The sequence below is a fragment of the Streptomyces sp. NPDC014991 genome, from assembly GCF_043080665.1.
GTDB lineage: Bacteria > Actinomycetota > Actinomycetes > Streptomycetales > Streptomycetaceae > Streptomyces.
Window position 1 is genome coordinate 55031 of sequence record NZ_JBIBVY010000011.1, and the last position, 56186, is coordinate 111216.

At 73.0% G+C, this 56186-nt stretch carries 50 protein-coding genes and 7 pseudogenes (1 of these 57 cut by a window edge); 29 read left to right on the forward strand and 28 right to left on the reverse strand.

Annotated elements, in window-relative coordinates; genetic code table 11:
- A protein-coding gene (locus ACF1BE_RS18575; protein ID WP_392200110.1) for a VOC family protein crosses the window boundary here: on the reverse strand, positions 1-109 show its 5' end (the start). The gene continues 374 nt to the left of window position 1, outside the view; only the first 109 of its 483 coding nucleotides appear in the window; its start codon is at positions 107-109; the stop codon falls past the left edge of the window.
- Between the two features lie 75 nt (positions 110-184).
- Positions 185-604: a helix-turn-helix domain-containing protein gene (locus tag ACF1BE_RS18580; protein ID WP_392200111.1), complete on the reverse strand. Its 420-nt coding sequence runs from the start codon at positions 602-604 to the stop codon at positions 185-187.
- A 286-nt stretch (positions 605-890) separates the two neighbouring features.
- Between ACF1BE_RS18580 and ACF1BE_RS18585 the strand changes: the two genes are divergently transcribed.
- Complete coding sequence (locus tag ACF1BE_RS18585) at positions 891-1781, forward strand: RNA polymerase sigma factor SigF (RefSeq protein ID WP_392200112.1); 891 nt, start codon at positions 891-893, stop codon at positions 1779-1781.
- A 44-nt stretch (positions 1782-1825) separates the two neighbouring features.
- On the opposite strand, the gene ACF1BE_RS18590 is transcribed toward ACF1BE_RS18585, so the two are convergent.
- Together ACF1BE_RS18590 and ACF1BE_RS18595 are read right to left on the reverse strand one after the other, a co-directional pair.
- Positions 1826-2278, reverse strand: a complete 453-nt coding sequence (locus tag ACF1BE_RS18590; RefSeq protein ID WP_392200113.1) for an ATP-binding protein — start codon at positions 2276-2278, stop codon at positions 1826-1828.
- A gap of 630 nt (positions 2279-2908) precedes the next feature.
- Positions 2909-4111: pseudogene (locus ACF1BE_RS18595) on the reverse strand (DUF6777 domain-containing protein); the annotation flags it as partial.
- A 169-nt stretch (positions 4112-4280) separates the two neighbouring features.
- Here ACF1BE_RS18595 and ACF1BE_RS18600 point away from each other — a divergent pair.
- Complete coding sequence (locus ACF1BE_RS18600) at positions 4281-5567, forward strand: streptophobe family protein (RefSeq protein ID WP_392200114.1); 1287 nt, start codon at positions 4281-4283, stop codon at positions 5565-5567.
- Positions 5568-5590: 23 nt separating this feature from the next.
- On the opposite strand, the gene ACF1BE_RS18605 is transcribed toward ACF1BE_RS18600, so the two are convergent.
- From ACF1BE_RS18605 to ACF1BE_RS18620, 4 genes are all read right to left on the reverse strand, one after another.
- Positions 5591-6730: a protein kinase gene (locus tag ACF1BE_RS18605; protein WP_392200115.1), complete on the reverse strand. Its 1140-nt coding sequence runs from the start codon at positions 6728-6730 to the stop codon at positions 5591-5593.
- Complete coding sequence (locus tag ACF1BE_RS18610) at positions 6730-7272, reverse strand: hypothetical protein (RefSeq protein WP_392200116.1); 543 nt, start codon at positions 7270-7272, stop codon at positions 6730-6732. The genes ACF1BE_RS18605 and ACF1BE_RS18610 overlap by 1 nt, the downstream gene beginning before the upstream one ends.
- Positions 7273-7281: 9 nt before the next feature.
- On the reverse strand, positions 7282-9621 hold the full coding sequence (locus tag ACF1BE_RS18615; RefSeq protein WP_392200117.1) for an FHA domain-containing protein: 2340 nt from the start codon (positions 9619-9621) through the stop codon (positions 7282-7284).
- 71 nt (positions 9622-9692) lie between these two features.
- The gene (locus tag ACF1BE_RS18620; protein ID WP_392200118.1) at positions 9693-10103 is read right to left on the reverse strand and encodes a hypothetical protein; all 411 of its coding nucleotides are present in this window, start codon (positions 10101-10103) and stop codon (positions 9693-9695) included.
- A gap of 317 nt (positions 10104-10420) precedes the next feature.
- Here ACF1BE_RS18620 and ACF1BE_RS18625 point away from each other — a divergent pair, with 317 nt between their 5' ends.
- Positions 10421-10804, forward strand: coding sequence for a nuclear transport factor 2 family protein (locus ACF1BE_RS18625; RefSeq protein WP_392200119.1), 384 nt, complete (start codon positions 10421-10423; stop codon positions 10802-10804).
- 197 nt (positions 10805-11001) lie between these two features.
- Here ACF1BE_RS18625 and mgrA read toward each other — a convergent pair whose 3' ends face one another.
- Positions 11002-11994: an L-glyceraldehyde 3-phosphate reductase gene (gene mgrA / locus ACF1BE_RS18630; RefSeq protein WP_392200120.1), complete on the reverse strand. Its 993-nt coding sequence runs from the start codon at positions 11992-11994 to the stop codon at positions 11002-11004.
- Positions 11995-12099: 105 nt separating this feature from the next.
- Between mgrA and ACF1BE_RS18635 the strand changes: the two genes are divergently transcribed.
- Both ACF1BE_RS18635 and ACF1BE_RS18640 read left to right on the forward strand, forming a co-directional pair.
- Positions 12100-13023 carry a LysR substrate-binding domain-containing protein gene (locus ACF1BE_RS18635; protein WP_392200121.1) on the forward strand — a complete coding sequence of 308 codons (924 nt, stop codon included), beginning with the start codon at positions 12100-12102 and terminating at the stop codon, positions 13021-13023.
- 64 nt (positions 13024-13087) lie between these two features.
- Positions 13088-13603, forward strand: a complete 516-nt coding sequence (locus tag ACF1BE_RS18640) for a DUF664 domain-containing protein (protein ID WP_392200122.1) — start codon at positions 13088-13090, stop codon at positions 13601-13603.
- Here ACF1BE_RS18640 and ACF1BE_RS18645 read toward each other — a convergent pair.
- The 6 genes and pseudogenes from ACF1BE_RS18645 to ACF1BE_RS18670 all read right to left on the reverse strand — a co-directional run.
- A complete protein-coding gene (locus ACF1BE_RS18645) occupies positions 13585-14655 on the reverse strand; it encodes an adenosine deaminase (RefSeq protein WP_392200123.1) in 1071 nt (356 codons plus the stop codon). The two genes, ACF1BE_RS18640 and ACF1BE_RS18645, sit on opposite strands and share 19 nt — an antisense overlap.
- A gap of 87 nt (positions 14656-14742) precedes the next feature.
- Positions 14743-15135, reverse strand: coding sequence for a VOC family protein (locus tag ACF1BE_RS18650; RefSeq protein ID WP_392200124.1), 393 nt, complete (start codon positions 15133-15135; stop codon positions 14743-14745).
- Positions 15136-15303: 168 nt separating this feature from the next.
- On the reverse strand, positions 15304-16230 hold the full coding sequence (locus tag ACF1BE_RS18655; protein ID WP_392200125.1) for an aldo/keto reductase: 927 nt from the start codon (positions 16228-16230) through the stop codon (positions 15304-15306).
- A 182-nt stretch (positions 16231-16412) separates the two neighbouring features.
- Positions 16413-17822, reverse strand: a complete 1410-nt coding sequence (locus ACF1BE_RS18660) for an aldehyde dehydrogenase family protein (protein ID WP_392200126.1) — start codon at positions 17820-17822, stop codon at positions 16413-16415.
- Positions 17823-18130: 308 nt separating this feature from the next.
- Positions 18131-18481 (reverse strand): YciI family protein, encoded by a 351-nt coding sequence (locus ACF1BE_RS18665; protein WP_392200127.1) that lies wholly within the window; start codon positions 18479-18481, stop codon positions 18131-18133.
- A gap of 158 nt (positions 18482-18639) precedes the next feature.
- Positions 18640-19053, reverse strand: a pseudogene (locus ACF1BE_RS18670) (alkanesulfonate monooxygenase); the annotation flags it as partial.
- A 22-nt stretch (positions 19054-19075) separates the two neighbouring features.
- Between ACF1BE_RS18670 and ACF1BE_RS18675 the strand changes: the two are divergent.
- Positions 19076-19660 (forward strand): annotated as a pseudogene (locus ACF1BE_RS18675) (hypothetical protein); the annotation flags it as partial.
- A gap of 8 nt (positions 19661-19668) precedes the next feature.
- On the opposite strand, the gene ACF1BE_RS18680 reads toward ACF1BE_RS18675, so the two are convergent.
- From ACF1BE_RS18680 to ACF1BE_RS18690, 3 genes and pseudogenes are all read right to left on the reverse strand, one after another.
- Entirely contained in the window at positions 19669-19845 is a 177-nt protein-coding gene (locus ACF1BE_RS18680) for a hypothetical protein (RefSeq protein WP_392200128.1), read from the reverse strand.
- Between the two features lie 84 nt (positions 19846-19929).
- The gene (locus ACF1BE_RS18685; protein WP_392200129.1) at positions 19930-22056 is read right to left on the reverse strand and encodes an MMPL family transporter; all 2127 of its coding nucleotides are present in this window, start codon (positions 22054-22056) and stop codon (positions 19930-19932) included.
- A gap of 161 nt (positions 22057-22217) precedes the next feature.
- Positions 22218-22651 (reverse strand): annotated as a pseudogene (locus tag ACF1BE_RS18690) (MarR family transcriptional regulator); the annotation flags it as partial.
- A gap of 150 nt (positions 22652-22801) precedes the next feature.
- On the opposite strand from ACF1BE_RS18690, the gene ACF1BE_RS18695 reads away from it, so the two are divergent.
- Together ACF1BE_RS18695 and ACF1BE_RS18700 are read left to right on the forward strand one after the other, a co-directional pair.
- Positions 22802-24313: an SDR family oxidoreductase gene (locus ACF1BE_RS18695; protein WP_392200130.1), complete on the forward strand. Its 1512-nt coding sequence runs from the start codon at positions 22802-22804 to the stop codon at positions 24311-24313.
- A gap of 70 nt (positions 24314-24383) precedes the next feature.
- Complete coding sequence (locus tag ACF1BE_RS18700) at positions 24384-25772, forward strand: cryptochrome/photolyase family protein (protein ID WP_392200131.1); 1389 nt, start codon at positions 24384-24386, stop codon at positions 25770-25772.
- Positions 25773-25857: 85 nt separating this feature from the next.
- Here ACF1BE_RS18700 and ACF1BE_RS18705 read toward each other — a convergent pair whose 3' ends face one another.
- Positions 25858-26931, reverse strand: coding sequence for a MerR family transcriptional regulator (locus ACF1BE_RS18705; protein ID WP_392200132.1), 1074 nt, complete (start codon positions 26929-26931; stop codon positions 25858-25860).
- 155 nt (positions 26932-27086) lie between these two features.
- Between ACF1BE_RS18705 and ACF1BE_RS18710 the strand changes: the two genes are divergently transcribed.
- Positions 27087-27752, forward strand: coding sequence for a sigma-70 family RNA polymerase sigma factor (locus ACF1BE_RS18710; RefSeq protein WP_392200133.1), 666 nt, complete (start codon positions 27087-27089; stop codon positions 27750-27752).
- A gap of 88 nt (positions 27753-27840) precedes the next feature.
- A complete protein-coding gene (locus ACF1BE_RS18715) occupies positions 27841-28278 on the forward strand; it encodes an SPW repeat protein (RefSeq protein WP_392200134.1) in 438 nt (145 codons plus the stop codon).
- A gap of 58 nt (positions 28279-28336) precedes the next feature.
- Here the strand turns inward: ACF1BE_RS18715 and ACF1BE_RS18720 are convergent, their stop codons facing one another.
- Positions 28337-29776, reverse strand: a complete 1440-nt coding sequence (locus tag ACF1BE_RS18720) for an APC family permease (protein WP_392200135.1) — start codon at positions 29774-29776, stop codon at positions 28337-28339.
- Positions 29777-29883: 107 nt separating this feature from the next.
- Here ACF1BE_RS18720 and ACF1BE_RS18725 point away from each other — a divergent pair, with 107 nt between their 5' ends.
- Together ACF1BE_RS18725 and ACF1BE_RS18730 are read left to right on the forward strand one after the other, a co-directional pair.
- Positions 29884-31068 (forward strand): ROK family protein, encoded by a 1185-nt coding sequence (locus ACF1BE_RS18725; protein WP_392200136.1) that lies wholly within the window; start codon positions 29884-29886, stop codon positions 31066-31068.
- Between the two features lie 106 nt (positions 31069-31174).
- Positions 31175-33889, forward strand: a complete 2715-nt coding sequence (locus ACF1BE_RS18730; RefSeq protein WP_392200137.1) for an exo-beta-D-glucosaminidase — start codon at positions 31175-31177, stop codon at positions 33887-33889.
- Between the two features lie 17 nt (positions 33890-33906).
- Here the strand turns inward: ACF1BE_RS18730 and ACF1BE_RS18735 are convergent.
- Positions 33907-34983: pseudogene (locus ACF1BE_RS18735) on the reverse strand (hydrolase); the annotation flags it as partial.
- Between the two features lie 23 nt (positions 34984-35006).
- Between ACF1BE_RS18735 and ACF1BE_RS18740 the strand changes: the two are divergent.
- The 12 genes and pseudogenes from ACF1BE_RS18740 to ACF1BE_RS18795 all read left to right on the forward strand — a co-directional run.
- Positions 35007-35327 carry a hypothetical protein gene (locus ACF1BE_RS18740; protein ID WP_392200138.1) on the forward strand — a complete coding sequence of 107 codons (321 nt, stop codon included), beginning with the start codon at positions 35007-35009 and terminating at the stop codon, positions 35325-35327.
- A gap of 70 nt (positions 35328-35397) precedes the next feature.
- On the forward strand, positions 35398-35529 hold the full coding sequence (locus ACF1BE_RS18745; RefSeq protein ID WP_392200139.1) for a hypothetical protein: 132 nt from the start codon (positions 35398-35400) through the stop codon (positions 35527-35529).
- The gene (locus tag ACF1BE_RS18750; protein ID WP_392200140.1) at positions 35529-36275 is read left to right on the forward strand and encodes a WhiB family transcriptional regulator; all 747 of its coding nucleotides are present in this window, start codon (positions 35529-35531) and stop codon (positions 36273-36275) included. The genes ACF1BE_RS18745 and ACF1BE_RS18750 overlap by 1 nt, the downstream gene beginning before the upstream one ends.
- Entirely contained in the window at positions 36272-37117 is an 846-nt protein-coding gene (locus ACF1BE_RS18755; RefSeq protein ID WP_392200141.1) for a RecB family exonuclease, read from the forward strand. The genes ACF1BE_RS18750 and ACF1BE_RS18755 overlap by 4 nt, the downstream gene beginning before the upstream one ends.
- Before the next feature lie 8 nt (positions 37118-37125).
- The gene (locus ACF1BE_RS18760; RefSeq protein WP_392200142.1) at positions 37126-37365 is read left to right on the forward strand and encodes a hypothetical protein; all 240 of its coding nucleotides are present in this window, start codon (positions 37126-37128) and stop codon (positions 37363-37365) included.
- Positions 37362-37547 (forward strand): hypothetical protein, encoded by a 186-nt coding sequence (locus tag ACF1BE_RS18765; protein ID WP_392200143.1) that lies wholly within the window; start codon positions 37362-37364, stop codon positions 37545-37547. The genes ACF1BE_RS18760 and ACF1BE_RS18765 overlap by 4 nt, the downstream gene beginning before the upstream one ends.
- Entirely contained in the window at positions 37547-37768 is a 222-nt protein-coding gene (locus ACF1BE_RS18770; RefSeq protein ID WP_392200144.1) for a hypothetical protein, read from the forward strand. Before ACF1BE_RS18765 ends, ACF1BE_RS18770 begins: the two co-directional genes overlap by 1 nt.
- 88 nt (positions 37769-37856) lie before the next feature.
- Positions 37857-38018 (forward strand): hypothetical protein, encoded by a 162-nt coding sequence (locus tag ACF1BE_RS18775; RefSeq protein WP_392200145.1) that lies wholly within the window; start codon positions 37857-37859, stop codon positions 38016-38018.
- Positions 38019-38855, forward strand: coding sequence for a hypothetical protein (locus tag ACF1BE_RS18780; RefSeq protein WP_392200146.1), 837 nt, complete (start codon positions 38019-38021; stop codon positions 38853-38855).
- Between the two features lie 62 nt (positions 38856-38917).
- On the forward strand, positions 38918-39112 hold the full coding sequence (locus ACF1BE_RS18785; RefSeq protein ID WP_392200147.1) for a hypothetical protein: 195 nt from the start codon (positions 38918-38920) through the stop codon (positions 39110-39112).
- A gap of 89 nt (positions 39113-39201) precedes the next feature.
- The gene (locus ACF1BE_RS18790; protein ID WP_392200148.1) at positions 39202-39381 is read left to right on the forward strand and encodes a hypothetical protein; all 180 of its coding nucleotides are present in this window, start codon (positions 39202-39204) and stop codon (positions 39379-39381) included.
- Between the two features lie 78 nt (positions 39382-39459).
- Positions 39460-40350: pseudogene (locus tag ACF1BE_RS18795) on the forward strand (recombinase family protein); the annotation flags it as partial.
- A 1044-nt stretch (positions 40351-41394) separates the two neighbouring features.
- On the opposite strand, the pseudogene ACF1BE_RS18800 reads toward ACF1BE_RS18795, so the two are convergent.
- From ACF1BE_RS18800 to ACF1BE_RS18815, 4 genes and pseudogenes are all read right to left on the reverse strand, one after another.
- Positions 41395-41808 (reverse strand): annotated as a pseudogene (locus ACF1BE_RS18800) (hydrolase); the annotation flags it as partial.
- 299 nt (positions 41809-42107) lie between these two features.
- A complete protein-coding gene (locus ACF1BE_RS18805) occupies positions 42108-42884 on the reverse strand; it encodes a GNAT family N-acetyltransferase (protein WP_392200149.1) in 777 nt (258 codons plus the stop codon).
- 119 nt (positions 42885-43003) lie between these two features.
- Positions 43004-43858 carry a GNAT family N-acetyltransferase gene (locus ACF1BE_RS18810; protein ID WP_392200150.1) on the reverse strand — a complete coding sequence of 285 codons (855 nt, stop codon included), beginning with the start codon at positions 43856-43858 and terminating at the stop codon, positions 43004-43006.
- A gap of 595 nt (positions 43859-44453) precedes the next feature.
- Complete coding sequence (locus ACF1BE_RS18815) at positions 44454-45131, reverse strand: chaplin (RefSeq protein ID WP_392200151.1); 678 nt, start codon at positions 45129-45131, stop codon at positions 44454-44456.
- 275 nt (positions 45132-45406) lie between these two features.
- Here ACF1BE_RS18815 and ACF1BE_RS18820 point away from each other — a divergent pair, with 275 nt between their 5' ends.
- Both ACF1BE_RS18820 and ACF1BE_RS18825 read left to right on the forward strand, forming a co-directional pair.
- Positions 45407-47011 (forward strand): alpha/beta hydrolase, encoded by a 1605-nt coding sequence (locus tag ACF1BE_RS18820; RefSeq protein WP_392200152.1) that lies wholly within the window; start codon positions 45407-45409, stop codon positions 47009-47011.
- Positions 47012-47163: 152 nt separating this feature from the next.
- Positions 47164-47730 carry a DUF4232 domain-containing protein gene (locus ACF1BE_RS18825; protein WP_392200153.1) on the forward strand — a complete coding sequence of 189 codons (567 nt, stop codon included), beginning with the start codon at positions 47164-47166 and terminating at the stop codon, positions 47728-47730.
- Here ACF1BE_RS18825 and asnB read toward each other — a convergent pair.
- Positions 47723-49564, reverse strand: a complete 1842-nt coding sequence (gene asnB, locus ACF1BE_RS18830; RefSeq protein ID WP_392200154.1) for an asparagine synthase (glutamine-hydrolyzing) — start codon at positions 49562-49564, stop codon at positions 47723-47725. The genes ACF1BE_RS18825 and asnB overlap by 8 nt on opposite strands.
- Positions 49565-50067: 503 nt before the next feature.
- On the opposite strand from asnB, the gene ACF1BE_RS18835 reads away from it, so the two are divergent.
- Positions 50068-51162 carry a chemotaxis protein gene (locus ACF1BE_RS18835; protein ID WP_392200155.1) on the forward strand — a complete coding sequence of 365 codons (1095 nt, stop codon included), beginning with the start codon at positions 50068-50070 and terminating at the stop codon, positions 51160-51162.
- Positions 51163-51247: 85 nt separating this feature from the next.
- On the forward strand, positions 51248-52273 hold the full coding sequence (locus ACF1BE_RS18840) for a Gfo/Idh/MocA family protein (RefSeq protein ID WP_392200156.1): 1026 nt from the start codon (positions 51248-51250) through the stop codon (positions 52271-52273).
- A gap of 160 nt (positions 52274-52433) precedes the next feature.
- On the opposite strand, the gene ACF1BE_RS18845 is transcribed toward ACF1BE_RS18840, so the two are convergent.
- On the reverse strand, positions 52434-52847 hold the full coding sequence (locus ACF1BE_RS18845; protein WP_392200157.1) for an SsgA family sporulation/cell division regulator: 414 nt from the start codon (positions 52845-52847) through the stop codon (positions 52434-52436).
- A 348-nt stretch (positions 52848-53195) separates the two neighbouring features.
- Here ACF1BE_RS18845 and ACF1BE_RS18850 point away from each other — a divergent pair, with 348 nt between their 5' ends.
- Positions 53196-54626: a PP2C family protein-serine/threonine phosphatase gene (locus tag ACF1BE_RS18850; protein ID WP_392200158.1), complete on the forward strand. Its 1431-nt coding sequence runs from the start codon at positions 53196-53198 to the stop codon at positions 54624-54626.
- A gap of 33 nt (positions 54627-54659) precedes the next feature.
- Here the strand turns inward: ACF1BE_RS18850 and ACF1BE_RS18855 are convergent, their stop codons facing one another.
- On the reverse strand, positions 54660-56156 hold the full coding sequence (locus tag ACF1BE_RS18855) for a hypothetical protein (protein ID WP_392200159.1): 1497 nt from the start codon (positions 56154-56156) through the stop codon (positions 54660-54662).
- Between the last annotated feature and the right edge of the window lie 30 nt (positions 56157-56186).

The following is a 56186-nucleotide window of genomic DNA, read 5'->3' on the forward strand; positions in this document are numbered from 1 at the left end:
GCACGACCCTTCCGACACTCGAGTCCTTGAAGACGGACACGTAGTGGTGCGCGGCCTCCTCCGCCTGGCCGTCGAACCAGAGACACGTGACGAAACCGTCGGTGGTCATGAGTACCTCCTGGGGCGTGGAACGCGGTCACCGGTACAGACCGCCGCCCGCCGCGAAACTCATCGGTCGGCCCGGTCAGGCCGCCAGGCAGAGGCCCCCGTTCGACAGGCGCGGCAACCGCGACCGGTGCGGCGCGGCGGCCGGCCGGTGGTGCGGGGCCGGACGCCGGGACGGCTCCGGGTGGGCCAGCTCGCCGTGGACCAGCGACAGCAGGTCCCCGAGGCCCAGGCCGAGCGCGTGGGCCGCGGCGGCGAGGACCTCGGAGGAGGCCTCCTTGCGGCCACGCTCGATCTCGGACAGGTACGGCAGCGAGATCCGGGCCGCGTCGGCCACCTCCCTGAGCGTGCGCCGCTGGGCGCGCCGCTCCCTGCGCAGTACCGCGCCGACCAGATCGCGCCACAGCGGCTCCCGTGGCGTGGGCTCCGGCGTCTTCGCCGGGGCGGGCACCGGCCGCCGGGCGGCCTCCCGGGCTTCTTCGCTCACCTGGCTGCTCATCCCGTCAGCCTAGGGACGGTGCGGTCCGGGACAAGGGCGCGGCGTTCCGCCCTGAGGGAAATGCCGGGCCGGTGCGGGCGGACCGGATGTTTCACGCCGGTACGGCCGGACGGGTGCATACGCCGGGTCACCGTGGGTACCCGGCGGGTGAAGCCTTCCCCCAGGTACGCTTCACTCCGCGGATACCGGGTATCAGCTCCGGCACACCGCACACACTCGAGGACGGGGCTCGGGCACACAGAGGCCGCCAAGGCAGACGTCGCACCTGACTTTCGTGGGAGAGGCAATGAGGACCGCCGCCGGGATCCGGTCGCAGGCAGAGGTCGCCGAGAGGACCGAGCAGCACAGGACGGGCGAGGGATCACTGCCTGGGATCGCCGACCCGGGGGCCGTCGCCCCGCGCGACGCACGGGAACTGTCCCGCCAGTTCTTCCGCCGGCTCGCCGAGCTGGAGGAGGGCACGCACGAGTACCAGTACGCGCGCAACACCCTCATCGAGATGAACATGTCGCTGGTGCGGTTCGCCGCCGGGCGGTTCCGGAGCCGCGGCGACGACATGGACGACATCGTCCAGACCGGCATGATCGGCCTGATCAAGGCCATCGACCGGTTCGAGCTGTCCCGCGAGGTCGAGTTCACCTCCTTCGCGCTGCCGTACATCGTGGGCGAGATCAAGCGGTTCTTCCGTGACACCACCTGGGCGGTCCACGTGCCGCGCCGGCTGCAGGAACTGCGGGTGGAGCTGGCCAAGGCGCGCGAGGAACTGTCGAGCCGGCTGGACCGGGACCCGACGGTCGCCGAACTGGCCACGCTGATGAACATCTCCCGGGCCGAGGTCGTCGAGGCCCAGATCGCCTCCAACGGCTACAACTCCGCCTCCCTGGACGCCGCGCTCACCGGCGACGGCCCCGAGGACGGCGAGGCCGTGCTCGCCGACTTCATCGGCGTGGAGGAGGAGGGGCTGCGGCTCGTCGAGGACTTCCACGCGCTCGCCCCGCTGATGGCGGAGCTGAGCGACCGCGACCGGCAGATCCTTCACATGCGGTTCGTCGAGGAGGCCACCCAGGCGGAGATCGGCGAGCGGCTCGGCTGCTCCCAGATGCACGTCTCCCGGCTGATCAAGCGGATCATCGCCCGGCTGCGCCAGGGGATGCTGGGCGAACTCGGCTGTGCCTGACCCTGAGCGGAAGAGCGGCGCCCGTACCCGAAGCGCCGCCGAGGTCAGCGTACGAGCTGGAAACGGGCGCGCACCCGCTTGCCCACCGGTACACGCTCCACGGTGACCTCCGAGGCCAGGGCGTGCACGATCTCCAGACCGTGCCGTCCGACACGCTGGGGATCCTTCGGATAGCGGCGGGGCAGGGCGGTGCTGCTGTCGTACACGGACACCGCGACCGCGCTGTTCGTGCCCTCCAGCTCCAGGATGTAGGGGCCGCTGCTGTGCCGGTCCGCGTTGGTCACCAGCTCGCTCACCACCAGGAGCAGCTCACCGTCCGCGCGACTGTCGGCGGGGGCGCACCATTCGGTCCGCAGCTGCTGGAGGAACCGGGCCGCGAACGCGCGCGCCTCAGCGATACAACCGGGTTCGCCGGTGTAGTGGGCCGCGCGTCGCAACGGCTCCACGGGTACGTCGAAGCCAGTCGGTATCACTGCCCCGCCCAGGTGCTCGGTCATGCTGTCTCTCTCGGAAAGCCCGGTACGGCCGGTGTCGCACCAGACCTCGTACCCCGAGCCCGGCCCGCCAGTCCACCGTATGCGTATCCCCACCGCGCACGGTGGCCGGGGTCGGACTGTACTCCGAAACGGGAGAACCGCGACCGCTCACGACTACGAACCGTCCTGCTGGTTCTGATCCTGCTGGTTCTGGTCCTGCTGGTTCTGGTCCTGCTGGTTCTGATCCTGCTGGTTCTGGTCCTGCTGGTTCTGGTCCTGCTGGCCGGGGCTCTGTCCGGGCTGTTCCGGCTGCTCCGAGGTCTGGTTCGACTGCCCGGACGGCTCGGGGGACGCCGGCTCGGAGCCGCCCGTGGAGGGGGGCTCGGCGGAGGAGTTCTCCGCCGGCGGGGAACCCTGTGACGGCTCCGACGACTTGTCGGACGGTGCCTCCTTGGACGGGGACGACTTCTCCGACGAGGGCTCGGACGACGACGGCTTCGAGGACTCCGACGAGGACGACTTCGAGGACTCCGAGGACGACTTGGAGGACGACGACGGCTTCGACGGCTTCGACGGTTTCGAGGACTCCGACGACGACGGCTTCGACGGCTTCGAGGACTCCGACGGTTTCGAGGACTCCGACGACGACTTGGAGGACGACGGCGGCTTCGACGGCTTCGAGGACTCCGACGACGACGGCTTCGAGGGCTTGGAGGACGGCTTGGACGGCTTCGAGGACGACGGCTTCGACGGCTTCGAGGACGACGGCTTCGACGGCTTCGAGGACGACGGCTTGGACGACTGGGACGACGGCGGAGGCTTCGACGACGGCGAGGTGGACCTCGACGGGGTGGTCGTGACCGAGGTCGACGGGCAGGGCGGCTTGCCCGACGTCCCCGGCGTCATCGAGCAGGGCGTCGGCCGGCTCCACGGGTGAGGGTGCGCCGGCGGCGCGGTGTGCTGGTCGTGGCGGCCGTGCGTGTCGCCGCGGTGGCGGCGCAGCCACTCGTCGTGGTGCGGGTCGTAGATCACGAAGGTCTTGACGACCGTCGGCGCCGGTGTCACCACGACGACGTTCGAGGGCCGGTACGCCGGCCAGCTGTGCCCCACCACGTCCGGGGTGGTGCGCTGGACGACCGGCGAGGCCAGCGGGTTCCCGCAGGCGCAGCGCACCCGGGGCACGCCGTGCCCGTCGACCAGGACGGCGGTACCGGCCTGGAGCACGGACTGGTAGCTGGTGACGGCACCGTCGCGGTAGCCGTGGTTGGTCACCCAGGTGTCCGTGCGCAGCTGCACCGGGGTGAGCGAGCGCAGGTAGGCGGGGACACCGGAGGGCTGGACGCCGACCGTCACGGCGAACGCCCGGTTCTTGTCCCGGTCGGCCTGGAGGTACTTGATCTGCTTCGCCACGTCGCAGCTGGACGTCTGCCGGGTGCCGCCGTACAGCCCTGCCGCCCCGCCCTGCACGCCGCGGACCTGGTCGGCCACCCCGGCGGTCGCGGTGGAGGCGGACGGTTCCGGCGGAACGGAGACCACCTGTGCGGTGGACCGGGTGAAGGGGTCCTCGCCCGCGCTGCCGGCGGGCTGGAGGAAGATTTTGCCTGCCTTGGCGGAGGAGCCGCCACCGCCCGGACGGGTGAAGACCAGGGCGAGCGCCACGGCGGCCACCAGGGCGGCGGTGAGCGCTGCCACCCGGGGCACCGACTTCCACCAGGGCCTGTGCGGCTCCCCGGAGCCCGAACCGCCGGTCGGCGGCTGCGCGGGCGGCGGCCCCGAGGGGGGCCGGGAGGATCCCGACAGGGGACCGGACGGAGGTCCTGAGGGCCGGCCGGATGACGGAGGTTCGACGCTCACGAGCCCTTCTTCCCGTCGCACACGCGCGGCTTTGCTGAGATGAACCCGCCACAACCCGGTGTGGTGCATTCGGATGCACTTTGTTCCATTGTGTGCCGCAGTACGGTACGGCCCGCAAGCCGACGCCGACGGCCCGCCCGGGGAGCGGGGAGCCCGGCGACTGCTTAGCGTGGCAAGGGTGAGCCCTCCGACCGTCCTCGCACGGCCCGCCGCCCGCCACGGCTGGGCGCAGGCCGTGGCCGCGGTACTGACCGGGCTGGCCGTCATGGTCCTGCCGGCGGCGCTGGGGCTGTGGGCGGCCGGCGCCGCGGGCCTGCCGGCCGGCGCGTTCCCGCGGGTGGTGGCCGCGACCCTGGTGACGGCGGTCGGCGGCAGCGTGCGGGCCTCCGGCGACGCCGGAGTGTTCGACGGGTCGCCGAAGGGTGTCACCGTGCTTCCGCTGTCGGTGGCGCTCGCCGGTGCCCTGGTGATCGGCGACGGCTTCCTGCGCCCCCTCCGGCACCGGGCCGTGGCCTCGGCCGGGGAGCTGGCGGGCTGGGCGGCCCGGATCGCGGTCCTGTGGCTGGCGGCGCTGACCGGCCTGGCCTTCGCCGCCCGTCAGACCTTCGCGGTGGACGAGGTCGGCGGCGCCCTCGGTGACCCGGCCGGTCTGCTCGACGCCTCGCCGAGGGTCGGGTTCACCACCGACGTGCCGCTCACCGTGCTGTTCGGTCTGCTGTGGCTCGTCGGTGTGCTGCTGCTGGCCCTGCTGGTCGCACGCGGGGCTCCGCTGCCGGGGCGGCTGCTGCGCTTCCAGGAGTCGGTGCGTCCGGCGGCGCACGCGATGGTGGTCCTGCTCCTCGCCTGCGTCGCTCTGGGGCTCGGCACCGCACTGGTCGCGGCGGCCACGCGTGGGCACGCCCCCGCGACCTTCGCGCTGATCCTGCTCGGTCTGCCCAACGTGTCCTGGCTGGGCCTGACCCTGGGGCTCGGCGCGACCTGGGACGGCCACGTGGACGGTCCGTTCCTCCTGCCGATGCCGCACGTCCTGGACAGGATCATGCGCGCCCCGCACACCTCCGCGCTGAACATGCGCTCACTCACCGACTACGACGGCCGGATGTGGTGGCTGGTGGTCGCCGTCGCCGTCCTGCTGCTGGCCGTGGCCTTCCGGACGGCCGTGCGCTCACCGGCCCGCGTCCGGCTCTGGCAGCACGCCGTGCACCTGGCCGTCGCGCTGGCCCTCACGGTTCTGATGATCTGCCTGACCTGCCGTGTGTCGGCACACTTCGGGCTCTCCCTGCTCGGCATCGGCGACCTGGGCGGCGGCCTGTCGGGAGAACTGTTCCTCAGGCCCCGGCTGTGGCAGGCGGTGGGCCTGGGCGCACTGTGGGGTCTGCTGGCCGGCTTCCTGGGCGGCCTGCTGGCCCGTCCGGTCCACCGCGGAGGCCGCGTGGAAGGGCCCCCGATCAACTGACCAACCCGTCGAAGAGACACGCTCTAGTCCCGGAACACCGGCTCGGCCCAGCGCGGGGGGCGCAGGGCTTCGGCGGGCGGCGCGCGGCCGGGCTCGGTGCCCCCACGGCCGATCACCGGCCCGGCGGTCACGGGTCCGCGGGGCGCGCGTTCGGGGATCGCGGGCCCGGATGCCGAAGGTCCGGATTCCGGGCGTTCGGAGCTCACGGAACCCGGGGGCGCGGGCCTGGGGGGCACGGGCCCGGTGCGTACGGGCCCGGTACGTGCGGGCCCGGTACGTGCGGGCCCTCGGGTCATGGTCGTGCGTAGAGCGGCGACGAAGTCGAGGCAGGTTTCGTAGCGGGCGTCCGGGCTCTTGGCCAGGGCTCGGGCGAAGACGGGGTCGACGGCCGGGGGGGTGCCGGGGCGGGCCTCGCTCGGTGGGGGCGGCTCGTCGTACTGGTGGGCCCACAGCAGGGCCATGTCATCCTCGCGCTGGAAGGGCGGACGACCGGTGATGATCTCGTAGACGACGCAGGCGAGGCCGTAGACGTCGCAGCGGCCGTCGACGGGGCGTCCGGAGATCTGCTCGGGAGACACGTAGTCGAGGGTGCCGACGAACTGACCGACGCTGGTGAAGCCGGTCAGGGACAGCGACTTCTTGGTCAGTCCGAAGTCGGTGAGGTACACGTGCTCGGGGTGGTCGCTGTCGGTGCCCTGGGCGACCAGGATGTTGCCGGGTTTGACGTCACGGTGGACCAGACCGTGGCCGTGGGCGGCGTCGAGCGCGGAGGCGACCTGCGCGGTGATCCGTACGGCGTCCGGCAGGGACAGCGGTCCTTGCTCGTCGAGGAGATGGCGCAGGTCGCTGCCGGGGACGTAGCGCATGGCGATGTAGAGCACCCCGTCGGTCTCGCCCGCCTCGAAGACCGGCACGATGTGCGGATGGTCGATCGCGGCGGCCACCTGGGACTCGTGGGTGAACCGCTTGCGGAAGGTGTCGTTGCGGGCAAGTTCCGGGGCGAGCAGCTTGAGGGCGACCGTGCGGTCCAGGCGCAGGTCGCGGGCGCGGTAGACGACGGCCATGCCGCCGCGGCCGATCTCGCTCTCGATCAGGTAGCCCGCCACCCTGCGGCCGATCAGTTCCGAGGGGCGGCCGGAGAACAGGCTGCTCTGGTGCGCCATCAACGCTCACCTTCGGGCGCGACCAGCCGGGTCGGCGCGTGGCCGGTGTCGTCCGTGCCGGTGACCGCCCGGTCGGTGGCGTAGGTGTTCAGCAGCCGTCCCTCGCTGTACACCCACCGCCCCTCCCGCGGGTCGTACAGCCACATGGACTCCCCGTCGATGACGATCCCGATCCGCAGGCCCTCGGTGCGGGCGCCGAAGGCCTCGCCGTCCAGGCCGCCCGCCGCCAGTGCCTCCACGGCGGCCCGGTAGTCGCCCAGCGCCTGTTCGGCGCGCGCCAGCAGGGGCCGCGGATCGGCGGTGCCGTCGGGCCCGCCGGCCGCGGGCGGGTCCTCGGGTACGGCGACCAGCCGGCGGCCGTCGACCCAGGCGCCCCAGCCGTTGGCGCAGCGGATGTACCCCCAGTCGCCGCGCCGCTCCACGAGCTGCACCGGCAGGAGCGGGTCCAGCGGCATGGTGGGCCGGGCCGGGTCCGGGGCCTCCCAGGCGGGCAGGCCACGTGGCGGGACGACGTGCGTGGGCCGGAATCCGGGCGAGGTCATCGGGTTCGCCTACTTCCGCGTCACGGCCGGCTCCTGCCGGCGCAGCAGCCTTGCGACCGCGAACCCGCAGAGCGCGGACAGCACCAGCAGCATGCCCAGGTCGAGCAGCCAGAAGGCCGCCGCGTGCCGGAACAACGGGTCGGCGGCCTGCTGAGCGGGCATGATCCGGGCGATGCCGAGGGTGCCGGCCATGGCGCCGAACGCCCAGCGGGAGGGGACGAGCCAGGACAGCTGTCCGAGGCCGGGCGTGCCGTTCAGGTGGAGCATGGCGCCGCAGAAGACGACCTGGACGATGGCGAGCAGCACCAGCAGCGGCATCGTCACCTCCTCCTTGGGTACCAGCGCGGAGACCACCAGGCCGAGCATCATCGCCGTGAAGGCCAGCAGGGCGACGGCCAGGATGATCTCGGCGAGCGGCGGCAGCAGGACGCCGCTGTCGCCGGGGGCGTTCAGGCCGACGCCGAGCAGGGCGACCAGGGTGAGCACGACGGCCTGGGCGACCGTGACCGTGCCGAGCACCACCACCTTGGACATCAGGTAGGCGGATCTGGACAGGCCGACGGCGCGTTCCCGCCGGTAGACGACGCGTTCCTTGACCAGTTCGCGCACCGCGTTGGCGGCGCCGGTGAGCACGGCGCCGACGCACAGGATGAGCAGGACGTTGGTGGCCGTGTCCCGGGTGAGGTCGCCCTGGCCCAGGGCGCGGGCCATGGCGCCCATCACGAACGGCAGGGCGATCATGACGAACAGGAAGGTGCGGTCGGCGCTCAGGACGGCCGTGTACCGGCGGATGAGGGTGCCGAGCTGGGCGCTCCGGCTGCGCGGGCGGGGCGGCGGCGACGGGGTGAGGGGGGCCGGTCCGGGGTGGTGGGGCTGGGCGGTGGCCTCGCTCGTGTAGCGGCGATGGAGCGGGGACTCGCGGTACTCCCTGGCCCAGTCCCGGTCGGGGTCGCGGTCGAACGCCTCGAAGGCCTCCGGCCACTGGTCGGTGCCGAAGAAGGCGAGGGTCTCGTCGGGCGGCCCGTAGTAGGCCACCCGGCCGCCCGGGGCCAGGACGAGGAGCCGGTCGCAGATGTCGAGGCTGAGGACGCTGTGCGTGACCACGATGACCGTACGGCCGTCGTCGGCGAGGTCGCGCAGCATGCGCATCACCGAGCGGTCCATGCCGGGGTCCAGGCCGGAGGTCGGTTCGTCCAGGAAGAGCAGGGACGGCTTGGTGAGCAGCTCCAGGGCCACACTGACGCGTTTGCGCTGGCCGCCGGAGAGGCTGTGCACGGGCTGGTCGGCGCGCTGTTCCAGGCCCAGTTCCCGCATGACCTCGTCCACCCGGGCGTGCCGCTCGCTCCGGGCGGTGTCCTCGGGGAAGCGCAGCTCGGCGGCGTATCCGAGGGCGGCGCGGACGGTGAGCTGGGGGTGCAGGATGTCGTCCTGCGGGACCAGGCCGATGCGCTGGCGCAGTTCCGCGTAGTCGCGGTACAGGTCGCGGCCGTCGTACAGCACGGTGCCGCGGTCGGCGGGGCGCTGCCCGGTCAGTGCGCCCAGCAGCGTGGACTTGCCGGCCCCGCTCGGTCCGACGACGGCGAGCAGGCACTTCTCCCCCACCGGGAAGGACACGTTGTCCAGCAGGACCTTGCGGCCGCGGTCGACGGTGACGGTGAGGTCCTGCACGTCGAGGGAGACCTCGCCGGTGTCGACGTACTCCTGGAGTTCGCCGCCGACCAGGGAGAACGCGGAGTGGCCGATGCCGATGATGTCGCCGGGAAGGACGGGGGCGCGGGTGACGCGCCGGCCGTTGAGGTAGGTGCCGTTGTGGCTGCCGAGGTCGGCGATCTCGTACGTGCCGTCCGCGAGGGCGCGCAGTTCGGCGTGCCGGCGGGAGACGATCAGGTCCTGCACGATCTGGTCGTTGTCGGGCGACCGGCCGATGCGGATGGCGCGCTCGGGCAGGGGACGGACGCTGGCGGGCCGGCGGAAGGTGCCGGTCAGCTCGGGCAGGGAGACCGCGGAGGGGCGGTCCGGGTGGGGTTGTGGGGGGCGGACCAGGTGGGCCCGGGGGCCGTCGGCAGGGTTGCCGAAGCGGATCTCGTCGCCGGGCCGGATCCCGCACTCCTGGATCCGGCGGCCGTCGGCGTAGGTGCCGTTGGTGCTGTGCTCGTCGGCCAGGATCCAGTGGCCGTCGTCGGCCCGCAGGACGGCGTGGTGCCATGAGACCCGGGCATCGTCGAGGACGATGTCACTCAACGGGTCGCGTCCGACGTGGTAGTCGTGGCCCGGGCTCATCACCGTGGAGCCGGTGTCGGTCTCCAGGACGATGTCGGGCGCCGTCAGTCCGACCGGCCGCTCCGCCATGACCCGATTCTACCGATTCGCCCACCTGTGTGCCCCCCGATGCGGTGGGCCCGGGTTCCCGCGGACACGTGTCAGGCGACGGGCAGGACGAGTCCCGGGCCGGTGCGCTGCATCCGCAGGGCGTCGACGGACTCGGCGAGCAGCTCGTACTCCGTGGTGTCGTCACTCGCGGCGATCCTGAGCAGCCGGCCGTCCGCCAGTTCGTCGGCGGCCCGCTCCTGCCGGGCGTCGTCGGCGCACCAGGAGCGCAGCAGGGCCGGGACGTCGGCCACCGTGACCGCGACCGGCACCAACGCGCCCGCGGGGAAGGCGGGGTCCTGCGGGCTCGGGTCGAGCCGCTCGGCGATCCAGGACGCCCGGTCCCGCAGCCACCACAGCGCCAGCGCCAGCGTCGGCGCCCGATAGGTGCCGAGCGGTACGCCGATGCGCCGGCCGTCGCATACGCCGTACGCCGTGACATGGCACAGGAACTCGTCGTGCACGTCTCACTCCCCGGTCGCCTCGCTGACTGCCGGTCCGGCCTCTCGCCCCCCGTGCGGCTCCCTGTGCGGTGAAGTGCCCCCTGACGTTCGAGTATCGCCACTGCCAAAACACTGTCACCATGCCTTTCCGGCCAGTCTGTTGGCATATTCACCGCCCGTTCTGGCCGGAATGAGCCGGGCTGTACGGCGGCGGGGGTATGACCCCGGAGGTAATCGACCCCTCCCCCGGTCCCGCGGCATGGTGGTCACACCGGACCGGCGAACCCCGGATCCGGGATCCGACCAGCACAGACGACCTCGATGGAGGATGCTTCGCCATGGCCGCGCACACCGATCGTTACGAGAACGCCGCCGCCCGCTACTTCGAGGCCTGGAACGCCACCGGGCAGGAGGCCGTCGAGAAGGCCGTCGCCGCCGCGTGGGCCGTGGACGGCGGCTACACCGACCCGCTCGCCGAAGTCCGCGGGCACGACCGGATCGCGGCCGTGATCGTGGCGGCCCACGCACAGTTCCCCGGTTTCGTGTTCCGCCCGCTGGGAGCGGTCGACGGCCACCACGACACCGCGCGTTTCGGCTGGGAGCTGGTGAGCGAGGCCGACGGCTCGGCGCCGGTGGCCGGGTTCGACGTGGTCACCCTGGACGACGAGGGCCGCATCCGGCAGGTACTGGGATTCCTGGACCGGGTGCCGGCGGCCGTCTGACGGCACGGGAGCACGGCAACGCCCCGCACCGGCGGGCCGGTGCGGGGCGGGTGCGGGCCGCGTACGGCGGGTCGCAGGGAAGGCGGACCGCAGGCGGGGGCGTCAGGCGGAGGACCGGCGCGGACCGCCGCGGTGACGAGCGGCGGCGCGTCCGCGTGAGCGGCTCGGCCGTCGTCCCGGCTCTTCCCGGCCCCGCGTCACTTCTGGACGATCGCGTCGATCCGCGCCAGTTCCTCCGCGTCGAAGTCCAGGTTCCGGATGGCGCCGACGCTGTCCTCGAGCTGCCGCGTGCTGCTCGCCCCGACGAGTGCGGAGGTGACCCGGCCGCCGCGCAGCACCCAGGCCAGGGCCAGCTGGGCCAGGGTCTGCCCGCGGGAGGTGGCGACCCCGTCCAGCGCGCGCAGCCGGGCGACGAGGTCCTCGGTGACCGCGTCGGAGTTCAGGAAGGGGCTGTCGCTCGCGGCCCGGGAGTCCTCGGGGATCCCGTCGAGGTAACGGCCGGTGAGCAGGCCCTGCTCCAGCGGGGAGTACGCGATGGAGCCGGCCTGGATCTCGTCCAGGGCGTCGAGCAGGCCCTCGTCCTCGGGGCGCCGGTCGAGCATCGAGTAGCGCGGCTGGTGGATGAGGAGCGGGGTGCCGAGGCCGGCCAGGATGCGGGCGGCCTCGCGGGTCTGCTCGGCGGAGTAGTTGGAGATGCCGACGTAGAGCGCCTTGCCCTGCTGCACGGCCGTGTGCAGGGCGCCCATCGTCTCCTCGAGCGGAGTGTCCGGGTCGGGGCGGTGCGAGTAGAAGATGTCGACGTGGTCCAGGCCCAGGCGCGTCAGGCTCTGGTCCAGGGAGGACAGCAGGTACTTGCGCGAGCCCCACTCGCCGTACGGGCCGGGCCACATCAGGTAGCCGGCCTTGGTGGAGATCACCAGCTCGTCGCGGTACGGCGCGAAGTCCGCCCGGAGGGCCTCGCCGAGCGCGGACTCGGCGGCACCGGGCGGCGGTCCGTAGTTGTTGGCCAGGTCGAAGTGGGTGACGCCGAGGTCGAAGGCGCGGCGCAGGATGGCGCGCTGGGTCTCGACGGGACGGTCGGGCCCGAAGTTGTGCCACAGGCCGAGCGACAGCGCGGGAAGCTTCAGTCCGCTGCGTCCGGTGCGCCGGTAGGGCATGTCGGCGTAACGGTCGGGGTGTGCGGTGTACAAAGCGACTCCAGAGGGGTTGGCGATCTGCCTCCCACTCTTCCCCGGGACCCGGGCAGCGGTCCAACAGAAGAATCCGATGGGATTCAGCGGTTAGGCTGCTCAATCATGGAACTGCGCCACCTCCAGCACTTCGTCGCGGTCGCCGAGGACCAGCACTTCACCCGGGCCGCCGAACGTCTGATGGTGTCCCAGTCGGGTCTGTCGGCGTCGATCAGGGCGCTGGAGCGTGAGCTGCGGGCGCCGCTGTTCGTGCGCACCACCCGCCGGGTGACCCTGACGGAGGCCGGGCGCGCGCTGCTGGTGGAGGCCGAGCGGATCCTGGCGCAGGTGCGCTCCGCGCACGAGGCGGTGGCGGCGGTGCAGGGCGTGCTGCGCGGCACACTGGCGCTCGGCACCGAGCAGTGCATCGCCGGGGTGCACGTGGCCGGGCTGCTCGCCGCCTTCCGGGGCCGGCACCCCGACGTGGAGATCCGGCTGCGGCAGGCCGGCTCGGGAGCGCTGGCGGAGGAGGTGGCGGCCGGGCGGCTCGATCTGGCCTTCGCCTACCGCACCCAGGCCGACACCGACCAGCTGCGTTCGGTGTCCCTGACCAGCGAGCCGATGACCGTGCTGTGCCATCGCGGCCACCGGCTCGCCTCGGCCGGGACCGTGCTGGGCCCCGACGACCTCGCCGGGGAGGTCTTCGTCGACTTCCACCCCGACTGGGGGCCGCGCCGCACCACCGACACCGCGCTCGCCGCGGCCGGGGTCCGGCGCACGGTCGCGCTGGAGGTCAACGACGTACACGGCCTGCTGGACCTGGTGGACGAGAACCTCGGGGTCGCCGTCGTCCCCCGGCACTTCCGGCACAAGCGGCCGGCGCTCGCCGCGCTCCCGCTGAAGGGCGTGGGCGACTCGCGGTACGAGACCGTCGCGCTGCTGCCGCCGGAGGGAGCCACCAGTCCCGCCGCCCGCGCCCTGGTCACCCTCCTCGAGACAGGCGACGTGGCTGTGCCCCGGGACGGGCTCCGGGCGGGCCGAGCACTCTGACCGGGCAGCCACGGAAGCGGGAACCGGCACGCGCGGGCGGCGGTGATTTGCGAGGGTGGACGGTATGCATGCCAAGGACATCCTCATCGACGGCTACGGCCGCATCCAGGAAGAGGTCCATGCCGTCCTCGACGGTCTCGGACCGGACGACCTGCACCACCGGCCGGCCCCGGACGCCAACACCGTCGCATGGCTCGTCTGGCACCTGACCCGGGTGCAGGACGACCACGTCGCCGACGCCTTCGGCCTCGACCAGGTGTGGCTCTCCCAGGACTGGGAGAAGCGGTTCGGCCTCGGTCTGCCCCGGCACGACACCGGCTACGGGCACAGCCGCGCCCAGGTCGCGAAGGTGCGGGTCGAGTCGGCCGGGCTGCTCACCGGGTACTACGACGCCGTCCACGGGCAGACCCTCGACGCCCTGCGCTCCCTGGCCGCCAGGGACCTGGAGCGGGTCGTGGACGAGCGCTGGGACCCCCCGGTCACGCTGGGGGTCCGCCTGGTCAGCGTCCTGTCCGACGATCTCCAGCACGTCGGACAGGCCGCCTACCTCAGGGGGCTGCTTCAGAGCGCGGCCGCGTAACCCGGCAGGACCACGTCCTCGACGAGGGCCTTGCGCTCGTCGTACGGGAGGAACGCGCTCTTGAGGGCGTTCACCGTGACCGTGCGCAGGTCCTCGACGGTCCAGCCCGCGTGCTCGACCAGCAGGGCCATCTCGCGGGTCATCGTGGTACCCGACACCAGACGGTTGTCGGTGTTCAGGGTGACCCGGAAGCCCAGGTCCTTCAGGACGGTGATCGGGTGCTCGGCGATCGAGGTGGCGCAGCCGGTCTGGAGGTTGGAGGTGGGACACATCTCCAGGGCGATCCGGCGGTCGCGGACCCAGGAGGCGAGGCGGCCGAGCTTGCCGTCCACGATGTCCTCGGTGAGGCGCACACCGTGGCCGATGCGCTGGGCGCCGCACACCTGCAGGGCCTGGTGGATGCTGGGCAGGCCGTGCGCCTCGCCGGCGTGGATGGTGAAGGGCACGCTCTCGCGGCGCAGGTGCTCGAAGGCGGCGAGGTGGTCGGCGGGCGGGAAGCCGTCCTCGGCGCCGGCGATGTCGAAGCCGACGACACCGGCGTCACGGTAGGCGACGGCCAGGTCGGCGGCCTCGCGGACCCGATCGAACATCCGCATGCCGCACAGCAGGGTGCCGACGCGGACCGGGGTGCCGGCCTCGGCGGCCTTGGCCATGCCGGCGGCCAGGCCCTCCTGCACCGCCTCCACGACCTCGGGCAGCGTCAGACCGCCGTTGACGTTCAGCTCGGGCGCGTAGCGCACCTCGGCGTAGACCACACCGTCGGCGGCCAGGTCGAGGACGTACTCCTCGGCGGTGCGCAGCAGGCCCTCGCGGGTCTGCATGACGGCGAGCGTGTGCTCGAAGGTGGCTATGTAGCGGACCAGGTCGCCGGAGTTGGCGGCGTCGAAGTACCAGGCGGCCAGCTCGTCGGGGTCGGTGGTGGGCAGGGTGTGGCCGACCGCCGCCGCGAGTTCGACGACGGTGGCGGGGCGCAGGCCGCCGTCGAGGTGGTCGTGCAGGACGGCCTTGGGCAGCCGGCGGAGGGTCTCGGTGTCGACAGGGGACGCGGTCATGGCAGGGCTTTCCTCGGCAGGTGGTTCGACAGGGGGTGCGGAACGGTCGGGCGGCGGCACGGGGCAGGTCCCGGCGGGTGGGGACGGTCAGGCCACGGGCTGGAGCAGGTCCCAGCGGTTGCCGTACAGGTCCCGGAAGACCGCGACCGTGCCGTACGGCTCGTGGCGCGGCTCCTCCAGGAAGGTCACGCCCGCGGCGGTCATCCGGGCGTGGTCGCGGGCGAAGTCGTCGGTGTGCAGGAAGAAGCCGACGCGTCCGCCGGTCTGGTCGCCGACCCGGGCGCGCTGCTCGCCGTCCTCGGCGCGGGCCAGGAGCAGTCCGGTGCCGGGGCCGTCACCGCCGGGTTCCACGACGACCCAGCGGGAGCCGTCGGGGCGCGGGGCGTCCTCGGCGAGACGGAAGCCCAGGGCCTCGGTGTAGAAGCGGACGGCCTCGTCGTAGTCGTCGACGACGAGGGTGACCAGGGCGAGGCGGCGCATCGTGACCTTCCGGTGGGGGTGGTTAGCGGGTGAGGTTATACGTAAAACGCGGCCGACGCCAGTCTCTGTTCTACGCGCGTCACGGCAGGCGTGGGGCCGCTTGTCGGCGCGGGCCCGCACCGTGCGGGCTCGCGCCGAGCGGGCCGGTACCGGCGCCGGTGCCGGCCCTCAGTGGCCCGGCGCGCGCAGGGCGTCGAGCCGGGCCACTTCCTCGTCGGTCAGCCGGAGGGCGCCCGCGGTGACGTTCTCCTCGAGGTGGCCGGGGTCGCCGGTGCCGGGGACGGCGAGGACGTGCGGGCCCTGGTGCAGGGTCCAGGCGATACGGACCTGGGCGGGGCTCGCTCCGTGTGCCCGGGCCACGGCGAGCAGCTCCTCGTCCTGGCGGGCCGCGGCGGCACCGCGCTCGCCGCCCTGGCCGGCGACGGCGTAGAAGGGGACGAAGGCGATGCCCCGCTCACCGCAGAGCCGCAGGAGCGCGTCGCCCTCGGGACCGGGGGCGTCGAGGCAGTACCGGTTCTGCACGGCTGCCACCGGCGCGATCTCCAGTGCCTCGGCCAGGTGCCGGGGTCCGACGGCGGAGATCCCGAGGTGGCGGATCAGGCCGGCCTCGCGCAGTTCGGCGAGGGCGCCGAAGTGCTCGGCGATGGACTCCTGTTGCGTGCGGCGGAGATAGACGAGGTCGAGGTGGTCGCGGCCGAGCTGGCGCAGGTTCTCCTCGACGTGGCCGCGCAGCTCGTCGGGCCGGGCCGAGGCGCCCCACGCGCCCCGCTGGTCGCGGACGGGGCCCACCTTGGTGGCGATGACCAGGTCGTCCGCATAGGGGGCGAGGGCCGTGTTGATGAGTTCGTTGGCGGAGCGCAGGGCGGAGAAGTAGAAGGCGGCGGTGTCGATGTGGTTCACGCCGAGTTCGACGGCCCTGCGCAGCACGGCCGTCGAGCGCGCGCGGTCGCTGGGGGTGCCGAGATGGAAGGGGGCGCTGCCCGTCAGCCGCATGGCGCCGAGGCCGATGCGGTGGACGGGCAGGTCGCCGAGGGTGAAGGTGCCGGAGGTGTCCGCGGCGGCTGTATCGGTGATCACCGGCGGAGTTTGGCACACCCGTGCCCCTAGGGTCTTTCGTTCGGATCAGGCCGAATCAGGGAGCGGGTCCTGGTGCCGTGCATCGCAAGGCGGAGGAGGGCGCCATGGCGGAGCCATGGCAACCGACGACAACGCGGCGAGGCGCGGTGCCAGGACCCGCGAGCCCGGCATGATCCGAACGAGAGGGCCTAGGGGCGCGTTCAGTTCAGCGGCTTGGCGAGGACCGCCTTGCGGTGGCTGAACGTCTCGAGGGAGTAGCGGCCGTGGTAGCTGCCCATGCCGCTCTCCCCGACGCCGCCGAACGGCAGATCGGAGACGGTGAGGTGGGCCAGGGGAAGGCCGTGTCCGAGACCGCCGGAGGAGGTCTCGGCGGCGATGCGCCGGCGGGTCGCGTCGGACTCGCTGAAGACGTACAGGGCGAGCGGCTTGTCGCGGTCGTTGATGAAGCCGATGGCCTCGTCGAGACCGGCAACGGTGACGAGGGGAAGGATCGGGCCGAAGATTTCCTCCTGCATGACGGGCGCCTTCGGGTCGACGTCCGCGAGGACGGTGGGCGCTATGTACTTGGCCGCCCGGTCATGGGTGCCGCCTACCGCGACACGGCCCGAACCGAGCAGGGCGGCGAGCCGGTCGAAGTGCCGCTCGTTGATGATCCGGCCGTACTCCGGCGAGAGTGCCGGATCGGCGCCGAACAGCGCCTCGACCGCGCGGACCAGCGCGGCCTCCAGCGCGGCGGCCGTCTCCGGGTCGGTCAGGACGTAGTCGGGGGCGACGCAGGTCTGGCCCGCGTTGAGGAACTTGCCGCGGGCGAGGCGGTCCGCGACCACGTCCAGGTCGGTGCCGCGGTCCACGAACGCCGGTGACTTGCCGCCGAGTTCGAGGGTGACCGGGGTGAGGTGCTCGGCGGCGGCCCGCAGGACGACGCGGCCGACGGCGCCGTTGCCCGTGTAGAAGATGTGGTCGAAGCGCTCCGCCAGCAGGGCCGTGGTCTCCGGGACGCCACCCTCGACGACGGCGACCGCGTCGGTGTCCAGGTAGGCCGGGATCAGCTCGGCCAACGCGGCCGAGGTGGCCGGCGCCACCTCGCTCGGCTTGGCGACGACCGCGTTGCCCGAGGCCAGGGCGCCGACCACGGGGGCCAGCAGCAACTGCGCCGGATAGTTCCAGGGAGCGATGACGAGGACGACGCCGAGGGGGTCGTACTGCGTCCACGCGGTGGCGTCGGCGCCGAGGTGCGCGGGGACGGGCGCGGGCTCCGGGCGCAGCCACTCCTCGAGGTGGTCCAGGGTGTGGTCGATCTCGCGGACCGTGAAGTCGATCTCGGTGCGGTAGGCCTCGGTGGTGCTCTTGCCGAGGTCGGCGTGGAGGGCGGCGGCGAGATCGGCACCGCGTTCCGTGAGCATCGCGCGCAGCCGGCGCAGCTGGCCGGTGCGCCACTCGACCGACTTGGTGCGGCCGGTCCCGAAGGTGGCGCGCAGTCGGGCCACGATGTCGGCGGGCTGCTCGGGCAGGGACTGGTTCACGGGTGCCTCGCTGCGGTGGGTGCACGGGCCGGTGCGGCCCGGGACCGGGTCTCCCCGGTGCGGATACGGTTCAGATGTAAAGGCCAACCTTTCATGAGGTGAAGTTCATTCCGCTCCCGCCCGGCCATGACGAGGGTCACACCGTCGTACGGTCCGTTCTCCGGCGTTCCTCCGCACCGGCCGGCTCGGGACCGCACCCGGCCGGCTCGGCGACCCGCCGGCCCCGGGCCGGGGACGCGCCGCGGTGGCGGCGTCCACACCGTCTCCAGGCCGAACGTCGTCGCCACCGCGCGCCGGACGGGCGTCCGGGCGAGCGCGGCGACCCGTGGGACGACCGGGTTGCCGCCGGGAGCAGGCGGTCCGGGCCGCCACCGGTACCGCTTTGCCGTCAGCCGTCAGCGCTGGTCCACGAAGGCCCGTACCTCGATGGGCAGGGTGGTCGCGAGGGCGGCCCTGCGGCCCCACTCCAGGGCCTCGTCCAGGTCGGCGGCCCGGATGAGGCACAGTCCGCCGAGGTACTCCTCCCCCTCGGCGTAGGGGCCGTCGGTGACGAGCACGTCACCGTCCTGCGGGCGGAGCACGGTCGCGGTCTCCGGGCCGTGCAGACCGCCCGCGAAGACCCAGGCGCCCGCGGCGCGCAGTTCGTCGTTGAACGCCTCGACGTCCCACATGATCCCCGCGAGCGCTTCAGGATCGGGCGGGGTTCCGCCGGCCGGCTGGACCACGCTGAGCAGGTAGTGCTTCATGACGTCCTCCTAGGCGTCAGGCCCGTGTCGGGCTCTGTGTCACCTCCTACACGAGCGACCGGGCCCCGGATCGGCACCGCGCGCTGCGAGCGCGGAAAATGTCTCCGTAGCGGTCTCCGAAAGTTTTGGCGAGCGCCCGCTCCGGCGGCTGCGGGCGCTCAGCCCGCGGAGGATACCTGTGCCGCGGAGACGGCCCGGCTGCCGTCGGGGTGCGCCCCACAGGCCCCGCGCGGCGAGCCGGGGCAGTACACCCTCGCCGAACCAGTACGCCTCCTCCACGTGCGGGTAGCCGGAGAGGGCGAACTCCTCGGCGCCGAGGGCGCGGTACTCCTTGACGTGCTCGACGACAGGGGCGTGCCCGCCCCGCCGCGCACCAGCTCGATGCCGGCCCACAGGTTGGGGTGGATGTCCAGGCTCTCCCGGCTGCCGCCGTGCGGGGCGAGCATGCGCTGCCGGCCTTGCGACTCGCTGCGGGCGAGGCCCGTCCGGACGGCCCGTACGGTCTCCGGGTCGAAGCCGTCGAGCAGCCGGTCCGTCTCCGCCCAGGCCTGCCGCGCGGTGTCCCGGGTGATGCCGACCGCGCATTCTGCGGCGGTGCGGACGCAACAGCCGGAGCACATCGCGGCCGTGACCCGGCTGGGCTCGCTGCGCCGGGCGGCCGACGAACCGCGCCGGTCGCAGCCGGCGTTGAGCGAGAACGTGCGGAACCCGGAGCGGGAACCCGGGGTCGACTGCTGGAGTGCGAACAGCCGGGCGCGACGACGAGCCTGCCGCCGCACATAGTCAGCGTGGCGCAGGCGGTGGACCGGCGGCGGGCGGCGGCCGGTGAGCGGCACCGCTTCAGCCGTACGGTGCGCCTCGGCACGGTCGACGCGGCGACCGTGCCGCTGCTGGTCCCACCGCCATGTGCACCGGCTGCCGGCGGGCCGTACCGCGGTGTTCTCGTACTCGACCGACGGTGCGGAGATGGGCGAGCCGATGGTCGCGGAGGGGCTCGGGGCCACCGTGCTGCCGGACTTCGGCGTCGCCGGGGACCCCTGGAGCGGTCCGGCACGATCACGAGCCGGCCGCTGCGCAGGGGTGCTCGCGCGCCGGCGCGCGGAGTCGGTGCCGCAGGCGGCCCATGACCCGCACACCGCCTTTTTTGCGGCGGGCAGGCGAACTGGCCGGGGAGTGACGGCCGCGTCTCAGGCGCGGCCGTCGTCCTCCGGTCCGTCGACCACGACGAGGAAGGCGTCCGACTTCAGGTCCATCACCACGGTGGCCGGTTCGCCCTCGGCGCGCCGGGCCGCCGCGTACTCCTCCGCCGGCCACGATCCCCGCGGAGACCCTGCGGGGAAACGCTCCAACACCTTGGCACTCATCACGGCGGCCACCTCCTGCGTCGCTGACCCGAACGGAATGTACATGTTGTACCGCTTCTGTTGCCCCGGATCAGCGCGGGCATGTCACCGCACTTCGTCCGCCGCCCGCGGCGTCCGCGGCGCCTCCCGCGCGTCGGGGCGCCGGCTCAGCCGGCCCGGCCACCAGGCGAGACGGCCGATGTCCCGCACCAGGGCCGGCACCAGCAGCGAGCGCACCACCAGCGTGTCGAGCAGGACGCCGAAGGCGACGATGAACGCGATCTGGGCGAGGAACGCCAGCGGGATGACACCGAGGGCGGCGAAGGTGGCCGCCAGCACCACACCGGCCGCGGTGATCACCCCGCCCGTCGACACCAGCCCCCGCGCGACGCCCTGCCGCACTCCGTGGCGCAGTGACTCCTCGCGCACCCGGGACATGAGGAAGATGTTGTAGTCGACGCCGAGGGCGACCAGGAACACGAACCCGTACAGCGGCACGGACGGGTCGGTGCCGGTGAAACCGAACACGTGGCGGAAGACCAGGGCGGAGACCCCGAGGGTGGCCAGGAAGTCGACCGCGACCGTTGCCACGAGAAGGACGGGCATCACCAGGGAACGCAGCAGTCCGGCGAGGATCACGAGGATGACGGCCAGCACGACGGGGACGGTCAGCGTCCGGTCGCGCTCGGCGGTGCGCAGGGTGTCGTACCGCTGCGCGGTGTAGCCGCCGACCAGGGCGTGAGCGCCGGGTACGGCCCGCACGGAGCCGCGCAGCCGGGCGATCGTGTCCCTGGCGTCCTCGCTGTCCGCGGCCGAGCGGAGGGTGACGTCGACCCGGACGCGGCCACCGGCGACCGGGGGCTCGGCGCCGGGCCGGCCGGACGCGCTCACTCCGGTGGCGGAGGCGACGCCCTCGGTGCGCCGGGCGGCGGCGAGCACCCGTGGCAGCCGCGCCGCGTCGGCGATGACCACGGCGGGATCGCCGGCTCCGCCGGGGAAGTGCCGGTCGAGGGTGTCCTGGGCGGCGACGGACGGCGCGTCGTCGACGAAGGTCTCGGACAGCGGAACGCCCCTGGAGGCGAGCGTGGGGGCGAAGGCGGCGCAGGCCAGCAGGGCGACGAGGCAGCTCGCCCACACCGTGCGCGGTGAGCGGTCGACGACGCCGGCGACGCGCTGCCACAGTCCGCGGGCGTTGTCCGTGCCGTCGGTGGCCCGGGGCCGGGTGGGCCAGTAGGCGCTCCGGCCCAGGAGGAGGAGCACGGCCGGCAGGAAGGTGAGGGCGCTGAGCAGGGCGCAGCCGATGCCGAGGGCGCCGACCGGTCCGAGCGCCCGGTTGTTCGTCAGGTCGCTGAACAGGAGGGCGAGCAGACCGAGTGCGACGGTGGCCGCGCTGGCGGTGATGGGCGCCCAGGACCGGTGCAGCGCCGCAGTGGCGGCCGTGAACCGGTCGGCGTGCCGGGTGAGTTCCTCGCGGTAGCGGGCGCTGAAGAGGAGGGCGTAGTCGGTGGCCGCGCCGATCACCAGGATGGACAGGATGCCGCGCACCTGCCCGTCGACGCGGACCACACCGTGGTCGGCCAGGGCGTAGACGAGCGCGCAGGCCAGCCCGAGGGCGAACACGGCGCTCAGGATGACCAGGAACGGCAGCAGCACACTGCGGTGGACGAGCAGCAGGATGACCAGGACCGCGGCGAGCGCGACGCCGAGGAGCAGGCCGTCGATGCCGGCGAAGGCGTCGGCCAGATCCGCCTGGGTCGCGGCGGGGCCGGCCAGCTGCGCGGTGGTGCCCGGCACGCGGTCCGCGGCGGCGTGGATCCGGTCGAGCGCGGCCGGGAGCCGGTCCCCGAGGTCGGGCCGCAGCGGTACGACCCCCTGCAGTGCCCTGCCGTCCTCGGCGGCCACGGCCGGGGAGGTCCGGCCGGCCACGCCCGGCGTTCGGGTGAGCGAGACGAGGGCGGTGGTGGCGGCGGCCTGCTGCCGGCGTACGGAGCCGCCCCCGTCGGCGGTCCACACGACGATGACGGGCAGCGTCTCGTGCTGCCGGAAGGTCCGCTGTTCGGTGATGACCCGGGTGGACTCGGCGCTGCGCGGCAGGAAGGCGGCCTGGTCGTTGGTGGAGACCTCGCCGAGGCGCCCGGCGAACGGGCCCAGGAAGCCGCCGACGGCCAGCCAGGCCGCGAGGAGTGCGAAGGGGAGGAGCAGGCGGGCGGTACGGAGGGAACGGGCGGCCATCTCTCTCCCGGGTCGGAACGGAGGCGGACACCTCGATGAACGACGGTCTCGATCATCGAGTCATGTGGTTGCCGTGCCCCCACGGCGGACACCCGCTGCTTCCGGTGCCGAGGGGCCGGCGGATGCGGGACCGTCCCCGGCGGGCCGGCGGACGCGGCCCGTCGCGGGGGGCAGCGCATGCGGGAGGGTTCCTCGTCGAGCGCGGTCGGGAAACGCGGGGCCGCCGGAAGCTCACCCGGGCCGAACCGCCACCGGGCCGCCTCCGTCGCCTCCGCGAGCGGCCGGAAGTGGCTGCGGGCCGCCGCGCGGGCGCCGTCGGCGTAGTGCAGATGGAGCACACGCCGGTCGGCGTTCTCCCGGACCCGTCGGAGTGGCCGGCGCGTTCCAGCCGCTCCGGACAGGCGGTGACCGCCCCCGAGGTCAGGCCCGGATGCGCGCGCGGGCGGCCCGGTGTCATCGGCTGCTCCGCGTCCAGCACGGCCGGCCAGGGCCTGGACATCGGTGGCGTGCGGCCGGTGGGCCCGCCGGCGGACGCGTGCACCGGCCGGTCGATCCCGCCGTTCATCCGGCGCAGGTGCACGGCGAAGGACCGCAGGTCCGGCGCCGGACCTGCGGCGGTGCGGCGTGTCGTTCCCGGTCGTCCGCGGTCACCACGGGATCAGCCTATGGAAGGACACGCATCCGCGGACGCGGCCCGGCGGGAAGGCATCTTCCGGGGAGTCACCGACGCGGAGGAACGGCAGCGATGAACCACGACGACTCGGCAGGCGGACTCCGCTGTCTGGTGACGGGAGCCACGGGCTACATCGGCGGCCGGCTCGTGCCCGAGCTGCTCGCCGCCGGGCACCGGGTGCGCTGCCTGGCCCGCTCCCCCGGCAAACTGCGCGACCACCCGTGGGCGGGCGCGACGGAGGTGGTGAGGGGTGACGTCACCGACGCCGCCTCGGTCGCCGAGGCGATGCGGGACGTCGACGTGGCCTACTACCTGGTGCACGCGCTGGGCAGCGGCAGCGGCTTCGAGGAGACCGACCGCCGCGCCGCCCGCCTCTTCGGTGAGCAGGCGAAGGCGGCCGGTGTGCGCCGCATCGTGTACCTGGGCGGGCTCGCACCGGCCGGGGTGCCCGTGGACCGGCTCTCCCCGCACCTGAGGTCCCGGGCGGAGGTCGGCCGGATCCTGCTGGCCTCGGGCGTGCCGACCGCCGTGCTGCGCGCCGCCGTCATCATCGGCTCGGGATCGGCCTCCTTCGAGATGCTGCGCTACCTCACCGAGCGGCTGCCCGTGATGATCACGCCCAGTTGGGTGCACACCCGGATCCAGCCCGTCGCCGTACGGGACGTGCTGCGTCTGCTGGTCGGCAGCGCGGGCCTGCCGGACGACGTCAACCGCACCTTCGACATCGGCGGGCCGGACATCCTGACGTACCGGGACATGATGAAGCGGTACGCCCGCGTCGCGGGCCTGCCACGGCGGCTCATCGTGGCCGTGCCGGTCCTCACCCCCGGCCTCTCCAGCCACTGGGTGGGCCTCGTCACGCCCGTCCCCGCGTCCCTCGCACGCCCGCTGACCGAGTCGCTGCGCCACGAGGTCATCTGCCACGAGCACGACATCGACCGGTACGTGCCCGGCCCGCCGGGGCATCCGCTCGGCTTCGACGACGCGGTACGACTGGCCCTGCGCCGGGTGCGCGAGGCGCGGGTGACCACCCGCTGGTCGTCCGCCGCCGTGCCCGGCGCGCCCAGCGATCCGCTGCCCACCGACCCCGACTGGGCCGGCGGCAGCCTGTACACCGACCACCGCGAGGCGGCCGTGGACGCCCCGGCACACGAGCTGTGGCGGGTGATCGAGGGCGTGGGCGGGGAGAACGGCTGGTATTCCTTCCCACTCGCCTGGAGCCTGCGCGGCTGGCTGGACCGGCTGGTCGGCGGGGTCGGACTGCGCCGGGGCCGGCGGGACGCACAGCGGCTGCGGGCGGGGGACTCGCTGGACTTCTGGCGGGTGGAGGAGATCGAGCCCGGTCACCTGCTGCGGCTGCGGGCGGAGATGCGGCTGCCGGGACTGGCCTGGCTGGAGATGTACGCGGAGCCCGACGACAGCGGCCGCAGCCGGTACCGCCAGCGGGCCCTGTTCCACCCGCACGGGCTGCTCGGGCACGCCTACTGGTGGGGCGTCTCCCCCTTCCACGCCGTGGTCTTCGGCGGGATGGCGCGCAACATCGCACGGGCGGCGGCCCGGCGGGCCGCCGCGTCCGTCCGCTGACCCCGCATCCGCCACGACCGCCGCGCCGGAACCGCCCGGCGTCCGCATCCCTCGCCCCCGGAGTCACGCCATGTACGTCTCGGTCGTCCTGTTCACCGCCGACCTGCGCCTGTACGACCATCCGTCCCTGCGGGCCGCGCTGGAGGGGGCGCGTCAGGTCGTCCCGCTGTTCGTACGGGACACGGGGGTGGCCGCCGCGGGCTTCGCCGCCCCCAACAGGATGGCGTTCCTCGCGGACTGCCTGCGGGACCTGGACGCGGGGCTGCGCCGGCGGGGCGGACGCCTGGTGGTGCGCTCCGGCGACGTCGTGGAAGAGGTGTGCCGGGTGGCCACGGAGGCGGACGCCGACGAGGTGCACCTGGCGGCCGACGTGAGCGCCTACGCCCACCGGCGGGAACAGCGGCTGCGGCGCGCCCTGGAGGCCGACGGGCGGCGGCTGCACGTCCACGACACGGTGACCACCGTGGTGACACCGGGCGCGGTGACCCCGGCCTCCTCCGACCACTTCGCCGTGTTCACGCCGTACTTCCGGCAGTGGTCGGCACAGCACCTGCGGGACGTGCGCGACGCGCCGCGCGCGGTCCGCGTCCCGCCGGGCATCGGGTCCGAGGAACTGCCGTCCCGGACCGCGCTGTCCGGGCTGTCGCCGGGGCTGGCCGAGGGCGGCGAGACGGTGGGCAGGGAGCGGCTCGCCGCCTGGCTGCGTTCCGGCGTCGCCGCCTACGAGGACCGGCACGACGACCTGGCCGGGGACGCGACCTCCCGGCTCTCGCCGCACCTGCACTTCGGCACGCTGTCCCCCGTCGAGGTGGTGCGGCGCACGCGCCTGGCGGGCGGGCCGGGCGCGGAGGCGTTCGTGCGGCAGATCGCCTGGCGCGACTTCCACCGCCAGCTGCTGGCGGCGCGGCCCGCCGCGGCCGGCGCCGACTACCGCACCAAGCACGACCGCTGGCGGTCCGAGCGGACGGCGTGGGACGACATCGAGGCGTGGCGCCAGGGCCGTACCGGCTATCCGGTGGTCGACGCGGCGATGCGCCAGCTGCTGCACGAGGGGTGGATGCACAACCGCGCCCGCCTGCTCACGGCGAGCTTCCTGGCCAAGACGCTGTACGTGGACTGGCGCGTAGGCGCCCGGCACTTCCTGCGGCTGCTGGTCGACGGAGACCTGGCCAACAACCAGCTGAACTGGCAGTGGGTCGCGGGCACCGGCACCGACACCCGCCCGAACCGGGTCCTCAACCCCGTCGCCCAGGCCAGGCGGTACGACCCCGACGGGGCGTACGTGCGGCGCTGGGTGCCGGAACTGCGGGACGTCGCGGGCGCGGCGGTGCACGAGCCGTGGAAGCTGGGTGCCGCGGACCGGGCACGCACCGGCGACTACCCGGACCCGGTCATCGGCCTGGCCGAGGGCCTCTCCCGCTTCCGCCGAGCCCGCGACCGCGACCCCGGCCGCGGTTGAGACCCCGCTTCGCGAGGCCGGGAAGCGGGCCCGGTGGCCGGCGTCCGCGGGTCGTCGGTGGACCTGGCGGGGCGCCGTCCGCCGGTCAGGCGGGTTCGGCGGGCGGAGCGGTGCCGCAGGCGGTCACCAGAGGGGCGAGCGCCTCGGTCAGGGTGGCCGGGCGGAGCATCCCGGGGGCGGGCCGGCCCGCCCAGCCGGGGCCGCCGAGCATCACCTGGGGCTGTGCGCGGGCGCCCTTGACGCCCCATTCCATGGCGGTCACGTGCTCGGCGAGGGGCAGGCTCGCGGTGGAGCGGGCCTGCGCCCACAGCACCACGGCGGCCGGGCCCAGCCGCCGTACCGCCGCGACGAGCGCGTCCGCCGGCACCGCGGCACCGAACATGCGCGTGCCGACGCCGAGTTGGCTCAGTGCCGCGTTGAGCGCCTCCAACGGAAGGGTGTGCTGTTCACCGGGGACGCAGGCGAGCAGCACGGGACCCGCAGCCGTGGGGCCGGCCGTCGCCACGGGCTGCCGGGTGTGGCGGCGCAGGGTGGTGGACACCTGCCAGGACAGCAGGTGCTCCACCTCGACGTACCGGTCCCCCGACGACTCCCACCGGCGGCCCACCGCGTGCAGGGTCGGCAGCATCACGTCCTGCCAGGCGGCCACCACCCCGTACCGGTCCACGGCGGCCTCCAGCCGCTCCTCGACGGCCGCCGCGTCCAGCCGGACGGCGGCCCGGGCCAGCCCGCGGCCCTCCTGCCGGGCGGCACCGGGAGAGGGCGCACCGACGACGGGCGCCGCGGGGAGGGCGGGGGCGGCCCGCGGTGCCGGGGCGGGCGCGCCGTCGGCCGGGGCGCGGGTGGCCGCCGGGTACGCCCGCTCCTTCGCGGCACGGGCGGCGTCGGCGGGCGGCACCCCGGACGCGGTGAGCCGGCACATCGTCTCCAGCATGGTCACGTCCCGGGGCGTCCAGCGGCGGTGCCGGCCGTCGGCGCGGGTGGCGGGGCCCATGCCGTAACGGCGGTCCCAGGAGCGCAGCGTGGTGGGCGAGACGCCCAGCCGGCGGGCCAGCGCCCCGGTGGTCAGCCCCGGCTCCGCGGCCCCGGCGGAGGCGGCCCGCCCGCTTTCCAACGCCCGGCCGCTCCCCGGCATCCCCGCAGGTTCGGTCGCATCCATACGACGACCATACGACGCAGAAACGATGCGAGTTGTCCAGCCGGTCCACGGACTCACACGATGAACGCCCGGAGCGCGCCCCGGGACACCGCCGGCCCGCAGGGACGACCCGGCCGATGCGCCCCGGTCGTCCCGTCCGACGCGAAGGAGTCGTCATGAGCCCGCATTCGACCGCCGTCGCGCCCCGCACCGCGGCCCCGGCCGGCCGGTCCGCCGGTCCGCCGTCGTGGTCCCCCGTCGCGGAGCCGCTCACCGACGAGGAACTCGCACGCGGTCTGGTGGCCGGTGACGAGGCCTGTCTCGCCGCGGTCCACCGCCGTTGGGCGGGGCTGGTGCACTCGCTGGCATGGCGCACGCTGGGCGACGCCGCGGAGGCCGAGGACGTCACCCAGCAGGTGTTCCTCGGCGTCTGGCGGGGCCGGGCCGGCTTCCGGCCCGAGCGCGGGACCGTGGCGGGATGGATCGTCGGCATCACCCGCCGCAAGATCGCCGACGCCCTCTCCGCCCGGACGCGCCGCGGCGAGCTGGTCACGGCGGTGGGCGCGGCCCTGCCGCGGGACGACTCCGCCGCCGAGCGGCCCGAGGCCGCCCTGGACCGCGTGTTCGTAGGGTACGAACTGGCCCGGCTGCCCGCGCCCCAGCAGCGCGTGCTGCGCCTGGCCTACTACGAGGACCTCACGCAGACCCAGATCGCGGAGCGGACCGGGTGGCCGCTGGGCACGGTCAAGAGTTACGCGCGCCGGGGGCTGCGTCGTCTGCGCAGCAGTTTGGAACAGGAGACCGCGGAGGGCACGGACGCGGCCGACCGTATCTACACATAAAGATGAAATAAGTGCAAACTGGACTCTGTGGCGCTTACCGCACACCGCGTCAGACACCGGTCTGGCGGCAGAGTCGAAGGAGACGAACATGGCCGACGTCTCGCACAGGGGTGACATGAGGAGCCACCCCGATGTCCCGGAGATGCAGGCGCGCTACGCCCGCATGCTCGACGGTCGTGATGTGGCGCTCGTGGACGGGCCGGTGTTCCTGCTCGGCCTGTACTGCGCCGCCTCCCCGTGGATCCTGCACTACACGGCGAACCAGCCCGCACTCGCGACCCACAACCTGATCATGGGCATCGCGATAGGCCTGCTGGCGCTGGGATTCACCCGGGCCCCCGAGCGGATGTACGGCCTCAGCTGGGCCATGTGCGCCCTGGGCATCTGGATGATCGTCGCACCGTGGATCGTGGGCCGCGCCCCGGACGCGGGCGTGATCATCAACAACGTCGTCATCGGCGCCCTTGCCCTCGTCCTCGGACTGGCCTGTGCCGGCACGGCGGCAAGGAGCGGGCCCAGGCCGTAGGAGGAGAGGCGAGGCGAGGAGAAGGCCGGTCCGCCCGGGCGGACCGGCCTTCCGCACATCAACCCGGGCTCGCCTCCAGGACGTCGTACTCCTCGCTGATCTCCTTCGCGCCGAACGGCCACACCCTCTCCCGCCAGGCCCAGACCAGGAAGGCCGCACAGCCGAGGGCGAGCCAGGCCAGGGACCACTCGACGGGGCGCCGTCCCGGGGAGTTGCGGTCGGCGTACCCGTAGATCACGCACCACCCGGCGAAGGCGATGACGGCCGGCAGCGGATACAGCCACATCCGGTACGGGCGGCGCAGGTCCGGCTGCCGGCGGCGCAGCACGCTCAGCGCGACGATCTGGGCGAGCGCCTGGACGATGACCATCACCGTGGTGAGCAGCTGGATCAGGGTCAGCAGGTCGGTGTGACGGCCGATCAGGAACCCGACGGCGGTGATCACCCCCATCGTCGCGAGAGCGAGCGCCGGGAAGCGGTGCCGGGGATGCAGCCGCGCGTACGGCCGGAAGAAGACCCCGTCGCGGGCGGCGTCGCAGGGCACCCGTGAGCCGCCCAGCAGCCCGGTGAACACGGAGGCGAACGCGGTGACCAGGATGAGCACGGTCACCGTGTCGGCGGCGCCCCGGCCCCAGGTCTCCTCCAGCACGGCGGAGGCGACCGAGGTGGAGGCGATGTCGTGGGGGTCGGTCATCCGGTGCCAGTCGACGACGCCGAGGGTGCCGATCTGGAGCAGCAGGTAGATCGCCATGATGCCGAGGACCGACAGGACGATGGAGCGCGGCAGGGTGCGGCCGGGGTCCTTGATCTCGGCGCCCAGGTAGGCGGTGGTGTTGTAGCCGAGGTAGTCGTAGACCCCGATGGTCAGGCCCGCGGCGAAGCCCGGCCAGAAGTGGCCGCTCGTCAGGTCGAAGGCGTGCGCCGGGTAGGTGAAGGCGAGGTGCGGGCTGAAGCCGGTCGCGGCGGCGGTGATCACCAGGAGCACCGAGGCGATCATCACCGCCCACATGACGAGCGTGATACGGGCGATGTGCTCGATGCCGCGCCAGAGCAGCAGGACCACCAGGGCGATGACACCGAGGCCGGTCAGATCGCCGGCGGTCCGCCCCAGACCGGGGGCGAGATAGCCCAGGTACTGCACGAAGCCGACCACACCCGTGGACAGGATCAGCGGGATGAACAGCATGGCCGTCCACACGAACAGGAACGGCAGGAGGCGGCCGGTGCGGTACTGGAAGGCCTGGCGCAGATAGACGTAACTGCCGCCGGAGCCGGGCATCAAGGCGCCCAGCTCCGCCCAGACCAGCCCGTCACACAGCGCCAGGACCGCGCCCGCGACGAATCCGGTGACCGCCTGGGGGCCGCCGAACGCGGCGACCATCAGCGGGATCGTCACGAACGGTCCGATGCCGCACATCTGGCTCATGTTGATCGCCGTGGCCTGCAACAGGCCGACGCGACGGACGAAACCACCCGTGGGTGGCGGGCTGCCGGACATGGGGACTCCTGACGCCACGGGACCACGCCGTACCCGGCGGGGCCGATAAGTTAAGGAGCCTTACGAGAGGCGTCAAGTATGCGCCGGACATGCACGAGAATGGTGCGATGCCCGCCAGCGACGTCACGGAGCCGCCCGAACAGCCCTGGAGCCGCCGGCGCCTGCGCAGTGCCAACGAGCGGCTGCTCCTGGACCGGCTGCGCGCCCTCGGTGCCGCTTCGCGCGCCCAACTGGCCCGGGACACCGGCCTGTCGAAGCCGACGGTCTCCAGCGCGCTGGCCTCGCTGGAGTCGGCCGGCCTGGTGCGCGAGGCCGGCACGCACACCCCCGAGCGCGGTCGCACCGCCGTGCTCTACGCGCCCGACCCGGCCGCCGGGTACGCACTCGGCGTGGACATCGGCCGGAGCCGGCTGCGTGTGGCCGTGGCCGACCTGGACGGCGCGGTCGTCGCACGGACCGACGTGCCCAATCCGGCCCGTACCTCCGCCGCTCTGGCCGGCCTGGTCGTGGACACCGCGCGGCGGGCGATCGCGCAGTCGGGCACGGTCCCGGCCGAGGTGGCGCACGGGGTGCTCGGCACGCCCGGGGTGTACGACGAACGGCACCGGCGGGTCCGGTACGCGACGCATCTGCCGGGCTGGGGCCGCGCGGGCCTCGTGGACCGGATCCGCGAGGAGCTGGGCGTCCCGCTGGAGGTGCACAACGACGCCAATCTGGCCGCGCTCGGCGAGTACGCGTACGGCGCCGGCGCGGGCAGCCGGCTCTTCGCGTACCTCCTGATCGGCACGGGTCTGGGCATGGGCGTCGTCAGCGAGGGGCGGCTGTTCACCGGCGCGCACGGGCTGGCCGGCGAGATCGGCTTCCTGCCCTGGCCCGGCCGGGGCAGGCCGGAGCGGCTGGAGGACGCGGTGGCCGGGGTGGCCGTGGTCGAGTCCGCCCGGCGGTTCGGGATGAGCGGCCGGCTGACGGCGAAGGCCGTGTTCGACGCGGCCCGGCAGGGGCAGCCGGCCGCCGTGCGGGCCGTGGAGCTGGAGGCCGAGCGGATCGCGCACACGGTGGCGGCCGCCGCCGCCGTACTGGACCCGGATCTCGTCGTTCTCGGCGGCGGGCTCGGCCACAGCGCCGGGCTGCTGCTCCGGCCGGTCCGTGAGCGGCTGCGCGCGCTCACCCCACTGCGCCCGCGGATAGCACCGAGCCGGCTCGGCGCGGACGCGGTGCTGCTCGGCGCGGTGGCCACGGCGCTGGACACGGCCCGGAACGTGGTGTTCGAGCGCCGGACGGCCGGAACCTGACCCGATCAACGTCGACGACGGCGAGGGTCGTTGACAGGGTCCGGGGGCCACCCTAGCGTGACCGGCGTTTGTAAAGTTTCCTAACTTTACGAGGCTGGAGACCGCCGTGTTCCCTCGTCCCGCCCGCCGGCTCCCCCAGGCCGTCGCGCTGCTCGTCCTGGCCGGCACCCTCACCGCCGGCGCCTGGGCCGACCCCCGGGACGCGGCGGAACCCGACCGGTCCGACCGTGTCACGCACGTGCCCGCCACCCCCGGCGCCGGCACCCCCCTCGCCGGCTTCGCCGTCCGGTCCACCGCGCAGGTGACCGACTCCGCGGCGGCCGTCTCCTCCCCCGGCTACCCGGCGACGGGCTGGTATCCGACGGGCCCCCGCTCCACCGTGCTGGCCGCGCTGCTGGCGAACGGCGTGTACGCCGACCCGTTCCGCTCCACCAACCAGCAGAAGATCCAGAAGGCCGACTTCGAGGTGCCCTGGTGGTACCGCTCCGACTTCACCGTCGAGGACACCGCTCGGCGCACGTTCCTGGACTTCAGCGGGGTCGTCTCGGCGGCCGACGTCTATGTGAACGGCCACCGGGTGGCCGGGGCAGCGGACGTCACCGGCGCCTACACCCGTCACGAACTGGACATCACATCGCTGGTCGGGTCCGGCACGAACACGGTCGCCTTCCGGGTCCGGCCCAACGACCCGAACAGCGACCTCACCATGGGCTGGCTCGACTGGCTCCAGCCGCCGCCCGACCGCAATATGGGCCTCGTCCGCGACGTCCTGGTCCGCCGGGGCGGCCCGGTCGCCCTGCGCGACGCACACGTGGTGACGGAGCTGGCCGTGCCGTCGCTCGCCACCGCCCGCCTGACGGTGAAGGCCCGGGCGCGCAACGACTCCGCCACGCCGGTGACCGCCGAGATCTCCGGCAGCGTCGCCGGCACGCGGCTCACCCGGACCGTGCCGCTCGCCGCCCATGAGACGAAGACCGTCACCTTCACCCCCGACGACACCCCGGGCCTGCGCCTGACCGGGCCGAAGGTGTGGTGGCCGGCCGGGATGGGCGGGCAGCCGCTGTACGACCTCGCCCTCACCGCGTCCGTCGCCGGCACGGTCTCCGACACCGCGCACGAGACCTTCGGTATCCGGGACGTGCGGGCACCGCTGAACGCGGACGGTGCCCGGCAGTACCGGATCAACGGCCGCAGGCTGCTGGTCAGGGGCGGCGGCTGGTCCCCGGACGAGTTCCTGCGCTGGGACCGCGCCTACGCCGAGGACCGGCTGAAGTACGCCGTCGACCTCGGCCTGAACACCCTCCGTCTGGAAGGTCATCTGGAGCCGGACGAGTTCTTCGCTCTGGCCGACCGCTACGGCGTCCTCACCCTGCCGGGCTGGGAGTGCTGCGACAAGTGGGAGGGCGACGTCAATCCCAGCGGGTCGGGGAAGAAGTGGACCGACGCCGACCATCGCGTCGCCAGGGCGTCCATGGCCGCCGAGGCAGCCCGGCTGCGCGACCACCCCAGCGTGCTGTCCTTCCTGATCGGCAGCGACTCCGCCCCGAACGCGACGATCGAGAGGGAGTACCTCGACGCCCTGGAGGCCGCCGACTTCACCGCCCCCGTGGTCCCCGCCGCCTCCGACGAATCCACCCCGCGGCTGGGCCGTTCGGGGATGAAGATGAGCGGCCCGTACGACTGGGTGCCGCCCGGCTACTGGTACGCCAAACGCGAGGGCGGAGCCACCGGCTTCAACTCCGAGACCAGCGCGGGCCCCAGCATCCCCACCCTGGACACCCTGCGCCGGATGCTGACACCCGCCGAGCTCGACAGCCTCTGGCGGGACCCGGACGCCCGGCAGTACCACCGTTCGCCGTCGGCCACCTTCGGCACGCTCGCCCTCTACGACCACGCCCTGGCCGGCCGCTACGGCGCCCCCACGGGCCTCACCGACTACGTCCGCAAGGCCCAGCTGGCGCAGTACGAGAACGTCCGCGCCCAGTTCGAGGCGTACGGGCGCAACGCCACGGACGCCGAGAGGCCCGCCACCGGGGTCGTGCACTGGATGTTCAACAGCGGCTGGACATCACTGCACTGGCAGCTGACGGACCGCTATCTCGACCAGAACGGCGCCTACTTCGGGGCGAAGAAGGCGAACGAGCCGCTGCACGTCCAGTACTCCTACGACGACCGTTCGGTCGTGGTGGTGAACAACCGGCACACCGGGGAGCACGGTCTCACCGTCCGGGCCACGCTCTTCGACCCGGACGGCACGCGCAGGTACGACGGCACCGTCACCGGGACGGCCGTCGACGGCGACGGCGCCCGCACGACCGCGCTGACCCTGCCGGCCTCGGTGGACGGTCCGGCGCGGACCCACCTGCTCCGGCTGGTGCTCACCGACGCCGGGGGCACGGTGGTGAGCCGGAACGTGTACTGGCTCTCCACCGTGCCGGACACCCTCGACTGGGACGACACCGACTGGTACCACACGCCGACCACGGGCTATGCCGACCTCGGCGGGCTCACCCCGATGGCGCGGGTGCCGGTGACGGCGACGGCGGTCACCCGGTCGGCGGAGGGCACCTCGACCACGACGGTGACCCTGCGGAGCGCCGGGACCGGCACGACCCCGGCGCTGTTCACGGACGTCCGTCTCGTGGACGCGCAGGGCCGGCCGGCGCTGCCGGTGCGCTGGTCGGACAACGAGGTGAGCCTGTGGCCCGGCGAGCAGCTGACCCTGACCGCCACCTACCGGACCGGCGATCTGCACGGGTCGGCGCCGCAGGTGCGGGTCTCCGGCTGGAACGTGCCGGAGCGGACGGTGCCGGCCGCCTGACGCGCCCCTCCCCCGGCTCAGCCGACCTGGAGCGAGGTGTCGTCCACGACGAACGACGTCTGGTACTTGGAGCCCTCCGTGCCGGTGAACTTCAGGGTGACGGTCTGCCCGGCGTAGCCGCCGAGGTCGAAGGTGCGCTGGGTGTAGCCGGACGCGGCGTCGAGGTTGGAGTACGTCGCCAAGGTGGCGAGGACGGTGCCGGAGCCGCCCACGACCTGGACCTTGAGGGTGTCGTAGGCCGTGCTGGTGGTGGTCTCGGCCGTGTCGACGTGCAGGGAGAAGCCGAGCGTGGCGGGGCAGCCGGACGGGATGGTCACCGACTGGGCGAGCGTGTCGGTGGTGGCGGTGCCGTTGCCGTCGAGCCAGGCGTAGTACGAGCCGGAACGGGCCTTCTCGCCGGTCGAGTCGGTGATGACGCCGCTCGTGGCGCTCCACCCGGTGCTGCCGGACTCGAAGCCGTTGTTGCCGAGGAGCTGGGCGGCGGTGCAGGACGTCGAGCCGCCGCCGGTGCCGCCGCCGCTCGCGCCGGACAGCCACGCGGTGGCGTTGAGGGCGAGGGCCGCGTCGGTGGCGCCGGAGTCGTTCCAGCCGTCGTACAGGGTGTTGCCGGACTGGCCGGTGCCGTCGTCGATCGGGGAGCTGTCCCCCCAGAACGCGACCCGGCCGCTGCCGAAGGTGCTGGTGGCGAAGAACGCGCCGGTGGTGCCGGAGTAGCCGGTGCGGTACAGCAGACCCTTGACGCCGCTGTTGTCGGCGGGCTTGAGCGTGGCGGTCGTTCCGCTGGCGATCAGGCTCTTGGTGACGGTGCCGAAGGAGCCGTGCAGCACCGGGTCGGTGCTGTCGCTGATCGCGGCGGGGTGGTCCGAGCTGATGCTCAGGGAGTCGATGGAGAAGCCGAAGGGGTCGGTGGAGTCGACGCTGTTGTCCGTCATCAGGTCGTTGAAGATCTCGACCGCGTCCTCGCCGTCGTTGTTGCGGTCGGCTCCGGTGTGGTCGGAGATCATGAACAGTCCGCCGCCGTTCTTCACGAAGTTCATGATCGCCGTCTTCTCAAAGCCCCTCCGGTCGCGCGCAGGTTCTGGAATTCGAGCTGTCAGCTCGCTGACCTGGAGGAACCATGCCCCGACAGGTGGCCTGGCACGAGGCCTTGCGCTCCACCGTGAGCGCCTGGGTCTCAGGAACCGACTGGATCAAGGAGAGTGCCTACGTCGCCCTGCTCCCCCACGTCGAAGCCGCGTACAAGCGCGGCCACGAGGCCGGCTCCAGCCAGGCGGGCTACCGCCTGGTCCAGGAGAACGAACGACTGCGGCGAGAGCTGGAGCTGGCCCGCCGCGAGAAGAACGGAGGGGGCGTGTGCCCGTCGTGCCTGTCTGCCCTCGGTGCCACCGGGTCTACCCGTGCATCTGCGGGTGAGCCGCCCGAAGGGTCGGCACCGTGACCCGACTCCAAAAGCTGATCATCCTGGCCGCCTTCTCGGCGGCCTTCGTCATGTCTGGGGTGCCGTACTGGTGGAACTGATCAAGCGCGCCGCCAGGGCGCTCAAGGAGCCCGCAGCCTGGGCCGGCTGGAAGCTCGCCGAAGCGTTCATCGGCGGCGCCGTCGGCTTCCTCATGGCCGCGGCGTACCTGAGGTACCGCTGATGCTCTACGACCCCGAGCGCAAGTACCTGAAGCACGCGATCTGTAAGGGCCCCCGAGATCACGAAATCTTCTTCGCGGAGGTGAGCGCGATCAACCGGGAGCCTCCGAAGGAGGTGCAGAAGGCCTGGGACAGGGCCAAGGTCAAATGCGGATACTGCCCGGTCAAGGCACAGTGCCGCAGGGACACCCTCGGTGAGGCGTACGGCGTCTGGGGCGGGCTCGATCCGTTCGAGCGCTGGCGTGTCCGCCAGGCGCTGGCCGCGGCCGTCAAGCGCTGGCCGCGGGAACGCCGCCTTCGGTGGGGCGAGGAGCTGCACCGCCTGCGGACAGGCGGCACGGTCTTCCGCGAGATCCAGCGCATGACCGGCATACCCGAGACCCCGGCCATGTACCTGATCCGCGAATGGGAGCGCCATCTTGCGGAGATGGCGGCTCAGGAGCCGGCGCCTGTCGTGGAGCTGAAGCCGCTGGAGCTGGAGCCCGGCGCCGCGGACAGCAAGCCGCCCTTTCCCGAGACCGACGGGCGCCGCCATCTGTGGGCGCGCAGCAACGGCATTGTCCGCGACTGCTGGTACGTCGGCCAGACCGAGGACGGTTTGTGGGTCTTCGTGCTCATCGACGGCCGTGGCCGTCGCTACAGCTCGCGCAAGTGGATCAGAGCCGAGGACGTACGGATCTACAACCCGCAAGCGGTCGTGGTCAGGGAGTACGCCAACCGGCCGGACCGCCAGAGGAAGGCGTCATGAAGCTGCCCGCCCACTTGTCCCACAGCTCCAGGGAGACGCTGGAGCGCTGCGCCAAGGCGTACTTCCTCACCCGGGTCGCCAGGGCTCCCCAGGCGCCCGCTCTGTGGCTCGTAGGCGGCTCCGCCGTGCACGAGGCGACCGAGCACTACGACCTGATGTCTGTCGTCGGCAACGGCGACGTGTTCCCCGCGGGCCAGGTCTGGGAGGTGTACTTCAACAATCAGCTGACGGAAGCCCGGGAGAAGGAGCCCAACGAGAACAAGTGGCGCCGCTCGAAGACGGAAGGCATCGAGGACTGGCGTCGCATGGGCCTCCAGTTCGTCCAGTCGTACATCGACTGGCGCGAGCGCAGTCCCTGGGAGATCTGGACCACGCCCGACGGCGAGCCGGCCATCGAGCTGGACGTGTCGGGCAAGCTGCCCGGCTGCCCGGTCGAGATCAAGGCGTTCCTGGACCGGGTCTTCTGGGACCCAGTCATGAAGAAGCTCGTGATCCTGGACCTGAAGTCCGGGAAGCGCCCGCCGAAGACGGCGGCGCAGTTCGAGACGTACGCGGCCTTGCTCAAGGTCAAGTACGACGTGGACGTGCACATGGGCGTGCCCTTCATGAACCGCAAGGCGACGCTGGGCAAGCCGTTCGACCTCTCTGGGGTCGACGTGAAGGAGATCGGCGCCGTCTACGGCGCGGCCTGGGACCAGATCCTCAAGGGCGACTTCAAGGCCAACGGCTTCCCGCGGGAGTGCTACCCGCTGTGCGACGTGCAGGCCGCCTGCGCGGCCCAGAACGGGCCCTTGGCCCACCTCTACGACCCGGCGTCGCCGGGCTACCAACCCCAGTTCTGAGGAGAACAGTGGACACCCTCTGGTGGATTCCTTTCAGCATCATCCTGCTCGGCGTGGCCAGTGCCGTCTGGGGCCTCTTCGACCGCCCGATGATGTCGCGCGCAGGCGCCCTGCTGTGCGTCCTCGGCGTGGCGATCTTCGTCGGCCTGGACATCCGTAGCCACTCGTTCAAGTGGCTGATCATCGACATCCTCTTGCTGGTGTGGAACGTGCTCGTCGCACGTAAGGCCTTCCAGGAGAGCGCGTGAGCTACCGCCATTCCAGCTACCGCAAGACATCCCGCGCCGTGGCCAAGGCCAACCGCGCCGTGGCCGTAGGCGAGCGGCCCGACATGACCCGGGCCGAGATGAACCGCGTCCTGCACTGGTCGAACATGTCCGCGCTGCCCAGGCCCGCCGGCTGGGGTAAGCCGAAGGGCTGGAGGGCCTGATGGCGAGTCGTGACGAGCTGATCGACATCGTCACCCGCGACGCCGACTCGGCGGGCGGTGACCGCACCTGGGCGTCTGACCTCGTGGACGCCTACAGTGCGGCTCTACTCAGGCAGGCCGCCAGGCACCTGCGCACGGTCAACCCCGACCGGTCCGCCGACTTCTCCGATGGCGTCGACTGGGCGATAACCCAGCTGAACGAGCTGGCTGACGGCAACTGATGCTGCCCAACTGCGACTGCGGCGCCTGTTGTGAGGCCTGCGGGCACCACCCCGGCTGCATCCGATTCGAGACCCCGGAGGGGGACGAGTGACCATCGAAGAACTGCGTGAGCTGCTGATCCTCACGATCAATCGCGGCACCAGCACCCTGAGCGCGTCGGCGATCGACACCGCCGGCACGAAGGCCGTCATCGGCGTGGAGGACGAGACGAGCGGCACGCTCTTCTTCCTGGAGATCCAGGAAGCGTGAGTGCCGTCCTCTGACGGCCTGATCTGGCACTCCACCCCACGGGCGACCGTGGGGCTTGTTGTTTCCGGAGGCATCGTCATCGACGCCCCTCCCTACGCCCGCAAGTGGGCGCTTTACAGACCAGCGGCTGAGCTGCTGAACGATCCGCAGGCGGACACCGCCTGGATTCCCGAACGGAGCACCATGACCGACGTCATGCCCGAGCAGACCACCGAGGACGAGCAGGGTTGGGGCGGCGAGGACGCCCAGGGCGGCCCGGCGATCTACCCGGACTTCCCGGCGAACCCGCACAACCACCGCTTCACGATCTCCATGAACGGCCAGGGCCCCATGCTCGTGGTCCGCGCCAACACCGCGGACGAGGTCAAGACGGCCTTCGAGGAGCTGGAGAGCGGTGAGGCCGGCGCGGCCATCGGCCGGGCCTGGGCGGCCATCAAGGCCGGTGCGGCGTTGGGCAACGGCCTCGGGGCCACGCCGGTCCCGCAGGGCGCTCCCGCGGCGCCCCAGGCGCCGGGCATGCCCACTCCCCCGCCCTTCGGGCCGAACGTCTCCGTGCCGCAGGCTCCGGGCTACCAGGGCGGCCCCGCGGTCCCGCCCCCGCCGCCGGCCCCGGCAGTGCAGAACCGGGGGTCGGAGTACTCGCAGGCCGGCTGGTACCGGCTGAACGTCCCCTTCCCGAAGAAGGGCGAGTTCGACGGCATCACGCAGCAGTACGGCATGCGCAAGGGCCGGCCGTCCGAGGGCGGGCAGTTCTCCTTCCACAAGGACACGAAGGCGTGGTACGTGGACCCGCAGTACGCGGGCGCCTTCCCGCAGTTCTCGCCCGTGCCCGCGTAAGCAGGGACGTTTGCCCAGCCCTCTCCCCGTCGTCACACTGACGCGCGAGGAGAGGGGACGCCATGGGGCACGCAGACCAGGAAGACAACGAGCGCATCATCGCCATGCATCGGGAGAAGTACGGCCCGCCCGACTCGGGCGGCTGGCTCCCGGCATCCATGCGGAAGGGCAGTGACAAGCTGCCCTTCTTCTGGATCGGCTACGCCTTGATCTTCGGCCTGCTGGCCCTGTACTTCGGGATTCAGTCCGGAGGGTAGTTGCTGACACGATCAAACCTGTGTGCCTGTGCGGCCTCCGAGAAGGGATGGTCTGCCACGCGCATCCAGCACGTCCGTAAGGAGCGGCCATGCAGGACGGGGAAGCGAGACTCGTACGGGCCGCGGAGGCCGGCGAGCAGCTGTGCGAGCTGGTCAAGGATGCACCGGACCCGAAAGTGGACATTCTCTGGAGGGTCACCCCCTCCCCCAGGCCCGCACAGCGGGCGAGGCTCCTGGAAATCCTCTTCGGCGAGGACGCCAGCGCATAAGCTGCGGCCACATGAGTGATCCCGGGAGGGCCTGAGAAACGCTCCCGGGATCACAGAGCCAGTCGCGAGAGGACTGACATGCGCAACGCTACCCTGCCCGCTCCCCGCAGGAAGTCCGGCCGCCTGAGGGTTGCCATCTATCTGCGGGTGTCCACGGCCCAGCAGATGGAAGGCTTCGGGCTGAACGTCCAGGACGACGTCTGCCGGACACAACTGGACCGGCTGTTCGGCAAGGGGCAGTACGACGTCACCGTGTTTACGGACGGTGCCGTGTCCGGCAAGCTCGCCAGCCGGCCGGACCTGGACGAGATGAACCGCCAGATCAAGGCGGGCGCGTTCGATGTAGTGATCTTCGCGAAGCTGGACCGCATCGGACGCACGATGCGGGACATCCACCGCTGGATCTACGACGCGCAGGATCTGGGCGTACGTGTGGTGACCGGCGATGGCCGGATCGACACCGAGGACGACATGTTCGGCATCGTCATGTCCCTCCTGGCCTTCATGGCCGAGCTGGAACACACGCTCATCCTGGAACGCACGATGGGCGGCCGGGACCGCAAGCTGGCCGAGGGCGGCTGGCCCTCGGGCGTACCGCCGTTCGGTCTGGCGCTCCAGGGCAAGGGCAAGGATGCCGTGGTCGTCCTCCATGAGGACGAAGTCCACTGCGCGGTCAAGGCGGTGGACCTCTTCGCCGACGAGAACGGCTGGGCGGGCCTCTCGAAGGAAGAGGTCGGCGCCAAGCTCAATGAGCTGGGCTACCGCCGCCGTAGCGGCAAAGCGTGGGACACGGGCAGTGTCGACCGGCTCCTGAGGAGCAGTCACCTGCTCGAAAGCACGGTGTACTTCCGCAAGACGGACGGCCGAACCAAGACCAAGGTGGACGACGCCGGCGAGCCGCTGTACGGCCCGACCGTCGCCCTGGAGGTCCCTCGGATCATCTCCGAGACGCGCGCGGCCCAGCTCCAGCGGGCGCTGGACGACCATGCCCACGACCGTCGGGCGAACGACCACTACCCGCTGTCCGGCCACATCGAAGGCTCCTGCGGCAAGGTCTACGTCGGGGCCGGCCGTCCCGACGGGACCCGTATGTATCGCTGCCAGGGTGCCTCTGACGAGGCGCCATGCGGCGACTCCTACCTGGAGGCCGCGTCCGTCGAAAAGGACGTCTGGAGTCGCCTGACGACCTTCCTCGGGGAGCCCGAGCGTCTGCGCCACCTGGCTGAACAGTGGGCCGAGAACCTGCCCGGCAACCACAGCGCCTACACGGAGCGCGCGGAGAGCCTGCGTCAGCAGGTGGATGCGCAGCAGAAGGCCGTGAAGAACGCCATCAAGAACGCCGCGGTCCTGGGGCTCGATGCCGAGGCCACCAAGGAGGCGCTGGACGAGATGAACGTCGAGCTGGAGGCTCTGCGTTCGGCTCTGGCCGAGACGGAAGCCTGGCTGGCCGAGTACGACTCAGCCGCCGCGCGGGCCAACAGCATGGTGGAGCTGGTGAGCAAGGCCAAGGGCAAGATGCACACGCTGGACCTGAGCAAGCAGGCCGAGCTGTTCGACATGTTCGACATCACGGTGGTGCCGGAGGAGCACAAGTTCTCCCGGCGTACCGGCCGGCCCTGCTCGGTCACCGCTTGGCACGTGGAATCCAGCACGCTGGTTCCGGACGACCCGGGCGACGAGACATGGCGCCAGGCGCAGGACGTTCTGCTGGACGTCGATCCGGCGCTACTGAAGGGCCGCTTCGATCTCCGCCAGGCACTCAGGGCGATGCTGCACAGGCTCCGCACGGGTACCACCTGGGAGGAGCTGAACGGGGTCTTCGGCGTCTCCACCGCGTCGCTGAAGCGTCTCCAGAGCCTCTGGCTCAGGTCGGGCGCCTGGGAAGTGCTGATGCCCGTCCTGCTGGCGCAGGGCGGCGGTACGGAGGTGTATCAAGCGCCCGTGATCCCGGCCCTGCGGGTCTACGGTGCGATCACGGAGGATCTGTTCACGAATCTGCTGCCGACCGACGGGTCTTCTGGCGCTCGTGAACAGCGTGTTCGGTTCCGGCAGGACCAGCGTGTCGACGTTCGACAGGTCGGTCGCGGACGTGCCGCCGTAACTGAGGGCGGAGCCGGCCGGCAGCGTCTTCAGGCTGTAGGCACCCGTCTTCTCCAGCGCGACGCCCCACGAGGACAGGGCGCCGGTCCAGTCCGTCTCGGCGGACGGGGAGGAGTCCTGGCCGAGTGGGTCGGGCTGGCTGGTGGAGATGATCCAGTCGGCGTTGCCGGCCGTCTCGGCGTGGGCGTTGTCGAACAGGATGCGGTGCGGGGCCGCCGCTTGGGCGGGGGCGCCGGTACCGAGCTGGAGGGCGGCTCCGCCGAGAAGCAGCCCGAGGCCGGCCAGGGCGGTGGTGAGTCTGCGGCGGGAACTGCTGGTTCCGGGCATCCGGCGAACCTCCGTGTGGGGTGGGGAGAGGCGGTGCGGGCGCAGTCTGCGCGCGTAGAGCCTGGTCGAGGGTTCTCCACGCGTCGATTGATTGAAAGGTACATGGCATGAAGGGGCGGTGAACAGAGGCCTCCGCCGCGGCCCGGGTGTCGTCGGCATCGTGGCCGCGCCGCAGGGTTCGGCGATCGTCGCCGGCTTCGGGACGCCGGCACCAGGGGGCCCGACCGGATCGAAAGGCTGATCCGGATCACCCTGGCGGCGGTGGGGGGCGGCCACACCGGCCCGCGCCCGGCGGTGAGTCAGCCTCCGTAGAGGTACGGCGTCGTGGTGCTCAGCGTGTGGAAGCCGAGGCGTGCCAGGATCGGGCGGCTCATGGACGAGGCGTCGACCTGGAGGTAGGGGTAGCCGTGGGCGGCGGCGACGCGGGCCCGGTGGGCGACCAGGGCCCGGTAGACGCCCCGGCCCCGCCAGGCCTCGACGGTACCGCCGCCCCACAGCCCGGCGAACCGGGTGCCGGGCACCAGTTCCATGCGGGCGGCGCTGACGGGTTCCGCTCCGGCCAGCGCGACCACGGCCACGACCGTGCCGGGGTCGGCGGCCAGCCGCCCGAGCAGCCGGTGCCGCAACCGGGTGCCGTCGGTGCCGAAGGCCCTCTCGTGGACGTCCACGACGAGATCCACCCCGGCCGGATCGGTGGCCCGCACCACACGGATGCCGGCCGGGGGCTCCCCGGCCGACACCGGTCCGGCCACCTCGCCGATCATCAGCGCCTCCTCCGGCTCGGCCCGGAATCCGGCCGCGACGAGCCGGTCACCGAGGTCCGCCGGCTCGTCGTGGCCGTACGCCTTCCACTCGAAGTCCCGGCCCAGACCGGTGAAACGGGCGATCTGGTCGCGGATCGCCCGGCCGGCGCACGCCGCGTCCAGGCCGGACCAGAGCACGCCGTTCCACCCGTGCGCGTCGGCGACCTGACGCACGACGGCACCGGCCCGCTCGATCCGGGCCCCGGGCCCGTCGGGGCGGGCGTTCCGGCGCATCTCACGGTCGTACAGGGCGAGCACAGCGGCGTGATCCATGCGGTGCACCCCAGCACGAGCGGCTGGGCCCGGCAACGGCATTACCGGCTGACCGGGCGGCCGACAGGACGTGGGCCGTCGGGTCATTCCGGCAGCCGGACCGGCAACCGCTCCGAGGATCAGCCCAGTTCGAGGGTGGCGACGCCGAAGACGCGCTCCCGGGCGTGGTCGCGGACCGGGCCGGTGTACATGCGGGCGGTCTCGAACGAGGGGCGCAGTCCCGCCTCCTCGGCGAGGGCGACACCGGCCGCGTTCGGCTCGGGCACGTCGATCGCGGCCTCCCGGCCGACGACATCGGCGGTGAGGGCGGCGAACAGGGCCCGGGCGTCGTCGGCGGTGTCGGCGAACAGGGGGCCGACGCGCAAGGTGTCGTGACCGGGACGGATCACGCCGTAGCCGGTGAGGCGCCCGCCGTCCTCCCGTACGACGGCACGGTGGCCGGGGGCGGTGAGCCATTCGGCGAGGAACCGCGGGCGGTCGGCGGGGCAGCAGGCGCCGTCGTAGGCGGTGAGCGCGGCCAGGTCGGCGGCGACGGCCGGGCGGACACCGGCGAGTGCCTCACCGGCGCGAACGGTGCCCGTGAACCGGATGGTGCGGTAGGCGAGTTCGAAGCCGGACTGGCGGTAGTTGTCCTGCTGGGCGACGACTCCGTCCAGGCCGACGGTCCGGGCGCCGGCGTGGGCCAGGGCGGTCTTCCAGGTGGTGAGGCCGTGTCCGTGGCCGCGCAGGTCGGGGCGGACGAGGTAGCAGCCGAGGAAGGCGTAGGCGGGGCCGTAGGTGACGACGGAGACGGCCGACACCGGCTCACCGTCGATCCGGCCGAGGAAGAAGCCGTCGGGGTCCTGGGCGAAGAACGCGGGTCCGTCGGACAGTCCGGGATTCCAGCCCTCCGCCGCCGCCCATCCGCTGATCACCGGCCAGTCGGCGAGGGTGGCCTGCGTGACGACGAGGTCGTGGGGGGCCGCAGAGGTCATGGGTACGCTCCGTATCCGTCGGGGGGACTGCCGCACGACATCCTTGCGGAGCAACGGGGGCCGCGCCACGGGAAGATCGGCCGATGCGCACCGCAGCCGGCACCGACGCCGGCGTGGAGGGCGGGGACTTGGGCCGTGCCGTCGGCGCGGGCAGCCCGCCGGCCGCCCTGTCGGCGGACGACACGACCTCCGTGACGAACCGGTCGGACGAGGGACGGCCGCCGGCGTACGAGACCGATGACGCCAGTCGCGCCGACGGCACCCCGGTGTCCCTCCCGTCGGGCCAGGGGCCGCCCGTGCGCCCGTACGGCTCGCCGGCGGGGCCGGGTGACCGTCCGCCCGACGGCACCGTCACGCCGACCCGTGCCGGCCGTGAGGCGCAGGGACGGATCGCCGCGTGGACCGGCGCCCCGCGGGGCCCGGAGCACGTACCGCCCCTGTCCGAGGAGTGCGGCGCGCTCACCGAACTGCTCCGGCGGGCCGGCGCCCGACCGGGCGCTCCCGTGCCGCGGACGCCCGGTCGCGTGGACGACACGGCCCCGCCGGGCCGGGGCCGGCGGGGCCGTGGGCGCAGCGGGGCCGTGGGCGCGGTGGGTCAGCTGCTGCGGCCCGGCCGGAAGCGGCGGTACAGGACCGCGCCGGCGAGGACGAGCGCGGCGCTGCCGGCGACGGCCGGGGCCGTCATGTCCGCTCCCGTGTGCGCCAGGCTGGACGCCACCGGACGCGGGGTGTGCGGGGCGGGGTGGTGCGCCCGGGGCGCGGCCGGGGGCTTCGGGGTGCGGTGTTCCGGGGCCGGGGTGTGCGGGGGGCGCCGGGGCTGGTCGCCGGTACCGTTGACCGACCGGTTGCCCTGTGCCGGATTGCCCACGCCGACCACGTCGACACTGTTGCCGCTGATGTTGACCGGCAGGTGGACGGGGAGCTGGACACCGTTGCCCGAGACCACACCGGGCGAGTCGGTGGCAGCGCCCTGCGCGGACGCGCCGCCGGACGCGGCCGACCCCGCCCGCGCCCCGGCTCCCCCGTTCGCGCAGGCGTTGCCCGCGGCCGGGTTGAGCAGTCCCACCACATTCACCGTGTTGCCGCACACGTTCACCGGCACGTGCACCGGGAGCTGGACGGTGTTGCCGGAGAGCAGGCCGGGCGAACCGACCGCGGTGCCCTGGGCGCCGGCCCCGTCGGCCGCGAAGGCCGCGGACACCGGCAGCGCCACGGCCATCGCGCCGGACGCGGCGGCGACGGCGATCACACCGTTTCGGGTAGCCCGTCTCATAGTTCCCTGCCTTCCAGACGTGGTAGCGGGCGGTCACCCGCACCTCAGAAGAACGCGAACGAACCATCCGAGTTATGGCTTATCGGCCTTTCACCCCATCGAGTGGCGCTGATATCGAACGTGCGAAGCCGCTCGGTGATCGTCCGGGAACGCGGGCGGGCAGCATACGGCGGCGGTCACCGCCCCGCTCGTCCGGAGGCGAGCCGTCCGGGGCACGCCTATGGTGATCCGAGGGCGCCGACCCGGTCCGTGGCAGGCGCCCCGGGAGGCGAACGATGCTGGCCAAGCTGTCCGGACGGCCCGCCCTGCGGCGCTGCGCTGGTGCCTCGGCCCTCGCTCTGGCACTGCTCGGCGCCGGGCTGCCCGCGGCTGCCGCCGACCGGCCGCAGCCCGACCTGTCCCGGTTCTACGAGCAGAAGGTGACGTGGCGGGCCTGCGACGGGCCGGACATGCCGGAGGACCTCCAGTGCGGCAAGGTCACCGTCCCACTCGACTACGCGCGGCCACGCGCGGGCACCCTGGACGTGGCGCTGGCCCGTTACCGCGCCACCGGGTACTCACGGGGCTCGGTGCTGCTGAACTTCGGCGGTCCCGGCGGTGCCGGCATCCCCGAACTGGCCGCCGACGGCCGTCGGTTCATGGACCTGACCAACGGCTACGACGTGGTCACCTTCGATCCGCGCGGCGTCGGCCGGTCCTCGCCCGTCAGCTGCGGCGGGGGCGGTGCGGAAGCCTTCTCCATGACCGGGGCGGAGGCCGGGCTCGGCCGGCCCCGGGCGCTGCTCCGGCAGTTGCGCGAGGCCGCCGAACAGTGCGCCCGGCACTCCGGCCCGGTGCTGCCCCACATCGGCACCGTGAACACCTCCCGCGACCTGGACGTCATCCGCCAGGCGCTCGGCGACAAGAAGCTCGACTACCTCGGTTTCTCCTACGGCACCCGGCTCGGCTCGGTGTACGCCGCCCAGTTCCCGGACAAGGTCGGCCGGATGGTGCTCGACGGCGTGGACACGCTGACCGAGCCGTTGTCCGAGCAGGGGCTGGCGGGCGCCGAGGGCCAGCAGACCGCGCTGGACGACTTCCTGGACTGGTGCACGACGGACCTCGCCTGCCCGTTCGGCCGGGACCGGCGGGCGGCCGGGGACGAGGTGGTCCGGCTGGTGCGCTCGCTCGACCGGAACCCGGTGCCGACGGACTTCGGCGGCTCGTTCACCGGCCAGGACCTGGTCGGCGCCATCGGGCAGGCCCTCTACGGCAAGGAGCTGTGGCCCTCGCTGGAGCGCGCCCTGGCCTCGCTGATCGAGGACGGTGACACCCGGCGCGTCCTGGCCTTCTCCTCGGGCGGCGTCGGCGGGCCCCACGGCCGGCCCCGCACGGACGGCGGACTGACCGACGTCCAGGATGTCCCGGTGGACAACCTGCCGGCCGCCCTGATGGCGATCAACTGCGCGGACGACCCCGACCGGCCCACCGCGGCGCGGATCACCCGGGACCTGGCGGACCTGCGGGCCGCGTACGACCGGGCCTCGCCGGTCTTCGGCCGCTACCGGCTGACCCAGCTGCTGCTGTGCTACGGGCGGCCCAAGGGCACCGACTTCATCCGGGACCGGGTCAGGGACGTGCACTCGGCGAAGATGCTGCTGGTCGGCACGCGCGGCGACCCGGCGACGCCGTACCGGTGGACGGTGGAGACGGCCCAGCGGCTCGGCCCGTCGGCCGTGGTGCTCGACAGCAAGGGCGAGGGGCACACCGGGTACGCCTCCTCCCGGTGCGTGCACCGCAAGATCAACGACTTCCTGCTCTACGGTTCACTGCCCGCGAACGGCAGTTCCTGTCCGGCGGACGGGGCGGGGGAGGCCGGGACCGGGGTCACCTCCGGCTGACGGTCACGCACCCCCCGCCGGCCGGTGACGGGCCCGGCGCGAACGGGTGACAGGGGCGCACCGGGGCAACCTCGGGGCCGTCCCGGTCGTCACACTGGGCAGGCGGGCTTCGACCGCCGTATCCGGGACACGACCGCACTGGGGGCACCGTCATGCGCATCCGCGCCGCCGTCACCGTACCCGCCGCCTCGGCCGCCATGGCGGCCGTGCTGCTGACCGCACCGCACAGCCAGGCCGCCGCGGGCCACGACCGGCCCACCGCACCGCACGGCAAGGCCGCCGCGGGCCACGAGCGGTCCGACCGCTGCGCCCGGAAGTCGCTGACGGTACGGGCGAAGGCCGTGGCCGGCGACCCGGCGGTCCTGCGGGTCGACGTCACCAACCGCGGCGCCCGCGCCTGCGTCGTCGACCGCGTGCCCACGGTGACCTTCGGGGACCTGGACGGGGCCGCGCTGCCGGTGCCGGAGGGCGGCACCGGCACCTACCGGCTCGCGGCGGGCGGCACGGCCTACGCCGACGTGCGGACCATCGCCGACCCGGCGGACCCCGAGGCCCGCCGGGTGGACACGGTCACCGTCGCCGCGTCGGCCGCGCACGCGGGCCGCTCCTTCAGCGCCGCCCGGCTCGGCACGGGACCGCAGGTCCTCGTGTGGGAGCCGGAGACGACGTGGTGGCAGCGGTCGGCGGCGGCTGCCGACCGTGCCATCGGGCTCAGCTGAGCACCAGCTCCGGCGCGTACACGTCCAGCCACTGCGCCAGGTCCAGGGTGCGTTCCAGGCCGCGTCGGGCCGCCTGGGTGCTGACCGGTGCGTCGCGGTCGGCGGCCCTGCGGACCCGGTCCCGGTCGACCAGGTCGAAGACCGGGTGGGAGGGCCGGGTGAGCAGGTCCTTCGCCTGTTCCTGGAGGGCACGCGCGTACCGCGGGTCCTGTGTGGAGGGGTAGGGGCTCTTCACACGCTCGTACACCGAGCGTGGCAGCACGTCCGCCGTCGCCTCCCGCAGCAGACTCTTCTCCCTGCCGTCGAAGGACTTCAGCGCCCACGGGGCGTTGTACACGTACTCGACCAGCCGGTGGTCGCAGAACGGCACCCGGACCTCCAGACCGACGGCCATGCTCATGCGGTCCTTGCGGTCGAGCAGGATGCGCACGAAGCGGGTCAGGTGGAGGTGGCTGATCTGCCGCATGCGGTACTCGAAGTCGCTCTCGCCGTCCAGCCGGTCGACACCGGCGACGGCGGTGCGGTAGCCGTCGCCGACATAGCCCGCCAGGTCCAGGGATGCGGTGAGGTCGGCGCGCAGCACGTCGGCGTCCTCGCCGAAGTGGCGGCCCATGGTCGCCAGCCACGGGAAGGTGTCGGCGCGGCGCGCCTCCTCGTCGAAGAACTGGAGATAGCCGCCGAAGACCTCGTCGGCGGACTCGCCGGACAGGGCCACCGTGGACTTCTCCCGGATGGCGCGGAAGAGCAGCAGCAGCGAGGCGTCCATGTCGCCGAGGCCGGCCGGCAGGTCGCGGGCCCGGACGACCTGCTCGCGCACGGCCGGGTCGGCGAGGGACTGGGCGTCCAGGACGATGTCCTGGTGGTCGGTGCCGGCGAGGCGGGCGACGTCGTGCACGAAGGGCGTGTCGGGGGTGCCGCGCAGTTCGTCGGCGACGAAGTGGTCGGCCTGGCCGACGAAGTCGACGGCGAAGCTGCGCACCTTCTCACCCTGCTCGCCGAGCTGGCGGGCGGCGATCGCGGTCATGGCCGAGGAGTCCAGACCGCCGGAGAGCAGGGTGCAGCGCGGCACGTCGGCGACCAGCTGCCGGCGCACGATGTCGTCGAGGAGCGAGCGCACCCCGGCGACGGTGGTGTCGCGGTCGTCGGTGTGCGGGCGGGTCTCCAGCCGCCAGTACACGCGGGTGGACAGTCCGGAGCGGTCGACGGTCACGACGGTGCCGGGCTCCACCTCGCGCATGCCGTCCCAGACGGCATGTCCCGGTGTCTTGACCATGACGAACAGTTCACGCAGGCCGTCCAGGGTGACGCGGCGCCGGGCCAGCGGGTTGGCGAGGATGGCCTTGGGCTCGGAGCCGAAGAGGACGCCGTCGGCGGTGGGGTGGTAGTAGAACGGCTTGATGCCCATGCGGTCGCGGATCATCACGAGCTTGTCGTGCCGGCCGTCCCAGATGGCGAACGCGTACATGCCGTTGAGCCGTTCGGCGACCGCGTCGCCCCACTCCAGATAGCCGTGCAGGACGACCTCGGTGTCGGAGTCGGTGGCGAACCGGTGGCCGCGGTCCTGGAGTTCGCGGCGCAGTTCGGTGAAGTTGTACGCCTCTCCGGAGTAGACCAGGGCGATGGTTCCCCGGGGGGTCGGCAGGGTCATCGGCTGACGGCCGCCGGGCAGGTCGATGATGGCGAGGCGGCGGTGGCCCAGGGCGGCGGGGCCCTCGGTCCAGGTACCGCGGTCGTCCGGGCCCCGGCAGGCCATCGTCTCGGTCATCGCATGCAATGTGGTGGCCTCGGCGGTCAGGTCGCGGTCGAAGGAGACCCACCCGGTGATGCCGCACATACGTTACCTCCTGCCTCCGGCTGTCAGCCGTCTCCCCGGTGAGGTCGACTTTCCTGGCCGTGGGGGCGGACCGGCAAACCAATTGTATTGAGCATCTATATGGCGAGCGTCCGCCCGGACCAGGGCCCCGGTCAACGCGGCCGTAACACGGCGCACCCGCGTGCCCCCACGGTTTCGGCCGCGTTTTGCCTCCGCGAAACCGCCGACGCCCGTGCCACCGGGCCATGAGCGTCAGGAACCGGCCACAGGCAAAAACTTCCCCAATCCACCCGCGCGTTACGGCTTCGCGGCCAGAAACCGGCCGGACGCCCCGGCCGGTCCGGCCGGCGCCGCCGACGGCGTCACGGCGAGGGCGCGACGGCGCCGGGGGGCCGTCCGCCGCGGGCGGCGGAACGCCCCGACGAGCCCGCGCGGACTGTCGGCGGGCGGTGGTCGCAGCCCCGGTCGCCATGCCCTGGATCGCCCCGAATGCCGTAAAGATGAATCCGCCCTATCGTTCTGTCATGGAGCACGCACTGAGTCCCGCGACCCTGACCGAACTGCGGCGCCCGCGCCCCTATCCGGCGGTCTCCGTGCTGACCCCGACGCACCGCCGGGAACGCGGGAGCGGCCAGGACCCGGTCCGGCTGCGCAACGTGGTGACCGAGGCGCGCAGACGCCTGGAGTCCGATCCCGCCGTCACGCGGGAACGGCGCGCCGACGTCGTGGCGCAGCTCGACCGCGCGCTGGCGGAGGTGGACCTGACGCACGCCGAGGACGGTCTGGTGATCTTCGCCGCGCCGGGCGAGCACCAGGTCTGGTCGCTGGCCCGTCCCGTCCCCGAGCGGGTGGTGCTGTCGGACACCTTCCTCACCCGCAACCTGGTCGCCGCGCAGACGGCCGAGCGGCCCTTCTGGGTGCTGTCCGTCTCCGCGGACCGCGCCACCCTGTGGAGCGGCGGCGCGGACCGGGTCGTCGAGGACCGGTCCGGCGGCTTCCCGCTGACCCGCGGCCGGGGGAACTTCGACGCCGAACGCCAGGAACGCGTCGGCGATTCGCCGAGCACCTTCCGCGACGAGGGCACGCGCCAGTTCCTGCGGACGGCCGACACCGCGCTGGGCGCGGTGCTGCGCGTCCAGCCCCGCCCGCTGTACGTCACCGGCGAGCGGGCGGCGCTCGCCCTGCTGGACGAGGTGGGCAGCATCGCCAGGATCGCCGTGCACGTGCGGCGCGGCGGACTCGCGCACGCCGGCCCCGACGCCGTGTGGCAGGCCGTCCGCCCGGTGCTGGAGGCGGAGACGGCCAAGGACACCGGCTCGGTGGTCCGGGACCTCACCTCGGCGCGCGGCCACCGGACCTTCGCGGCCGGTCTGGACGAGCTGTGGCACAGCGCGCGGGAGGGCCGGGTCCGGCTGCTGGCCGTGGAGGAGAACTACCGCGCGGCCGTCCGCGACCTGGGCGACCATCTGGTGCAGGCCGATGCCGGGGACCTCGATGCCCGCGAGGACATCGTGGACGAGATCGTCGAGCGCTGCCTGGAGACCGGCGCCGACGTCCGCTTCGTCCCCGACGGCACCCTGGGCGACGCGGACGGCATCGCGGGCGTACTGCGGTACTGACGCGGGAGACGCCGCCACCATCGGGCCCTCTCCACGTCGGCGTACGCTACGGCGTGATCGCCTACCGACGGGAGGGAGCGCGCACATGGGTGACCTGTTGGGGGTGGCGGTTCTGGGTGCCGGGCACATGGGGGCCGACCACATACGGCGTCTCGACCGGGTGGTCAGCGGAGCAAGGGTGGCGGCCGTGGCCGATCCCGACCTCGCCCGGGCCCGGGAGGCGGCGGCCGGCCTCATCGGCGTCACCGTGCACCCGGATCCGATCGCCGCGCTCGACGCGCCGGGCGTGCAGGCGGTCCTCATCGCCTCCCCCGGTCCGGCCCACGAGGAGGCGCTGCTCGGCGCCTTCGCCCGCGGGCTGCCGGTGCTGTGCGAGAAACCCATGGTGCCGGACTCCACCGGTGCGCTGCGGGTCGTGGAGGCCGAGGTACGGCTCGGCCGCCGGCTCGCGCAGATCGGGTTCATGCGGCGCTACGACACCGAGTACCGGCGGCTGAAGGCGCTGCTGGACGGGGGCCGCCTGGGCAGACCGCTGATGCTGCACTGCACCCACCGCAACGTCTCCTCCCCCGCCGGCTTCACCAGCGCGATGCTGATCGACAGCTCCGTATCGCACGAGATCGACGCGGCCCGCTGGCTGCTCGGGCAGGAGCTGACGGCCGTCACCGTGCTGCGGCCCACGCCGTCCCCGGGAGCACCCGAGGGCCTGCTCGATCCGCAGTTCGTGCTCTTCGAGACCGAGCGGGGCGCCTTGGTGGACGTCGAGGTCTTCGTGAACTGCGGTTTCGGCTACCAGGTGCGCTGCGAGGCCGTGTGCGAGGCGGGCAGCGCCCGGATCGGCGACGAGCACACCATGGTGGTCACCACCGGGGGCAGTGCCCACGAGGAGGTGGCACAGGACTATCTCGTCCGTTTCGCCGGCGCCTACGACCGCGAGCTACAGTCCTGGGTGGACGCGACCCGGCGCGGGGAGGTCACCGGGCCGGGCGCCTGGGACGGCTACGCGGCCTCCGTCGTCGCCGAGGCGGGCGTCCGGGCGCTTCGGACGGGCGTCAGGGTGGCCGTGGGTCTCGCCCCGCGTCCGGCCCTGTACGCCGGAGCCGGCCACTGACGCGGCCCCGTCGCCGTCGTTCACGAGAGCGCCGGCCCCAGGAGTCCCCCGTGCCGCTATGTGCGCGGTGGGTCGTCACGGTTCCTGCCCGTGGGGTGAGGCAGGGACGCGGTGAGGCCGCAGTCGGTCCGGGGCGCCCCCGCAGCGCTCCGCCACCGGCTCACACCCCGCCGAACAGCGCGCTCAGCCCCCGTTCCACCACGCCGGCCATGTCCTCCTGTCCCCCGGCGACCACCGCGTAGGTGCGCAGCAGGAATCGGCGCAGCGCCGAGGCCTGGAACTGGAGCAGGGCCATGCCGTGCGGCGAGTGGAACTCCAGGACGGTACGGGTACGGCCGTACGGCCAGATCTGAACATCCCCGTGGCCGGCCGGGGCGCGCAGCCCCTGGTCCAGCAGGGAACGGGCGAAGGTCCACGTGACCTCCTCGCCGTTCAGCGCCGCTTCGGCCGGGAAGTCCACGAAGACGGCGAGGGGATCGTCCGCGGAGTAGCGGAGCGTGGCCGATACCGGAACCTCCCGGTCCTCGGCGGTGACGAGCCGGGCGTGGGCGAACTGTTCGACGATGATGTCCATGCCATTAAGGAGTCGGCGAAGGCCTCTCGCATGGCGCCAAATCCGGTCAGAGTTCGACAGGTACAGGCCCCTGCGTAACGGAGGGGAACAGAGAAGCGTCGAACACGTGCCCAAGTGCGAGGACGAGCAGGACACCTGCCTCAACTCACGTACGCCGTCTACGCCTTGGCCGGTGCGACGCGTACGCCGTTCGTCCTTGCGGACCAGCCCGGGAAGACTCTGGCATATGCCGGAAGCACCACCGTATCGTGTGTTGCCGAATCCCTTACAGAGCGTCGCGGGCTGTGCCACAGTCGTGAACGGTCCCCCGCCGTCCCCGCCGTACCGTCCCCCTCATCGGAGTGCGTCATGCCGTCCCCAGTCTCCGCGGACCGCCCGGCCGCCCAGCCCCCCGGACCCGGCTCGGTCGAGGCACTGATCCGGCAGACACGACGCCTCAAGGGCGACGTGGACGCCGTGCGGCGGGACACCCGGAGCGACGGAACGGACCCCGAGGAACGCTGGCAGCGTGCCCTGTACGACCTCGCCCTGCACCAGCTCGACGACCTGGACGCCCACCTGGCGCAGCTGCGGGACGGCCCGGCCCCCGCTCCGGCCGGGTCGGGCGAGGCGCCACCCGTCCGGCCCGCACCGGTCACCGCCTCGCGCGGCTCGCTGCTCAGCCGCGTCGGCAGCGCCGAGTGGAACCTGCTGACGGACGAGGCGACCTGGTCGGGGGAGCTGTACCAGATCCTCGGCCTCGACCCGGCCCGCCCCGCCCCCACCCTGGACGAACTGCCCGCCCTGGTACTGGAGGAGGACCGGCCGAAACTCACCGCGATGGTGACGGACTGCCTGGTCGACGCCCGCCCGATCGACGGCGAGTTCCGCGTCGTACGCCCCGACACCTCCGTACGGACCGTGCACATGATGGGCGAACCCGTGCTCGGCGCCGACGGCGGCACCACCTCCATGTGGGCCGTGCTGCGCGACGTCAGCGAACTGCGCCGCGAGCAGCGGACGGTGCGCGAGACCCGTGACTCGCTGCACCGCCACCGCCGGCGGGAGCGGACCGAGCACCGGATCGCGGCCGAACTGCAGGAAGCCGTGCTGCCACCCTGGCGCGGCTCCCTGCGGTTCCCGCGCCGGGGACCGCAGACCCTCGACCTCGCCGCCCACCGGCTGCCGGCCGCGGCCGGCACACCGATCGGCGCGGACTGGTACGACGCGCTGGAGCTGTCCGACGGCCGGACGCTGTTCGGCGTCGGCGGCCTGGTCGGACACGGGGTGGCCGTCACCTCGGGCATGGCGATGCTGCTCGGCGCCGTCCGGGGGATGGCCATGGCCGGCACCGAGCCCGGCCGACTGCTCACCCTGCTCAACCAGTTACTCGACGCCACCGTGCAACCCGCCCTCGGCAGCGCCGTCTGCTGCCGCTACCAGCCCGAGACCGGCGTCCTGACCTGGGCCCAGGCCGGACACCCCGCCCCGCTGCTGTACCGCGACGGGACGGGGAGCACGCTGGACACGCCGGACGGCACCCTCCTCGGCGCCTCCCCAGGTGCCGTGTACGGGCAGTGCGCCGTCACCCTGCGGCCGGGCGACCTGCTCCTGATGCACACCGACGCGCTGCTGCCGGGCCTCAGCAGGACGGCGACCGCGGACCGGCTTCTCGCCCTGGCCCCACGCTTCACAGCGGCGCGCAGCGCGCAGGACTGCGTGCGCACGGTCGTCGAGGAGTTCGGCGGAGCGGGACGTGAGGACGACGCCTGCCTCCTCGTCGCCAAGGTGGTCGGCTGACCGGCCCGTCACCCCGGACGGTGCCCGGGCGCCCTACGCCGGCGCGGCGTCGCCCTCCGTCCTGGCCCTCGGCTTGGGCAGGGCCAGCCTGATCTCCTCCCGCAGTTCCTGGATCCTCGGGTACTCGGCGTACTCCGCGGTCAGCCGGTACATCTGCCGCAGCCGGTCCCAGGTGCGACGGGAGGAGTTCGAGCCCATCGACATCAGGGCCAACCGGGCGTAACGGTCGGCCTGTTCGGGGTCGTCGCCGATGAAGCAGGCCGACGCCATGGACAGATGGTCGAAGATCTTCGACCGCTCACGTCCGTCGACGCGCAGGGCCAGGGCCTTCTCCGCGTAGTACCGGGCGTGCGTGGCCGCGCCCGGGTCGAACTCCGCCAGGGTGCGATAGGCGAGCGCCTGCATGCCGTACAGGTCCTCGTCCTTGAAGGTCTGCATCCACTCCGGCTGTTCCACGTCCTGACCCTCGGAGACGAAGAGGTCCTCCGCCCGCCCGAGCGTCCGGCGCATCGCCTGGCCCTTGCCCATCGACGCCTGCGCCCAGGCCTCGATGGTGTGGAACATCGCCCGGGTACGCGGCTGGAGACGGTCGCCGGCGCCGGACTGGGCGAGCTTCATCAGGTCCAGGGCGTCGTCCGGCCTGCCCAGGTGCACCATCTGCCGGGCCGCCCGCGACAGCGCCTCGCCGGCGCGCGGCCGGTCCCCGCCCTCCCGGGCGGCATGGGCGGCGATGACGAAGTACTTCTGTGCCGTGGGCTCCAGGCCGACGTCGTGCGACATCCAGCCGGCGAGGACGGCGAGGTTGGCGGCGACGCCCCACAGGCGCCGTTGGAGGTGGGGCGGATGACGGTAGGCGAGCATGCCGCCCACCTCGTTGAGCTGGCCCACCACCGCCTTGCGCTGGAGCCCGCCGCCACGGGCCGCGTCCCAGGCGCGGAACACCTCGACCGAGCGCTCCAGCGCCTCGATCTCCTGCCACCCGATGGGGGCGGCCTCGTAACGGTCGAACCCGGCGGGGTCGGCGTGCAGGGGGTCGTCGAGAGCAGGGGCGTCGGCCTTCAGGGCCGGGTCGGTGTGCAGCCACTCGTACATGGCGCTGCTGAGTGTGGATCCCGCGGCGAGCGCGGCACCCGCGCCCACCAAGCCGCGTCGGTTGAGCATGAGGTCCATTCCCGTGAATTCGGTGAGGACCGCGGCGGTTCGCTCGGGCGGCCACGGCACACCGTCGGGATGTTCCTCGTTCCCGTCGCCCTGCCGTTTCCCCGCACGCCCGTGCCGTACCAGACCGAGGTCCTCCATGGTCACGACACGGCCGAGACGCTCGGTGAACAGGGCCGCCAGCACCCGCGGCACCGGATCGCGCGGGATCTCCCCCACGTCGATCCACCGCCGCACCCGGGAGGTGTCGGTCGCCAGCTGGGGGTGGCCCATGGCCGCCGCCTGCCGGTTGACCAGCCTCGCGAGTTCGCCCTTCGACCAGCCGGCCAGGCCGAACAGGTCCGCAAGGCGGGTGTTGGGTTGTCCGCTCACGTCAAGCCCCCAGGTTCTCGGCTGAGTTGA

Coding starts and splice junctions, on each gene's coding strand:
- ACF1BE_RS18825 (WP_392200153.1), top strand. CDS start 47,164: ATGCGCATCCGCGCCGCCGTCACCGTACCCGCCGCCTCGGCCGCCATG.
- ACF1BE_RS18840 (WP_392200156.1), top strand. CDS start 51,248: ATGGGTGACCTGTTGGGGGTGGCGGTTCTGGGTGCCGGGCACATGGGG.
- ACF1BE_RS18590 (WP_392200113.1), bottom strand. CDS start 2,278: ATGACCGAGCACCTGGGCGGGGCAGTGATACCGACTGGCTTCGACGTA.
- ACF1BE_RS18635 (WP_392200121.1), top strand. CDS start 12,100: ATGGAACTGCGCCACCTCCAGCACTTCGTCGCGGTCGCCGAGGACCAG.
- ACF1BE_RS18835 (WP_392200155.1), top strand. CDS start 50,068: ATGGAGCACGCACTGAGTCCCGCGACCCTGACCGAACTGCGGCGCCCG.
- ACF1BE_RS18645 (WP_392200123.1), bottom strand. CDS start 14,655: ATGACCGCGTCCCCTGTCGACACCGAGACCCTCCGCCGGCTGCCCAAG.
- ACF1BE_RS18820 (WP_392200152.1), top strand. CDS start 45,407: ATGCTGGCCAAGCTGTCCGGACGGCCCGCCCTGCGGCGCTGCGCTGGT.
- ACF1BE_RS18805 (WP_392200149.1), bottom strand. CDS start 42,884: ATGGATCACGCCGCTGTGCTCGCCCTGTACGACCGTGAGATGCGCCGG.
- asnB (WP_392200154.1), bottom strand. CDS start 49,564: ATGTGCGGCATCACCGGGTGGGTCTCCTTCGACCGCGACCTGACCGCC.
- ACF1BE_RS18725 (WP_392200136.1), top strand. CDS start 29,884: ATGCCCGCCAGCGACGTCACGGAGCCGCCCGAACAGCCCTGGAGCCGC.
- ACF1BE_RS18615 (WP_392200117.1), bottom strand. CDS start 9,621: ATGGCGGAGCGGCCGGTCGGACTGACGGCGCCCGACATCGTCCTGGAG.
- ACF1BE_RS18715 (WP_392200134.1), top strand. CDS start 27,841: ATGGCCGACGTCTCGCACAGGGGTGACATGAGGAGCCACCCCGATGTC.
- ACF1BE_RS18650 (WP_392200124.1), bottom strand. CDS start 15,135: ATGCGCCGCCTCGCCCTGGTCACCCTCGTCGTCGACGACTACGACGAG.
- ACF1BE_RS18720 (WP_392200135.1), bottom strand. CDS start 29,776: ATGTCCGGCAGCCCGCCACCCACGGGTGGTTTCGTCCGTCGCGTCGGC.
- ACF1BE_RS18750 (WP_392200140.1), top strand. CDS start 35,529: ATGCTCTACGACCCCGAGCGCAAGTACCTGAAGCACGCGATCTGTAAG.
- ACF1BE_RS18640 (WP_392200122.1), top strand. CDS start 13,088: ATGCATGCCAAGGACATCCTCATCGACGGCTACGGCCGCATCCAGGAA.
- ACF1BE_RS18685 (WP_392200129.1), bottom strand. CDS start 22,056: ATGGCCGCCCGTTCCCTCCGTACCGCCCGCCTGCTCCTCCCCTTCGCA.
- ACF1BE_RS18740 (WP_392200138.1), top strand. CDS start 35,007: ATGCCCCGACAGGTGGCCTGGCACGAGGCCTTGCGCTCCACCGTGAGC.
- ACF1BE_RS18770 (WP_392200144.1), top strand. CDS start 37,547: ATGGCGAGTCGTGACGAGCTGATCGACATCGTCACCCGCGACGCCGAC.
- ACF1BE_RS18845 (WP_392200157.1), bottom strand. CDS start 52,847: ATGGACATCATCGTCGAACAGTTCGCCCACGCCCGGCTCGTCACCGCC.
- ACF1BE_RS18705 (WP_392200132.1), bottom strand. CDS start 26,931: ATGGATGCGACCGAACCTGCGGGGATGCCGGGGAGCGGCCGGGCGTTG.
- ACF1BE_RS18700 (WP_392200131.1), top strand. CDS start 24,384: ATGTACGTCTCGGTCGTCCTGTTCACCGCCGACCTGCGCCTGTACGAC.
- ACF1BE_RS18610 (WP_392200116.1), bottom strand. CDS start 7,272: ATGACCTCGCCCGGATTCCGGCCCACGCACGTCGTCCCGCCACGTGGC.
- ACF1BE_RS18850 (WP_392200158.1), top strand. CDS start 53,196: ATGCCGTCCCCAGTCTCCGCGGACCGCCCGGCCGCCCAGCCCCCCGGA.
- ACF1BE_RS18585 (WP_392200112.1), top strand. CDS start 891: ATGAGGACCGCCGCCGGGATCCGGTCGCAGGCAGAGGTCGCCGAGAGG.
- ACF1BE_RS18580 (WP_392200111.1), bottom strand. CDS start 604: ATGAGCAGCCAGGTGAGCGAAGAAGCCCGGGAGGCCGCCCGGCGGCCG.
- ACF1BE_RS18695 (WP_392200130.1), top strand. CDS start 22,802: ATGAACCACGACGACTCGGCAGGCGGACTCCGCTGTCTGGTGACGGGA.
- ACF1BE_RS18625 (WP_392200119.1), top strand. CDS start 10,421: ATGGCCGCGCACACCGATCGTTACGAGAACGCCGCCGCCCGCTACTTC.
- ACF1BE_RS18790 (WP_392200148.1), top strand. CDS start 39,202: ATGCAGGACGGGGAAGCGAGACTCGTACGGGCCGCGGAGGCCGGCGAG.
- ACF1BE_RS18815 (WP_392200151.1), bottom strand. CDS start 45,131: ATGAGACGGGCTACCCGAAACGGTGTGATCGCCGTCGCCGCCGCGTCC.
- ACF1BE_RS18680 (WP_392200128.1), bottom strand. CDS start 19,845: ATGAGTGCCAAGGTGTTGGAGCGTTTCCCCGCAGGGTCTCCGCGGGGA.
- ACF1BE_RS18810 (WP_392200150.1), bottom strand. CDS start 43,858: ATGACCTCTGCGGCCCCCCACGACCTCGTCGTCACGCAGGCCACCCTC.
- ACF1BE_RS18755 (WP_392200141.1), top strand. CDS start 36,272: ATGAAGCTGCCCGCCCACTTGTCCCACAGCTCCAGGGAGACGCTGGAG.
- ACF1BE_RS18710 (WP_392200133.1), top strand. CDS start 27,087: ATGAGCCCGCATTCGACCGCCGTCGCGCCCCGCACCGCGGCCCCGGCC.
- ACF1BE_RS18605 (WP_392200115.1), bottom strand. CDS start 6,730: ATGGCGCACCAGAGCAGCCTGTTCTCCGGCCGCCCCTCGGAACTGATC.
- ACF1BE_RS18665 (WP_392200127.1), bottom strand. CDS start 18,481: ATGAAGCACTACCTGCTCAGCGTGGTCCAGCCGGCCGGCGGAACCCCG.
- ACF1BE_RS18785 (WP_392200147.1), top strand. CDS start 38,918: ATGGGGCACGCAGACCAGGAAGACAACGAGCGCATCATCGCCATGCAT.